The following is a 55,466-nucleotide window of genomic DNA, read 5'->3' on the forward strand; positions in this document are numbered from 1 at the left end:
CTTCTTCAACAAGATCAAGCACTACCGCGCCGTTGCGACCCGATACGACAAGCGACCTGACAATTTCCTCGCCGGCGTAAAACTCGCATCACTCAGAATATGGATGCGGTTTAATGAGTCGGTCGCCTAGCGCGGCGTCAGCGCCGTCACCGCCAGCGCCGTGGCGGCGGAGCGGTTTTCCACGCCGATCTTGGCGTAGATCTGTTCCAGATGCTTGTTCACCGTGCGCGGCGACAGGCCGAGAATTTCACCGATATCGCGGTTGGCCTTGCCGCGCGCCAGCCAGAGCAGCACTTCCGATTCGCGCAGAGTGAGGTTCAACTTGGCCTTCAGCACCTGCTCGGGCGGAACGCCGGAATCCTCGACGATGCGCAGCAGCAATTCCTGCGGACCGATCTGCCCGACATAAGACAGCTTCAGCCGGCGCGCCGATCCCTCCATCACCACCTCGATGGCTTCCGGCCCCACCGGGGCTCCGTCGGCCGCGCGGCCCTCCAGCCAGCGCCGCACCGTATCCGGCAGGGTGAAACTGTCGCCGGCCGGCGAGATGCTGATGGCGGTGAGCAGCGCGGTGGCCTGCGGTGTCGACCACAGCACCCGGCCCTCCCGGTTGGCGGAGAGCAGGTAGCGCCCGGCGGCATCCAGCGCAGCGCGGGCGCTGTGGGTCTGGCGCGCATTGGCCAGATGCACCCGGATGCGGGCAATGAGTTCGTCCGGCGAGATCGGCTTGGTCACATAGTCGACCCCGCCCGCCTCCAGCCCCTTCACGATCTGCTCGGTCTCGGAAAGCCCCGTCATGAAGATGACGGGCACATGCGCCACCGATTTGTTGCGCTTGAGCCGGCGGCAGGTCTCGAATCCGTCCATGCCCGGCATCACCGCGTCCATCAAGATCACGTCGGGGGTGATGCGCTCGACCAGCGCCAGCGCATTGGCCCCTTCGGTCGCCACCAGCACCGTGGCACCCGCCGCCTCCAGCGCGTCGGTGAGGAGACTGAGCGTCTCCGGCGAATCGTCCACCACGAGGACGATGTCTCGGCGCTCCACGCTATGCATCATTGCGGCGCAACGCCTCCAGGACAGACATGTATTGCTTGAGGTCGAAGGTTTCCATCAGGTCGCGCATATGGGCGACGAAGGCCTTGTTGTCCGGCGAGACGCCTTCGATTTCCTTGAGCTTGGCCTGGATGCCGCGCACATAGCCGATCTCCCCCAGCTTCATCAGGTCGTCGAGATGCACGCCCGCAGGCGCGCGCAATTCGCCCGGCTTGCTCGCCTCGCCGGCGGCGATGGCGGCGAGTTCGCCGTCGCCCACCCAGTCGAGATCGAGCAGCGCCGCCATCTTTTCCAGCAGCGTGCGCAGATGCACCGGCTTGACCAGATGGTCGTCATGCTGGGCAAGTCCGTCGCCGAGGATTTCCCCGGCATTGGCCGAGATCATGATGATCCGCAGCCGCCCGAATCCCTCGTCGCGCAGTTGCCGCACCACTTCCCAGCCATTGAGCCCCGGCATGGAGATGTCGAGCAGCACCATGTCCGGGTCCCATTCGCGCACCATGTCCAGCGCCTGCACGCCGTCCGTGGCGGCGAGCACGGTGAAGCCGAGCGGCACCAGCAATTCGTGCATCAGGTCGCGATGGGCGACATCGTCGTCGGCCACCAGAATGGTGCGGCGCGGGCCGGTATAGCCGGCGATGTGGCGGTGCTGGATCGGCCCGAGGCGCGAGGGGTTGGTCACCTCCGACAGCATCATCTTCACGCGGAACACGCTGCCCTCGCCCGGCGCCGATTTCAGCGAGATTTCCCCGCCCATGATCTCGGTGAGCAGCTTGGTGATGGTCAGCCCGAGGCCGATGCCGGCGGTGGAATAGGTGCCCGCCCGCTCCCCGCGCTCGAACGGCTCGAAGATGCGCACATGGTCCTGCGCGGGAATGCCGATGCCGCTGTCCTCGACCTCGAATTCCGCCACCTGGTTGCGATAGGAAATGCGCAGCGCCACCCGCCCCCGGTCGGTGAACTTGATGGCGTTGGACAGCAGGTTGATGAGAATCTGCCGCAGCCGCTTCTCGTCGGTGAACACCGTCCCCGGCAGCCGCTCGGGCCGCACATAGACGAAGTCGATGCCCTTGGCGGTGGCCTGCAGCCGGAACATGTCCACCAACTGGTCGAGGAACTCGGCGATGCGCACCTCGTCGCGGGTGAGATAGAGCCGCCCGGCCTCGATCTTGGAGATGTCGAGCAGCCCGTCGATCAGCCCGGACAGGTGCTCGGCGGAACGGCGCACCACGCGGATGGCATCGCGCCGGTGCGGGGGAATGGCGGTGTCGCGCTCCAGCAGCTGGGCATAGCCGAGAATGGCGTTTAGCGGCGTGCGCAGCTCGTGGCTGATGCCGACGACATAGCGGCTCTTGGCGAGATTGGCGGCCTCGGCCGCCTCCTTGGCCTTTTGCAGCTTGGCGTCGGTGCGCTTGTGCGCCTCGATCTCGCGCATCAGCAGCGCGGTCTGGCGGTTGCTCTCCTCCTGCGCCACGCGCCGGCTTTCCTGCGCCAGCACGAACAGCCAGGCGGCGACGCCGGCGATGATTAGCAGGATGAAGTAGAGCGTGAACAGCACATTGCCGACCGTCTCGGTCTGGTCCGGCGGGGCGAAGGTCGACTGGAAATAGATGACGCCCAATATGCCGCCGATGACGATCGCCAGCAGCGACATCACCCCGATATAATGGCCGAGCCGGGAATTGAGCTGCGCCACCATCCAGCCGGGCAGGGTCGCCCGCAGCGCGCCGAGGATCTGCTCGGGAAAGCGCGCATCCTCCTTGCAGCGGTCGTTGCAGCGCGCATCGAGCGAGCAGCACAGCGAGCAGATCGGCCCGGCATAGACCGGGCAGTGCGCCATGTCCTCCGGCTCGAACTTGTGCTCACAGATGCAGCATTTGAGCGTGTGGCGGGCATCCCAGTTCTTGGCCGTGCGCCGGGCGATGTAGTAGCGCCCGCCTGTGGCGTAGGCGATGCCGGCCGCCGAGAAGAACGAGACGCCGAGCGCCAGGAAGGGCGCAAACACCTTCAGCGTCGGGCCGAAGAAGCCGGCAAAGGCAATGACGCCGATCACCGTGCCGGCCAGCAGCGCGCCGACGCCGACGGGGTTGATGTCGTACAGATGCGCCCGCTTGAACTCGATGCCCGGCGGGCTCCAGCCCATCGGCTTGTTGACCACGAGGTCGGCCACCAGCGCCGCCACCCACGCCACCGCGACGATGGAATACAGCCCGAGGATCTGCTCCAGCACCTTGTAGATGCCGAGCGCCATCAGCATCAGCGCGATGGTGACGTTGAACACCAGCCACACCACCCGGCCGGGATGGCTGTGGGTCAACCGCGAGAAGAAGTTGGACCAGGCGATCGAGCCGGCATAGGCGTTGGTCACATTGATCTTGAGCTGCGCCAGGATGACAAAGAGCCCGGTGAAGGCCAGCGCCATTTCCGGCGAGAACACCGTCCTGAACGCCACCAGATACATCTGGGTCGGCTCGGCGGCATGCAGGAACGGGATGCCCTGGGTCAGCGCGAAATAGGCGAGGAACGAGCCCGCCAGCATCTTGATGCCGCCGGGGATGATCCATCCCGGCCCGGCGCTGAGCAGCGCCACCCACCACAGCGCGTTGCGCCGCGTCTCGGTGCGGCCCGGCGCCCGGCGCGGCAGGAAGCGCAGAAAATCCACCTGCTCGCCGATCTGCGCGACCAGCGCGAACACCACCGTGGTGGCGGTGCCGAACAGCACGAGGTCGAACGACCCGTCCGGTGCGCCGAGCCTGCCGGTATACGAGGTCCAGCCGGCCAGCGGATCGTCGTTCAGCGCGAAGATGAAGATGAAGGGGATGATGTTCAGCGCCAGCCACACCGGCTGGGTCCAGAGCTGGAACCGGCTGATGAAGGTGATGCCGTGCGTCACCAGCGGGATCACCACCAGCGCGCTGATGAAGTAGCCCACCATCAGCGGCACGCCGAAGCACATCTCCAGCGCCAGCGCCATGATCGCCGCCTCGATGGCGAAGAACAGATAGGTGAAGGAGGCGTAGATCAGCGAGGTGAGCGTCGAGCCGATATAGCCGAAGCCGGCGCCCCGCGTGAGCAGGTCGATATCGACGCCGAACTTGGCGGCGTAGTAGCTGATCGGCAGGCCGGCGGCGAAGATGATGACGCACACCACCAGGATGGCCGCCACCGCATTGGGGAAGCCATAGGCGAGCGTGATCGCACCGCCGATGGCCTCCAGCGCGAGGAACGACACGGCGCCAAGCGCGGTATTGGCCACCCGCAGCGCCGACCAGCGCCGCGCGCTCTTGGCCGTGAAGCGGAGTGCGTAGTCCTCCAGCGTCTCGTTGACGACCCACTGATTATAGCGGCGCCGAACGCGAACGATCTTCTGCTCCGCCGCCATAGGATTCTGCCTCGCCGTACCGACGCCCGACATTCTTCCGCGCTTACCCTCCCCAGGGCCGTTCAGCTTCGTTGCACCGCATCGGATTCGGCCAAGATGACCGTCACCGGAACTCCCAAGCACAAATCATTCCACTCGCCCCACTGCAACGCCAGAACGTCACGACGTGGCGTCGTGACGCATTTGCGGGACCGCGCGTGTTAAAAACTCGGCCGCTGGCCTGATAAACCGGCTGAAAACCGGATCTTCAACCGGAAATCAGCGTTTTCTCTTCGCGCGCGCGCGAAAACGTCTACACGGCCGCGAGCCTATACCTTGCGGCCGGGCAGATATCTCCATGCTTGGCCCCACTGTGCGGGAGCCGCCGCGGATCCCCTATACGTCAATCGACGTATTGCTGCATTGCGACATCGCCCGCCACGATCCGGCCAATGCAAGCACGTCGAATGCTTGTTGAGGCCACGTCAAACCCGTGGAGGGGAATCGTATGTCTTCCAATAACGATAGTTCAAACAAGTTTTCCAGCACACGCCGCAAGCTCTTGATGGGCATTGCCGCGCTTCCGGCCGTGCCTCTTCTTGCATCCACCGGCCTCTTTTCCACGCCCGCCATGGCACAGGCGCCCGCCACATCGGCAGTGAACACCACCGGCCTCGCCGTTACCGACACCGAAGTCACCGTCGGCATCCTGCACTCGGTCACCGGCACCATGGCCATTTCCGAGACCGGCTCGGTGCAGGCCGAGAAGCTGGCCATCGACCAGATCAACGCCATGGGCGGCGTGCTCGGCCGCAAGATCAAGTTCATCCAGGAAGACGGCGCGTCCGACTGGCCGACCTTCGCCGAAAAGGCCAAGAAGCTGCTGGTCAACGACAAGGTCGCCGCCATCATGGGCTGCTGGACCTCGGCCTCGCGCAAGGCGGTGCTGCCGGTCGTCGAGCAGTATAACGGCATGCTCTACTATCCCACCTTCTATGAAGGGCTGGAGCAGTCCAAGAACGTCATCTACACCGGCCAGGAGGCCACCCAGCAGATCCTCGCCGGCCTCGACTGGGTTGCCAAGGAGAAGAAGAGCAAGACCTTCTACCTCATCGGCTCAGACTATATCTGGCCGCGCACCTCGATGAAGATCGCCCGCAAGCACATCGAGGGTCACCTGAAGGACTCCTCGGTCGTCGGCGAGGAATATTTCCCGCTGGGCCACACCCAGTTCAACTCGGTCATCAACAAGATCAAGCTGAAGAAGCCGGACGTGATCTACGCCGCCGTCGTCGGTGGCTCCAACGTCGCCTTCTACAAGCAGCTTAAGGCGGCCGGTATCGACCTCAACAAGCAGACCCTGCTGACCATCTCGGTCACCGAGGACGAGATCGACGGCATCGGCGGCGAAAACATTGCCGGCGCCTACAGCTCGATGAAGTACTTCCAGTCGCTCGACAACCCGAACAACAAGGAATTCGTCGCCGCCTTCAAGAAGATGTGGGGCGAGAAGACCGTGATCGGCGACGTCACCCAGGCCGCCTATCTCGGCCCCTGGCTGTGGAAAATGACCGTCGAGAAGGCCGGCAGCTTCGATGTCGACAAGGTCTCCGCGGCCTCGCCGGGCATCGAGTTCAACAAGGCGCCGGAAGGCTATGTGAAGATCCACAACAACCATCACCTGTGGTCGAAGGCCCGCATCGGCCTCGCCCAGCCCGATGGCCAGTTCAAGGTCGTGTTCGAGACCCCGGACCTGATCGAGCCCGATCCGTTCCCGAAGGGCTACCAGTGATCGGCTGAAGTTCCCACCCGGAGAGGGTCCGCCCTCTCCGGGGCTCTACGCCGTTGACGCAAGACCGCGCCACGCGCGCGCACGCCGGGGGATTCCTGAATGTTCTCTGACTATTCGCTGGCCGAGCTTGGCTCGATTTTCGTGATGCAGGGCTTCGCCGGCCTCATCCTTTTCTCGGTTTTCGTTCTCATGGCCCTCGGCCTTGCCATCATCTTCGGCCAGATGGGCGTCATCAACATGGCGCATGGCGAGTTCATGATTCTCGGCGCCTATGTCACCTATTTCACCTCGCAATTCTTCCTGAACTACCTGCCCGGCCTGTTCGGCGCCTATTTCTTCCTGGCGATGATACTTGCCTTCTTCGCCGCCGGCGCGCTCGGCATGGCGGTCGAATGGCTGATGATACGCCGCCTGTACAAGCGGCCGCTGGATACGCTGCTCGCCACCTGGGGCCTCAGCCTCATCCTCCAGCAGCTCTACCGCTCCGTCTTCGGCCCGCGCGAGGTCGGCGTCGAGCTGCCCAACTGGATGATGGGCTCGATCGCCGTCTCCGACACCATCGAGGTTCAGATCAACGGCCTGTTCGTGATGGCCCTCACCATCGTCATCACCGTCGCCGTGGCCCTGCTGATGTACAAATCGGCCTGGGGCAAGCAGGTGCGGGCCGTGGTGCAGAACCGCGTCATGGCCGGCGCCGTCGGCATTAACACCGAAAAGGTCGACCGCTACACCTTCGGCCTGGGCTGCGGCATCGCCGGCATCGCCGGTTCCGCCTTCACCATGATCGGCTCGACCGGCCCCACCTCCGGCCAGCTCTACATCGTCGACACCTTTCTGGTCGTCGTCTTCGGCGGCGCGCAGAGCCTGCTCGGCACCATCGCCTCCGCCTTCACCATCTCGCAGGCCCAGTCGACCATGGAGTTCTTCCTCTCCGGTTCGATGGCCAAGGTCCTCACGCTGCTCGGCGTGGTCATCATCCTGATGCTGCGGCCGCAGGGCCTGTTCGTCATCAAGGTCCGTCGCTGAGGAGGCGCACATGCTCAAGTCCGACCGCACCTTCTTCCTGCGCCCGCAGGACATGATCGGGATCGCCGTCCTCGCCTTCCTTCTCATCGTGATCCTGCCGCTGACGCTGGACAATTTCCGCCTCCAGTTCGTCGGCAAGTACCTCACCTATGCCTTCGTCGCGCTCGGCCTGGTGCTGTGCTGGGGCTATGCCGGCATTCTCTCCCTCGGCCAGGGCGTGTTCTTCGGCCTCGGCGGCTACTGCATGGCGATGTTCCTCAAGCTGGAATCCTCCAGCGTCGAGGCCACCAAGATCCAGACCACGCCGGGCATTCCCGACTTCATGGACTGGAACCAGATCACCGAGCTGCCCTATATGTGGCAGCCCTTCAACAGCCTCACCCTCACCATCATCGCGGTGATCCTGGTGCCGGCCCTCTTCGCCTTCATCGTCGGCTTCGCCATGTTCAAGCGGCGGGTGGGCGGCGTGTACTTCGCCATCATCACCCAGGCGCTGGCGGCGATCATGACCATCCTGATCATCGGCCAGCAGGGCTACACCGGCGGCATCAACGGCATCACCGATCTGCGCACGCTGAACGGCTGGGACATCCGCACCGACAGCGCCAAGACGATCCTCTATTTCGTCTGCGTCGCCCTGCTCATCGCCTGCATCCTGATCGCCTATTTCGTGAAGTCCTCGAAGCTCGGCCGCATCCTGGTCGCCATGCGCGACAAGGAGGACCGGGTGCGGTTCTCGGGTTATGACGTCGCGAACTTCAAGGTGTTCGTGTTCTGCCTCGCCGCCTCGCTCTCGGCCATTGGCGGGGCGATGTTCACCCTGCAGGTGGGCTTCATGTCGCCCTCCTTCGTCGGCATCGTGCCCTCGATCGAGATGGTGATCTACGCGGCGGTCGGCGGGCGCCTGTCCATCCTCGGCGCCATCTACGGCACGCTGCTGGTGAACTGGGCCAAGACCTCCTTCTCGGAGAGCTTCCCCGAACTCTGGCTGTTCGGCCTCGGCGGGCTGTTCATCGCCGTGGTGCTGATCTTCCCGAACGGCATTGCCGGCCTCTGGCAGACCTACATCGCCCCGCATCTCGGCCCGCTGTTCGGCGGCGCGGCCAAGCGCCGGGCCAGCCCTCCCGCCGCGACGCCGCCCGCCCCGCCATCCCCCTCGGCGGCCGCCCCCGCCGCCGCCGAATAGGAGCGCGAGCCATGAACAGCGCTGTCATCGCCGACACCATGAACAAGGACTTCGTCCTTGCGGTGGAAGGCCTCACGGTTTCCTTCGACGGCTTCAAGGCGGTCAACGACCTGTCCTTCTATGTCGACGAGAACGAGATCCGCGTCATCATCGGCCCCAACGGGGCCGGCAAGACCACGGTGCTCGATCTCATCTGCGGCCGCACCAAGGCGACCACTGGCTCGATCCGGTTCAAGGACCGCGAGCTGACCAAGATGAAGGAGCACGAGATCGTGCGCGCCGGGGTGGGGCGCAAGTTCCAGAACCCGTCGATCTACGAGGACCTCACCGTCTTCGAGAACCTGGAAATCTCCTACCCCAAGGGCCGCTCGGTGCCCGGCGCCCTCACCTTCCGGCGCGACCGGGCGGTGAAGGAGCGGGTGCAGGAAATCGCCGAGACCATCTTCCTCGCCGACCAGCTCGACCAGCGCGCCGAATATCTCTCGCACGGCCAGAAGCAGTGGCTGGAGATCGGCATGCTGCTGATCCAGGACCCGGAGCTGCTCATGCTCGACGAGCCGGTGGCCGGCATGAGCGTCTCCGAGCGCAAGAAGACCGCCGAGCTGCTCAACACCATCATCAAGAACCGTTCGGTGATCGTGATCGAGCACGACATGAAGTTCGTCGAGGACATCGCCCACAAGGTGACGGTGCTGCACCAGGGCAAGATTCTCTCCGAAGGCTCGATGGCCAAGGTCCAGGCGGACCCCAAGGTCATCGAAGTCTATCTCGGCCATTGAGGGGCGGGTCATGCTGAACGTATCCAACCTGCACGTCTCCTACGGCGAGAGCGAGGTGCTGCACGGCCTCGACTTCAAGGTCGCGCCCAACGAGATCATCGCGATCATGGGCCGCAACGGCATGGGCAAGACCACGCTCATGAAGTCGCTGATGGGCATCGTGCCGACCAAGAGCGGCAAGGTGAGCGTCGGCACCACCGACATCACCGGCTTCAAGAGCTATGAGCGCGTCGCCAACGGCGTCGCCTATGTGCCGCAGGGCCGCATGATCTTCTCCACCATGACGGTGCAGGAGAACATCGAGACCGGCCTCATCCCGCGCGGCGAGAGCAAAGTGCCGCCCGACATCTACGAGCTGTTCCCGGTGCTGATGGAGATGAAGGGCCGGCGCGGCGGCAATCTTTCCGGCGGCCAGCAGCAGCAGCTCGCCATTGCCCGCGCGCTGGCCACGGCGCCGAAGGTGCTGCTGCTCGACGAGCCGACCGAGGGCATCCAGCCCTCGATCATCCGCGAAATGGCCCGCACGCTGAAGCGCATCCGCGACGAGCGCGGCCTGTCCATCGTGGTGTCCGAGCAGGTGCTGTCCTTCGCCCTCGAGATCGCCGACCGGGTGCTGGTCATCGAAAACGGCGAGATCGTCCACGAGGACCTGCGCGCCGACATCGACGAGACCAAGGTTGCCCGATTCCTGTCGGTCTGAGCCCCCGCCAGACCTCTTCGCCCAGCCTGCCCAAGATTCCAGCTTGCCCACGGGGAGTGAGAAGAATGACCGAGACACTGATCAAAGTTGACCTGAACCAGTCGGCCTATGACAACGACATGGTCCACAATCGCTGGCACCCGGACATTCCGATGGTGGCCTGGGTCAAGCCGGGCGACGACTTCATCGTCGAGACCTATGACTGGACCGGCGGCTTCATCAAGAACAACGATTCCGCCGACGACGTGCGCGACATCGACCTGTCGATCGTGCACTTCCTGTCCGGCCCCATCGGCGTCAAGGGCGCCGAGCCCGGCGACCTGCTGGTGGTCGATCTGCTCGACATCGGCGCCATGCCGGACAGCCAGTGGGGCTTCAACGGCTTCTTCTCCAAGAAGAATGGCGGCGGCTTCCTCACCGACCACTTCCCGCTGGCCCAGAAGTCCATCTGGGACTTCAAGGGCATGTACACCTCCTCGCGCCACGTCCCGGGCGTGAACTTCGCCGGGCTCATCCATCCCGGCCTCATCGGCTGCCTGCCGGACCCGAAGCTGCTGGAGACCTGGAACACCCGCGAGCAGGCGCTGATCGACACCAATCCGACCCGCGTGCCCGCTCTCGCCGTCCCGCCCTTCGCCGCCACCGCCCATATGGGCCGCCTCACCGGCGATGCGAAGGCAGCGGCCGCGGCCACCGGCGCGCGCACCGTTCCGCCGCGCGAGCATGGCGGCAATTGCGACATCAAGGATCTGTCGCGAGGCTCCAAGATCTACTTCCCGGTCTATGTCGAAGGCGGCGGCCTCTCCATGGGCGACCTGCACTTCAGCCAGGGCGACGGCGAGATCACCTTCTGCGGCGCCATCGAGATGGCCGGCTGGGTGCACCTCAAGGTGGAGGTGCTGAAGGGCGGCATGGCGAAGTACGGCATCAAGAACCCGATCTTCAAGCCCTCGCCGGTGACGCCGAACTACAAGGACTACCTGATCTTCGAAGGTATCTCGGTCGACGAGTATGGCGGGCAGCATTATCTCGACGTCCACATCGCCTATCGTCAGGCCTGCCTCAACGCCATCGAGTACCTGAAGAAATTCGGCTATTCCGGCGCGCAGGCCTATTCGATCCTCGGAACCGCGCCGGTGCAGGGCCACATTTCGGGCGTCGTCGACATCCCCAACGCCTGCGCCACCCTGTGGCTGCCGACCGAGATCTTCGACTTCGACATCAACCCCACCGCCGCCGGCCCCACCAAGTTCCTCGACGGCTCGATCGACATGCCGCTTTCACCGGACCTTTGACCCCCGCTTATGTCCGGTGCTGCGGGGCGGCGCCCACGCGTCGCCCCGCTCCCTTTCCAGAAACGGGCGATGCCAAAGGCGTCGCCCCGCTCTCTCTTCCGAACGTGGGCGATGTCCGTGGCATCGCCCTTGCCTTCGAGGAAACGCCCAAGGGGCAACATAAAGCCGCCGTGACGGCTTGCCCGAACACCCTGCCGAGTGAAGGACACGCCGATGCCCGTCTACGAATATGAATGCGAGAGCTGCGGCGATTTCACTGCCATGCGGCCGATGAGCGAGTATCAGGCCCCCCAGCCCTGCCCGGACTGCAGCGCCATGGCACCGCGCGTGATGCTGACCGCGCCGCATTTCAGCGGCATGTCGCGGGACAGCTTCACCGCCCACGCCACCAATGAGCGCGCCGCTAACGCGCCGATGACGACGGGCGAATATGCGGCGAAGAAGCACCCGTCGAGCTGCTCCTGCTGCTCCGGCGGCATGAAGAGCCGCAGCAAGAAGTCGAAGACCGCCACCGCCGCCTCAGGCGCCAAGAGCTTCCCCTCCGCCCGCCCGTGGATGATCAGCCATTGAGGCGCCGCGCCGTCCCGTCACGGTAGGCGCGTCATCCCGGACGGCCATAGGCCGAGCCGGGATCGTGCAGACATTGGAGAGCGATCCCGGCTCTCGCTGCGCTCGGCCGGGATGACGCCCTCTCGTTCTCTCACCCACGCGGCAGTTCCCCCCGCCCCGCCGTCATGGCCGGGCCTGGCCCGGCCATCCACGCCCTTCCCGCGCGCCGCCAGTCGTGGATCCCTGGGCCAAGCCCGGGGATGACGATGATCCGGCAGGAGACGTCTTCTGGCCGGGGTATAACTTTCTGATGCCGGGTCCACTCGCCTGCGTGCTGCGAGGCCGGACGGGCGGCACCTCAGCATGACGGAACGTTTTCCGAGCAGCATCATCCTGAGGTGCGAGCCGCAGGCGAGCCTCGAAGGATGCCGCCTCGCCTCCGCTTCTGCGTGCTTCGAGGCCGCCCTGTGGGCGGCACCTCAGCATGACGGCATAGGCTGAGCGCCCCTTACTCCCCGATCGCCACGCCCTCGCGGCGCGGGTCGGCCGTGCCGATCAGGCCTCCGGGCGTGATCGCCACCGCCTGCACGCCCGAGGTCATCGGCATCGTCTTCACCTCGAAGCCGAGCGCGCGCAGGCCGGGCTCCAGCGCCTGCGCCGGCGTTCCCGCCTCGATTTCCACCGCATCGAAGCGCGCCAGCACATTGGGCGCCGCAATGGCCTCGCCCAGGCTCATGCCCCAATCGACATGGGCGATCAGCGTCTTGGCGACATAGCCGATGATCTGGCTGCCGCCGGGCGAACCAAGCGCCAGCACCGGCCGCCCCTGCTTCAGCACGATGGTCGGCGCCATGGAGGAGCGCGGGCGCTTGCCCGGCTCCACCCGGTTGGCGACCGGCACGCCGTCCTTCTGCGAGCGGAAGGAAAAATCCGTCAGTTCATTGTTGAGCAGGAAGCCGCCCACCATCAGCCGCGATCCGAACCCGGCCTCGATGGTCGAGGTCATGGAGACGATGTTGCCCGCCGCATCGACGATGGTGATCTGGCTGGTCGAGGGAAGCTCCGGCGCCGCGCCATCCGCACGCGCCGGCGCAGCCATGGCATGGTCCCAGGCGGGAGTGCCGGGCGCGACCTCGGGCAGCGCATCGTCGCCGGCGAGCAGCTTGGACCGCTGGCCGAGATAGTCACGCGCCAGCAGCCCCGCCGTCGGCATGGGCACGTAATCCGAATCCGCCATGTAGCGCTCGCGATCGGCGAAGGCGAGGCGCGAGGCGTCCGCGATCAGCCGCCAGGCCTCCGGCGAGGACGGGCCGAGCGCCCGCAGATCATAAGGCTCCAGCAGGCCGAGAATCTGGCCGAGCGTCAGCGCGCCGGAGCTCGGTGGTCCCATGCCGCAGACATCGAGGCCCCGATAGGCGCCGCACACCGGCGCGCGCTCCTTCACCTGGTAGGCGCGCAGATCTTCCAGCGCCAGCAGGCCGGGATTGGCCGAGCCGCGCACCGCCTCGATGATTCCCTGCGCCAGCGCGCCCTCGTAGAAGGCTCGGGTTCCCTCCTCCCGCAGCGCCCGCAGCGTGCCGGCATAGGCCGGATTCTTCAGCACCGTGCCGGCCGCCAGAGGCGCCCCGTCAGCATCGAGGAAATAGGCCTGCGCCGCCGGATCGCGCGCGAGCGTGGCCACATCCCCCGCAATCAGCCCGGCAAGCCGCGGGGAGACCGGGAAACCCTTCTCCGCCAGTTCCAGCGCCGGGGCGAAAAGCCCGCGCCAGTCCAGCCGGCCATGTCGCCTGTGCACGGTCTCCAGCAGCGCCGGCGTGCCCGGCGTACCCACCGAGAGCCCGCCGATCACCGCCTCCAGGAAGCCGAGCGGCTGGCCCTGCGCGTTCTGGAACAGGGTCGGCGTCGCCGCGCGCGGTGCCGTCTCGCGGCCGTCGAAGGTGGTGAGCCGGCCGGCGGCCGCGTCCCAGTAGACCAGGAACGCGCCGCCGCCGAGACCGGAGGATTGCGGCTCCACCAGCCCCAGCACGAGCTGGGTGGCGACCATCGCGTCGACGGCGCTGCCGCCCGCCCGCAGCATCGCCGCGCCGGCCTGCGCCGCCAAAGGGTTGGCCGCCGTCACCATCCAGCGGGTGCCGGTGGCGGTCTTCTGCCCGGCCGCGAGCGGGCTCGCCGCTTCCGGCGCCCGCGTGTCGGACGTCTGCTGCGCCTGCACCGGCGCTGCCGCCAGCAGCAGCGCCAACAACCAGCTCAATCGCCTCATGCGGTTTCGTCTCCCCGGCACGCACCGAAGATTGCGCGCCGTAACGCGATGTGAACAGCGGATTCGGCCTTCGCACTGCAACAAGCGCGTGACCTTTGCGCGAATCGGTCTAAGCTCCAGATGTCTTCAACAACTGAAAGGAGGTGATCCAGTGTCTGATCGTCTTGATCCGCGGTCGTCGGTATCCGTGACCTGGACGCTTGCCTCTTATGAGGTTCGTTCCGCGTGATGCGATACGTCGCACTGCCCTTCTAGGCAGTTACCGGACCGAACCGCGGTCTGACATGGGAAGGGCTGCTCTCGCGGGCAGCCCTTCTTTCTTTCTGCCAGCCTCCGACCGTCAGGACTACTGTGTCGAAGCCGATCCTCATCTATATCGACGCGGATGCCTGCCCGGTGAAGGACGAGACCTATCGCGTCGCCGCCCGCCACGGCATCAAGGTGTTCCTCGTCGCCAATTCCTGGATCGCGGTGCCGCGCGACGCCGAGGTCGAGCGCATCGTCGTTTCCGCCGGCCCCGATGTCGCCGATGACTGGATCGCCGAGCGGGTGGAGGAAGGCGACCTGGTCATCACCGCCGACGTACCGCTCGCCGCTCGGGTGGTGGCCAAGGGCGCGGAGGCCATCGGCCCCACCGGAAAGCCCTTCACCGCCGCCTCCATCGGCATGCAGCTGGCGACCCGCAACCTCATGGCGGACCTGCGCGAAGCCGGGGAGATCACCCGCGGCCCCCGCCCCTTCTCGCCCCGCGACCGCTCGGAATTTCTCCAGGCCCTCGAACGTTCTGTGCAACGCCTGAAACGAAAAGGCTTTCTGGCGGGTTGAAGGCCAGGAAGATCAGGGAGACCGCGATGCTGCAAGCCTGCCTCAACGGATCGCGCGACAGCGCCTTCCATGCCTACACCCCTCTCACCCCCGCCCGCCTCGCGGCGGATGCGGTCGCGGTGGTGGCTGCCGGGGCCAACGAGCTTCACCTGCACCCGCGCGACGCCTCCGGGGCCGAGACGCTCGACCCGGCGGATGTCGCCGCCACGCTGGAGGCGATCCGCGCCAAGGCGCCGGGCATCCCCATCGGCCTGTCGACGCATGCCGGCATTGCCGGGCGTCTCAAGGCGATGAAGGCGTGGCAGGTGCTACCCGACTATGTCTCGATCAACCTGATCGAGGATGACGCGCCGGAGCTTATCTCGGCCGCCTTGTCGCGCGGCATCGGCGTCGAGGCCGGGCTGTGGTCGGTGGCCGATGCCGAGCGCTTCGTCGCCCTGCCGGAGGCGAAGAAGAGCCTGCGCATCCTCATCGAGATCAACGAGCAGGATGTCGAGGAAGGCCTTGCTGTTGCCGCCGCCATCCGCAAGGTGCTGGCCCGGGCGAGCCTCGACGTGCCGGTGCTCCAGCACGGCTTCGACGCCTCCGTCTGGCCGCTCTACCAGGACGCGCTGATGCGCGGGCTCGACGGGCGCATCGGGCTGGAGGACGGCAAGCACCTGCCCGACGGCAGCGAGGCGCAGGACAATGCCGCGCTGATCAAGGCCGCCTTCCGCCTTGCCCGCGTGCCGCCCAACCTGCCGCCGGAAGCCGTGCCGCCGCTGGCAGGCGTCTGACGCGCCGACGCCGTCAGGCTCCGTCCCGCACGGTCGGGATCATCGCGGCCACCTGACGGTCGCTCGCGCGCTCGCTCTGCGCCAGCCCGGCCGACACGCCCTGGCGGTCGGCCTCCGAACGGTTCTGGCTCATCTTGCGTTTGCCCTCGATGCGGGAAATCGGCAGCCGCACGCCGACGATGCCCCGGAGCTGGGCGGCCACGAAGGCTTCCGGCGCGTCGCTCACCGCCCAGGGCTCGGCGCGCGGCTGCTCGTACAGCGCGGTGAGCCGCGTCACCGCCTCCAGCAGGCGGGCCGGGTCCTCGAAGAACTCGGCCGGCCCATACGCGTGCACCGCCTCATAGTTCCAGGTCGGCACCACCTTGCCGTGCTCCTGCTTGGCCGCGTACCAGCTCGGCGTGACATAGGCGTCGAGGCCGGAAAACAGCACCAGCGCTTCCCCCAGCGGCGGCGTCTTCCACTGTGGGTTGGCCTTCGCCACATGGCCATAGAGCACGCCATGCCCGCCTTCGCTATCATCGAGGAACAGCGGCAAGGGCGTTGCCATCAGCCCATCCGCCGTCGCGGTGACAAGCGTCGCCAGGCGCGCCTCGCGCATGATCCGGCGCAGGAGGGCGGGGTCGTCTTCGCGGAAGGCGGGCGGCGTGTACATGGATCGTGTCTCCTGCGATAGCCGCCCGCGTCGCCCTTTCGGGCCTTGGGCCGGCCGTCCCGCCCCCTCACCCCGAATTGCGCAGCCCGGCCGAGATGCCGTTGATGGTCAGTTGGATGCCCTGCAGCACCTTCTCGTCGGTGTCGCTGGCGCGGTACTTGCGCAGCAGGCCCACCTGCACATGGTTGAGCGGGTCGATATAGGGAAAGCGCGCGCGAATCGAGCGCTCCAGCAGCGGGTTGGAGCCCAGCAGCGCCGGCTGCTGCGAGATCGACAGCAGCGCGTCGATCGACGCCTGATGCTCGGCGCGGATACGCCCGAAAATGCTCTCGCGCAGGTCCACATCCTCCACCAGCGCGGCATAGCGCGAGGCGATGGCGATGGAGCTCTTGGAGAGCACCATGTCCATGTTGGAAAGCTGGGTGCGGAAGAACGGCCATTCGCGGTACATTTCCTGCAGCAGCTTCAGGCCGTCGGGGTTGGCCTTCAGCCAGTCGCCGATTGCGGTGCCGAAGCCGTACCAGCCCGGCAGCATCAGCCGGCACTGCGCCCAGGAGAACACCCAGGGAATGGCCCGCAGATCCTCGATCCGCCGCGTCTTCTTGCGCGAGGCCGGGCGCGAGCCGATGTTCAGCGTCGCGATTTCGTTGATGACGGTGGATTCCCAGAAATAATCCTCGAAGCGCGGGGTCTGGTACACCAGCGCCCGATAGGCGGCGAAGGCGGAGGCGGACAGCGCCTCCATGACGGTGAGATATTCCGCGCGCGGCGCCATGGCGTCGCCGGAAAGCAGCGTCGCCTCCAGCGTCGCCGCCGCCAGAATCTCGAGATTGCCGCGCCCGACTGCCGGGTTGGAATATTTGGAGGAGATGATCTCGCCCTGCTCGGTGATGCGGATCTGCCCCTGCACCGCCCCGCCCGGCTGGGCGAGGATGGCGTCATAGCTCGGCCCACCGCCACGGCCGACCGAGCCGCCACGGCCATGGAACAGCCGCAGCCGCACGCCGTGGCGCTTGAACACCTCGATCAGCTCGATCTCGGCCTTGTAGAGCTCCCAGCCCGAGGTGACGAAGCCGCCATCCTTGTTGCTGTCGGAATAGCCGAGCATCACTTCCTGCACGCTGCCGCGGCTATCGACCAGCTTGCGGTATTCCGGCAGGCGGAACATCTGCTCCATCACCTTGGCGGCGTTGCGCAGGTCCTCAATGGTCTCGAACAGCGGCACGATGTTCACCGCCGCCGCCCCGGCGGGGTCGACGAGGCCCACCTCCTTCAGCAGCAGCGCCAGTTCCAGCATGTCCGAGACGCTCTCGGCCTTGGAGATGATGCAGGTCTGGATCGCCTCGGGGCCGAAAATCTGGTGGATGCGCGCGCAGGTGCGCAGCATGGCAAGTTCGCCCACCGTCTCGTCGCAATAGGGGGCGAAGGGCGAGGTGAGCGGCCGGGCGGTGGTCAGCTCGCGCAGCAGCAGGGCGACGCGGGTGCCCTCGGGCAGCGCGGCGTAGTTGGTGCCGGGCGCGGCGACCTCGAACAGCTCGGCCACGCAGCGCTCATGCACATCGGAATTCTGGCGCGAATCCAGCACCGCCAAATGGAAACCGAAGCTGTCCACCGCGCGGCGCAGCGCCCGCAGCTTGCCGCCGGCGATGACGCCGGACTTATGCGCCTTGAGCGAGGCATCGATGATGTCGAGATCGGCACGCAATTCGGCGGCGGAGGCATAGGGAAGTGCCTGCGGCACCACGGTGATGCCCAGCAGATCGGCGATCTCCAGCCGGAACGCGGTGGCGCGCAGGCGCGAGGCGATGGCGGTGACGGCCAGCCGGTAGGGCTCGTTGCGCCGGTGCGGCGAGAGGTCGGGCGAGGCATCCACCAGCGCCAGCAGGTCGCTCGACACGCTCACCCGGATGGTGCTGATCGACAGTTCGCCGCCGAGGCTGTCGAGTTCTTCGAGATAGAAGCGCACGGCCTGCGCGCTCTGCATGCGCATGGTCTCGCGCGTCACCTCGGCGGTCACGAACGGGTTGCCGTCGCGGTCGCCGCCGATCCAGCTGCCCATCCGCAGGAAGGAGGCGATTTCCGGTGCCGCCCCGTTCAGCCCCTCCATCGCCGCGAGCCGGTCTTCCAGCGCCGCGTAGAGCGTGGGGAGCTGGCGCAGGAAGGTGTAGTCGTAATAAGCGAGGCCGTTCGCCACCTCGTCCAGCACCGTCAGCTTGGTCCGGCGCAGCAGGTTGGTCTGCCACAGGGCCAGCACCCGCCGGCGCAGCTCGGCGGCCGCCATCTCCTGTTCCTCGGGCGTGGGATCGCGCCGGGCACGGTCGGCGAGAAGCTCGGCAACCTTCATTTCATGGGTCAGGGTGGAGCGGCGGCGCACCTCGGTGGGATGCGCGGTCAGCACCGGGCTCGCCAGCGCGGTCTCGAAAAAGGCGCGCAGGTCCGCCGTGGAGATGCCCGCCTCCCGCGCCCGCTCCAGCGCCCGCGCCACCGTCGCCGGCCCGGCGGAGGTTCCGTTCGCCGCCGCCACGCGCATGCGGCGGATGACGTTCTGGTCCTCGGCAATGTTGGCAAGGTGCGAGAAATAGGAGAAGGCGCGGACGATGGAGATGGTCTGATCCGGTCCGAGATCGCTCAGAATAGCTTCCAGCTCATGCCGCGCGCCCTCGTCCTCCTCGCGGTGGAAGCGGGTGGAGACACGGCGGATGTGCTCCACCAGCTCATAGATCGCCTCGCCTTCCTGGTCGCGCAGCGTGTCGCCCAGCACGCGGCCAAGCATGCGGATGTCGTCGCGCAGCGACAGGTCGAGTTCGCCATCGGCTTCGGGTTCGGCATCGGAAAGAGCGATGGTGAGGGCAACGGACATGGCGATACTCCTTAAGGCGTAGACCAACTTAGCAATTAGCATGCCGACGATGACACCCATGCGGGCGAGCTTATCCCCGGCAAGCAGAGGTAATGAGGAACGCCGGCGCAAGGCGCCCGGCACCGGGCTACCCCCAGCGGCAGATCGCTGCAGAAAGGTGCGTCTACCGCGCAACAGACGGTGAGTTTCTCATCAAATGCCGCAGAGCCGCCGCGATTGTGAACGAATCCCCCGCCAGCATGAACACCGTGCTCAGGAATGCTTCAGGGTTGAAGCCCTATAAAATGAGCATGCAGGGCGCCGTCCTCGGGCGATGCTCTTTGAGAAAAGCGGCCGCGAGGCCGTTGCATCGAACAAGGATGGCCGCGAGGCCAGTTGTAAAACCAGCGTATGCGTATCAGGAAGGACTTTGAAATGCCCCCCGTCATGAACCGCACCGAGGTTCAGGCCCCGCTTGCCTCCCCCACGTCCAAGACCCCCTACACCGGCGCCATCTCGCCGCTGCGTCCCGCCGACGCGCGCGAGAAGAAGCCGATGAACGCGCCGGTCGGCTCCATCGCCGCCATCGAATCGCAGCTCGGCTTCTGACGCCGCCTGCGTGCCGCCCGACGCCGCAGTTGGCAGGCCTTCTGCAGCCGCGCCGGCAGGCGTTGTGCAGCTTGGGGATGCAGCAGCTGCCGCAGTGATCCTGCGCCGGCTGCAGATGGCCTCTTCACAGGATTGTGTGCGGCGCTGAAAGCGCCGTTTCCCGCCGGCTCGGCCCCGGTTGGCAGGTTCCTCGTCGGGCTTCGTGCGCGCAAGGGGGGTAGATTCCGCCCCATATCTTCCCATATGGATGACGTTACGGCATCTGCCGCCCGAACCGATCCAGAGAGGCCAAGCCCTTGCGATTACTGCGTCTGAGTCCCGCCGCCCTGCGCCTGGTGATCGGCGCGCTCTTTGTCGCCGCCGGCGTCCTGGTGGCCAGCGATTTCGCGGAAGCCCGCGCCGGCCGCAGTGGCAGCTTCGGCAGCCGTGGCACGCGAAGCTGGTCGACGCCTGCCCCCACGCCGACCGCTCCCACCGCCCAGCCCCTGCAGCGCTCCGCCGCTCCCGCCCAAACGGCACAATCCCCCCGCGCGCCCGGCGGGCAGCCCGGCGGTTTCATGCGCGGCGGCTTCATGGGTGGGCTGATGGGCGGCCTGCTCGGCGCCGGCATCTTCGGCCTGCTCATGGGTTCGGGCTTCTTCTCCGGCCTCGGCAGCCTGTCCGGCATTCTCGGCCTGCTGCTCCAGATCGGCCTGATCTTCATCGTCGTGCGGCTGGTCATGGGCTGGATGCGCTCGCGCAATCAGCCCTCCTATGCCGGCGGCGCCCGCCCCGACGCGACGAATCCCAATGTCATGAATCCCAATGCACTGAACCGCGACGCGATGAACGGTGCGGGCTCGGCCCCGCAGGGTGGCGGCTCGACCGGCACCGCCGCGCCCCGCGCCGGCTTCGGCACCGCCCCGCGTGGCAAGCCGATCAAGCTGGAGGGCTCGGACTTCGATACTTTCGAGCGCACGCTCACCGAGGTGCAGGCCGCCTATAGCCGCGCTGACAAGCCAGCTCTCGCCGCGCTGCTCACGCCGGAGATGGCCGGCTATATGGGCGAGGAACTCGACGAGATGGCGCGCGAAGGCCTGGAGAACCGCGTCACCGACGTGAAGCTGCTGCAGGGCGACCTGTCGGAAGCCTGGTCGGAAGGCGACACCGAATACGCCACCGTCGCCATGCGCTACGAGCTGAAGGACGTCACCCTCGACAAGGCCACCGGCCGTGTCGTGCAGGGCGACCCCGACCGCATCGAGCAGGCGGTGGAGTTCTGGACCTTCGCCCGCCCGCCGCGCGGCGAATGGAAGCTCAGCGCCATCCAGCAGGGCTGATCAGCTTTTCACGACATCGGACAATCGAGGGCGGCCTGCGGGCCGCCCTTTTTGTTGACGTCACGGCGCCAGCGGGTCCGGCCCGAAGCGGTTCGGGCCCGGCGTGCCCTTTGCCATGAACCAGAAGAAAACGACGATGGCGCCGATGCCGGAGATGATCAGCAGCAGCCACCAGCCGGCGTAATCCATGTCGTGGAAGCGACGCACCCCGACGGCGATAGAGGGGATCAGCAGCCCCAGGCCGACCAGTGTGCTGATGGGCGTGAAGGCGTCGATTTCGCCGAAAGTGAGCAGCGAGAACGCGCCGAACAGAGCCGTGTCGATGACGCCGGCAGCGATGCTCGCCAAGATCGAGAACACGACGAACCACCAATATTCCGAGCGCGGCGCGCGCCCGGAAAAGGTGGCGTATTTGCCAAGAACGCTGGAAACGGCCTGCGTGAACGTCATGTGATCCCCCGTGCCCTATGGGCCATGCGGGGTATTGTTGGCCCGAACGCGGCGGAACACCATAGGGCCGACGGGAGCTCCCCCTCGTCGCTACAGTTCAGGCTTGCAGCGGGTCAGGCCCGAAGCGGTTCGGGCCGGTGGTACCTTTCAATACAAACCAGATGATAAGCACCGGAATGCCGATAACGGTAAAGGTGATCAACAGCCACCAGCCGGTCCGATCGGTGTCATGCAGACGGCGGACTGCAACGGCTAAAGACGGGATGAACGTTGCCACCCCGAACAACAGGTCGCACAGGTCGAGTATCGCGGGCTCTCCGCCTATTTCGGCCACCTGCACGAGAAAGAAGTTGCCAAACAGCAACGACGTGACAAATGTGATGATCCAGGGGGTGATAATGAGGAACAGCTCAAACCACCAGAATTCCGAACGGCGCGCGCGGCCGGAAAAGGTGAAGTATTGTCGCATAACGCTGGAAACGGCTTGCGCGAAGTTCATGAGGTCTCCCCGGCCCAAATCCCACCTATAGTACCTGTGGACGAATGGGAGACTCACAACCTCAAGCTGTCAAGAGGCACTGAGGCACCTCTTACCGTTTCGGCGCCCGCCGTCCGCCCTTGCGATAGCCCTTGGTCATCGGGTCCGGCCGTTCCGGGCGCACCCAGTCTTCCACGCGCAAAGGCTCGGCGCGGTCGGTGCCCGGGCCCATGTCGTCGAGCGAGGGCTTGACGATGCGCGAGGCGGCGCGCGGCGCGAACATGGGCGGCTCGCCCGGCTCGTAGCCTGCCTGCGCCTCGTCCGCCCGCGCATCCGCGCCGGACGACACATGGCCCGGCGAGGAGCGCCCGGTGCCGGCCCGGCCCCCACCTTTCGCCTTTTTCTCCGGCATGTTGGCGGAGCGGCCATATTTGCGCTCGCCGCGATAGCCGCCGGTGCGGTCGTCAATGCTGTCCTGGCGGGCCAGCGGGTCGTCCGAGAGAACGAGTTCGGTGGCCTGCAGCCGCTTCACCTCGTCGCGCAGCCGCGCCGCCTGCTCGAAATCGAGATCGGCCGCAGCCTTGCGCATGCGCTTTTCGAGATCGGCAATGACGGTGGCAAGGTTGTTGCCATAGGTACTCGCGCCCTCGGCAAGGCCGGAATCCACCGTCACATGGTCGCGCTCATAGACGCTGTTGAGAATGTCGCCGATCGCCTTCTTCACGCTTTCCGGCGTGATACCATGCTCGACATTCCACGCCACCTGCTTGACACGGCGCCGCTCGGTCTCCGCCATCGCCCGCTCCATCGAGCCGGTGATGCTGTCGGCATAGAGCACCACCCGCCCGTCGACATTGCGCGCCGCGCGGCCGATGGTCTGGATCAGCGAGGTCTCGGAGCGCAGGAAGCCCTCCTTGTCGGCATCGAGAATGGCCACCAGCCCGCATTCGGGAATATCGAGCCCTTCGCGCAGCAGGTTGATGCCGATCAGCACGTCGAAGGCACCAAGGCGTAGGTCGCGCAGGATTTCGATGCGCTCGATCGTGTCTATGTCCGAGTGCATGTAGCGCACGCGAATGCCGTTCTCGTGCAGATATTCCGTCAGGTCCTCGGCCATGCGCTTGGTAAGCACCGTCACCAGCGTGCGGTAGCCCTTCGCCGCCGTGGCCCGCACCTCGCCGAGCAGGTCGTCGACCTGCGTGCGCGCCGGACGGACCTCGACCTCTGGGTCGACCAGCCCGGTCGGGCGAATCACCTGCTCGACAAACACGCCGCCCGTGCGCTCCATCTCCCATTTGCCGGGGGTGGCGGAGACATGCACCGTCTGCGGGCGCATCGCCTCCCATTCCTCGAAGCGCAGCGGCCGGTTGTCCATGCAGCTCGGCAGGCGGAAGCCATATTCCGCCAGCGTTGCCTTGCGGCGAAAGTCGCCGCGATACATCGCGCCGATCTGCGGGATGGTGACGTGACTCTCGTCGCAGAAGATCAAGGCATTGTCGGGCACGTATTCAAACAAGGTGGGCGGCGGCTCGCCGGGAAGGCGGCCGGTAAGCCAGCGCGAATAGTTTTCGATGCCGGCGCAGCTGCCCGTCGCTTCCATCATCTCGATGTCGAAGGTGCAGCGCTGCTCCAGCCGCTGCGCTTCCAGCAGCCGGCCCATGGCGTTCAGCTCGTCGAGCCGGTGCTTCAGCTCGGCCTTGATGCCGTGGATCGCCTGGATGAGCGTCGGGCGCGGCGTCACATAATGCGAATTGGCGTAGAGCTTGACGAATTTCAGCTCCTGCGACTTCTGGCCCGTCAACGGGTCGAATTCCTGGATGCTCTCCACCTCGTCGCCGAATAGCGAGACGCGCCAGGCCCGGTCCTCGTAATGCGCCGGGAAAATCTCGATGACGTCGCCGCGCACACGGAAGGTACCGCGGCCGAAATCGCCCTGGGTTCGCTTGTACTGCAGCGCCACGAGGTCGGCGAGCATCTGACGCTGGTCGATGCGCTCGCCGACCTCGATCTTGAAGGTCATCGAGGCATAGGTCTCGACCGAGCCAATACCGTAGATGCAGGAGACCGACGCGACGATGATGACGTCGTCGCGCTCCAGCAGCGAGCGCGTTGCCGAGTGGCGCATCCGGTCGATCTGCTCGTTGATCGACGATTCCTTCTCGATGAAGGTGTCGGTCCGCGGCACATAGGCCTCGGGCTGGTAGTAGTCGTAGTAGGAGACGAAATACTCCACCGCATTGTCGGGGAAGAAGCTCTTGAACTCGCCATAGAGCTGCGCGGCCAGCGTCTTGTTCGGCGCCAGCACCAGCGCCGGCCGCTGCACCCGCTCGATGACGTTGGCCATGGTGAAGGTCTTGCCCGAGCCGGTGACGCCCAGCAGCACCTGGTCGCGCTCGCCCTCATTGGCCGCCGCGACAAGTTCCTTGATCGCCTCCGGCTGGTCGCCGTTGGGCGTGTATTCGGACTGCAGCACGAACCGCACGCCGCCCTCGGACTTCTCCGGCCGGGACGGGCGATGCGGCACCCAGAGCTGGCCATCCACCTCCGGGCGGCCGCCCTCAATGAGCGCCGACAGGGCAGCGACCGTGGCGGAGGCACCCGAGGTCGGCGCCACGCCGAGCTTCTCGGCGAGAGCGGGATCGAGCGTTGCGGATTGCGCGGGCTCGAAGGCGCGCTGGGAGCGCTCGGAGAACCCGCCGGGACGTGCTGCTTTGGCCATGGCGGCAATATGGGGTCAGATTCGGTCCGCGCAAAGGCCGTCTAACGCGCTTCAGCCGCGCGGCGGGCATGCCGCTCACGCCGCGCCTGCGGGTGCGGCATTTGCTGAACGGCTGGGCAATCGAGACGATACGAACGCGATCCACACCCCGGAAATATCGTCATATATTTCAAATTATTATGCTCTTCATGAGTAAAAATTGATCACTGGCACAGGTGATGCATACACCATTGCATGCATCACATCGGGTCTGGATTGGACCCGCCCACATGGTGGATGGCCCATGACCGACGCCCTGCTCGCCGCCGAGCCTGCTCCCCTCGCCTTTCAACCGGCGCGCACAGCGCTGGTCATCATCGACATGCAGCGGGATTTTCTGGAGCCCGGCGGCTTTGGTGAAACCCTCGGCAATGACGTCTCTCTGCTTCAGGCCGCAGTCGGCCCCTGCAAGGCGGCGCTTGCGGCTGCCCGCGCTGCCGGCGTCCTGGTCATCCACACCCGCGAAGGTCACCGCCCGGACATGATGGATGCGCCGCCGGCCAAGGTCGAGCGCGGCGCGCCGACCGCCCGCATCGGCTGCGCAGGCCCGATGGGCCGCATCCTCATTCGCGGCGAGCCGGGGCACGACATCATTGCCGAACTTGCCCCGGCGCCCGGAGAGCCGGTGCTCGACAAGCCCGGCAAGGGCGCCTTCTACCAGACCGACCTTGAGCTCATGCTGAAGAACCGCGGCATCGACACGCTGCTGGTGGCCGGCGTCACCACCGAGGTTTGCGTCCACACCACCATCCGCGAAGGCAATGATCGCGGCTATCGGTGCGTGGCGCTGGCGGATTGCTGCGCCTCCTACTTCCCGGAATTCCACCGTATCGGCCTGGAGATGATCAAGGCGCAGGGCGGCATTTTCGGCTGGGTGTCGGATTCCGCCGCGCTGCTGGCCGCGCTCGGCAACAAGACCGCTCCCGCAACCGGCGCGGTGCAGTCCAGCGCCGCCTGACCCCGCCTGCCGCATCCGGCGCCGTCGCGCCGCAGTGACCCGCCTTCACCCGTCATTCGCTCTTCGAGGGATACCGAGCATGTCCGCGACTGAAATGACCCCGATCTCGCCTGCGCGCATCGGCATGCGCCCGACCTTGTGGACGCGCGGCGACTGGAACGCCCTGTTCGGCTTCGGCACCAACATCCTCGTCAACATGCTGGTGCTGACCGGCCTGCTGCAATTCGTGCTGAAGATGCCGCCGGAGATCGTCTTCGGCCGCATCCTGCCGGCGGTGGGGCTGATGATGTTCCTGTCCACCGTCTACTACGCCTGGCTGGGCTACCAGCTGGCCAAGAAGACCGGCCGGGACGATGTCTGCGCACTGCCCTCCGGCATCTCCGTGCCGCACATGTTCGTCGTCACCTTCGTCATCATGCTGCCGATCGGCGCCGCCACCGGCGACCCGATCCAGGGCTGGGAGGCCGGCCTCGTCTGGGTGTTCTTCCAGAGCTTCATCCTGATGATCGGCGGCTTCGTCGCGCCCTATATCAGGCGGATCACGCCCCGCGCGGCGCTGCTTGGCACGCTGGCGGGCGTCTCCATCGCCTTCATCGCCATGCGCCCGGCCTTCGAGATCTTCGCGACCCCGGTCATCGGGCTGACCTGCTTCGCCATCATCATGGTGAGCTGGTTCGGCGGAGTGAAGTACCCGCGCGGCATTCCCGCCGGCCTCGTTGCCATCGCGGTGGGCATGATCATCGCCTGGGGCTCCAACCTGTTCGGGCTGAACTATGGCGGAATGAGCGTGGACAATGTCGGCGCCGCCTTCGCCAATTTCGGCTTCTCGGTGCCGCTGCCGGCCTTCGACCACGTCTTCCACGGCTTCAATTACCTCGGCGTCATCCTCGTCACCGCCATCCCCTTCGGCATTTACGATCTCGTCGAGGCGATGGACAATGTGGAGAGCGCCGAGGCGGCCGGCGACCATTACCCCACCACCCGCGTGCTCACCGCCGACGGCGTCGTCAGCCTCATCGGCTGTCTGATGGGCAACCCGTTCATCAACGCGGTCTATATCGGCCATCCCGGCTGGAAATCGATGGGCGGGCGCATCGGCTATTCCGCCGCCACCGGCCTGATGGTCATCATCGTCTCCTGGTTCGGGATCATCGCGCTGCTTCTGGCGCTGATCCCCGTCGTCGCGATCTCGCCGATCCTGCTCTATATCGGCATGCTCATCGGCGCGCAGGCGTTCCAGACCACGCCGTCCAAGCATGCGCCCGCCGTCGTGCTGGCGCTCACCCCCCACCTTGCCGCCTGGGCCAAGCTGCTCATCGACAATTCGCTCGGCATCGCCGGCACCTCCGCCGCGGCACTGGGACTGGACAAGCTTGGCACGGTCGGGGTGCTCTATCACGGCCTTGAAGTGATGGGCGGTGGCGCGATCCTGGTCGGCCTCGTACTCGGTGCCATCGGGGTGTTCGTTGTCGAGCGGCAGTTCGTCAACGCCGCCGCCTTTGCCGCGGCCGGCGCCGTCCTCACCTTTTTCGGCTTCATGCATGGGGAAACCGTCGGATTTGCCGTGACACCGACGGTGGCATTTGCTTACCTGCTGGTTGCTGGCTTCCTCTTCCTTTGCGCCAAATACGCGGCACTGGAGACATCTCCCGCCCTGGAGCGGACGGACGAGGCGCAGCCGGCACCCGCGGAATAGACCTTTGCTTCGATGCTGGGGGGTATCGAAGCAGCTTGAGACGGCGCGGCGCATCCATTAGGATGACCGCGCCGCTCTTGTTTCCGGGCGCTCGCGCCCCCATCCGCCGAATGCGTGCCGAAAGTACCCCGGCACTTTCTGGCCCTCACGGCGTTGTGTCCTCAGCGCCCGGATCGCCCGGCTTTATGGAGGCGGCTCCGGTGTGCTGCCAATGAGAGGGCACCCCCATGTCGATATTGAAAAAGGGACTGGCCGGCGAGCCGGTCAGGATTCTGCAGGCCAAGCTCGGTGTTCCGGTGGACGGCCAGTTCGGACCGAAGACCGATGAGGCACTGAAAGCCTATCAGAAGGAAAAAGGGCTCGCGGTCGACGGTGTCGCCGGCCCCGATACCTTTGCCGCACTCGGTCTTTATGAGTTGATCCTGCTCAAGGTCGGCACGTCGGGCGAAAGCGTGAAGAAGCTGCAGACTGCGCTCGGCACCGCCGCCGACGGCAAGTTCGGTCCCGGCACCCAAAAGGCGGTGAAGGAGTATCAGGCGAAGAACGGGCTGGAAGCCGACGGCTTCGCCGGTCCGGCCACACTGGCCAAGCTCGGCATCTTCACCGGGCTTACGGCGGATATGGTGACCAAGTCGCAGATCAATCCCACCGGCGCTCCGACCGAGGCGGGGATGACGGGCAGCGGCACAGCCACGGCCGACGCACCGGGCAAGAGCATCTGGTCCACCATCAAGGACTTCTTCAGCTGAAGCCGAGGTGGTTTTCGGTTCACGCCCCGTGGCCGGACCTGACCACCACAAGCAGCCGTGACACGCGTTCTCGACAGCGCCAAAGCGCCATTTCGACGTCCGGGAAGACCCGGGCGTCGAAATGGGGACGTATGCGGGCCATAGCGCGGTTTTGGCCATCGACACTGCCACACACCCGGGGATTGCCTTGGACCGCCGATCCGCCGGATGATACGCCCCGAACAGCGTGCCCCGCCCTCCCGTCCCGGATCGAGCCCATGTCCTTCCTGCTTTCCTTCGACCCGGCCACGCTCGGCGCGCCGGAGGAAACCGAACCGCTCGCCGAGCGCATCGTTTCCGGCTCCCCCCGCCACCTCACCTGGAATTTCGAAGCCCTGCCGGACGGCGCCCTGTTCGCCGGCATATGGGAATCCTCGCCGGGCGCCTGGCGGGTGGACTATGAGGAATGGGAGTTCTGCTCCATCCTCCATGGCGTCTCGATCCTGCACGAGGACGGCGAGGCGCCGGTAACGGTTAAGGCGGGCGACACCTTCGTGCTGCGCCCCGGCTTCAAGGGCGTGTGGGAAGTCGTGGAGACGACGCGCAAGCACTATGTGATCCGCCTCATCTGACAGTGGTGCTGAAATCCGGCGGAGTGTGGCCCTGCCGTCATTGACCGCGTCGCGGGCGCGACGCATCTTCGCCGCACAATATCTGGGAGATGCGCGATGCGGGCCGAGCCGAAGGGTGCCATGGGGCGGATGAAGCGGGCAATGACGCGGGCCGCCTCCGGCTTTGCCGTCGCCGGCATGCTGGTCGCCTCCATCGGCGGCGCCGAAGCTGCCAACTTCTTCGAGAAGAACTTCTGGATGTCCGGGCCCAATTACAGCGGCAACCTGCCCGCCTGCGACACCCCGGCCGCGCTTGCGAAAATCCAGCGCGACTTTTCCACCACCGAATCGCGCTTCTGGAATTCGAAGCTCACCATCGAGAGCGTCGACCATGTCCGCGAGATCGCGTTCCGGCCGTGGGGCGAGGAATACATGCCGCGCCGCTATTGCCGCGCGGAGGTCTTCATCTCCGGCACCGAGGGCACGCCCAGCTTCGGCACCGAGGGCGCGTATGGCAGCGGCGCCTATGGCAGCAGCCCTTATGAGGGCAAAGCCGCCGGCAAGCCGGTGGGCAAGGTCGTCGGCAAGGCATATGGCGCCCCGCGCTATCACACGGTCTGGTATTCGATCATCGAGGATGGCGGCTTTCTCGGCTTCTCCTGGGGCGTGGACTGGTGCGTCGAGGGCTTTGACCGTTCCTGGACCTACGCACCGAACTGCCGCATGGCCCGCCCGTGAGGCTGGCGCCGTCGGCGGGGCCGGTCCTCGCCGCGCTGCTGCTCTGCGCCGCGCTGCTGCTGCCGACGCTCGCCAGCGCCCAGCAGACGGGTGAGCCGGGGCGGTTCGACCACTATGTGCTGACCCTGTCCTGGTCGCCCTCCTATTGCGAGGCGATGGGCGAACGCGCCGAGCCCGCGCAATGCGAGCGTGCCCGCCCCTTCGCCTTCGTCGTGCACGGGCTGTGGCCGCAATATGCGCGCGGCTGGCCCGAGCACTGCGTCAAGCCCGCCCCCTTCCTGCCCGAGCCTGTGCTGCGCTCCATGCTGGACATCATGCCAAGCCGCCGGCTGGTGCTGCATCAGTGGCGCAAGCACGGCACCTGCTCGGGTGAAGATGCCAGCGCCTATTTCGCCAGCGTGCGCCGGGCCTATGAGCGGGTCACCATCCCCGAGGCGTTCCGTCACCTCGATGATTACCGCATGGTTTCGCCCGGCGAGGTCGAGGCTGCCTTCCGCACCGCCAATCCCGGCCTCGCAACCGATATGATCGCCGTCGCCTGCGACGGGCGGCGCCTCACCGAAGTGCGTATATGCATGAACCGCACGCTCGGATTCACGGCGTGCGAGGAAGTGGACCGTCGCGCCTGCCGAGCGAGCCGCGTGGTCATGCCGCCCCTGCGCAACTCTGCAGGGGCGCGGTAGAGGACGCCATGAACTACCGCCACGCCTTTCATGCCGGCAATTTCGCCGATGTCGTCAAGCATGTCGTGCTGGCGCGCATCCTTGCCTATCTCGGGCGCAAAGATGCTGCCTATCGTGTCATTGACACCCACGCTGGCGCCGGCCTCTACGACCTTGACGGTGACGAGGCGCGCCGCACCGGCGAGTGGCAGGGCGGCATAGGCGCCGTGCTGAGTGCCCGCTTTACGCCCGGTGTGGCCGAACTGCTCGCGCCCTGGCTCGACGCCGTGCGGGCCGTGAACGAAGCGGCGCCGGACGACACCGCGCTCGCGACCGGTCTTCGCCGCTATCCCGGCTCGCCGCTGATCGCCCAGGCGCTCGCACGCCCGCAGGACCGCCTGCTGTTCTGCGAAACCCAGCCCGACGTGCGCGCGGTCCTGGAGGAAGCGATCGGCCGTGATGCCCGCGCCAAGGTGCTGGCGACCGATGGCTGGCAGGCACTATCCGCCTATGTTCCGCCGAAGGAGCGGCGCGGCGTCGTGCTGGTCGATCCGCCTTTCGAGGAGCCCGGCGAGTTCCACCGTCTCGCCCAGGGGCTGGCGGAGGCCCACCGGCGCTGGTCGGGCGGGATCTATCTGCTGTGGTATCCGATCAAGGATGTGCGGGCGGTCGACAGCTTCCGTCGCGAGGTCGAGCGTGCCGGCATTCCCAAGACGCTCAACATCCAGCTCGACCTGCGAGCCGTTCGACAGGCCGACACCATGACCGGATGCGGGCTCATCATCGTCAACCCGCCCTTCACCCTCGCCGAGGAGCTGCGCACGGTGCTGGGCGCGCTCGCCCCCGTGCTCTCCACCGATGGTTCAGGCCGCGTGCGCGTCGGCTGGCTGACGCCGGAACGCTGATCGCTCGCCTGCCGTCATCATCCGGCATCGGTCTTGCTTCACTCCTGCCTGCGGAAGGAACCGGCGGATGAAGCGCGGCCGTCCGAAGGTAAGGAGCAGGCGTATGGCGACGACGGGCACCGTCAAATTCTTCAACACCGAAAAAGGCTACGGCTTCATCCGGCCGGACGATGGCGGGCGCGACGTGTTCGTGCATGTCTCGGCGGTCACGCGCTCAGGCCTCGGCACGCTCGGCGAGGGCCAGCGGGTGAGCTTTGAAGTCGAGCCGGACAAGCGGGGCAAAGGCCCCAAGGCCATCGACCTCCAGCCGGCCGACTGATAAGCCTGCCGAAGGAAGCCGAGGCGTTCCGCCGCGGCCGGGCGCAGGCGTCACCGGGCATCCGGCACCAGGGGCGGTTGGCCCCAACGTGCATCGGGCCCGATGAAACTCCGCTCTTCCCCGCTCTCCCCTTTCGGCCGCAAGGTCAAGATCGGCGCCATTCTGTGTGACATCCACCTGGACGTCGCCGCCGCCGACACCTCCGATCCCGCCGATTCGCTGCGGCAGCAGAATCCGCTCGGCAAAATCCCCGTCCTGCTGCGGGACGAGGGCCCGGCGATCTATGATTCCCGCGTGATCGTGGAGTTTCTCGACGCGCAGGCAGGCGGCGGCGTGCTCATTCCCAACAGCGGCGAGGCGCGGATCACGGCGCTGACCATGCTCGCGCTGGGCGATGGCATCTCGGATGCCGCGCTGCTGCAGGTCTATGAGAGCCGCTTCCGGGATCCCGAGACCCACAGTACCCGGTGGCTGGACCATCAGGCCGGCAAGGTGGCGCGCGGGCTCGCTGCCCTTGAAGCCGCACCGCCGGTGCGCCTGCCGGTCAGCGGCGCCGCGCATGTCGGCGAAATCGCCGTCGCCTGCGCGCTGGGCTATCTCGACCTGCGCTTCGGCGGCACCTGGCGCGCCGGCCACCCCGCGCTGATCGACTGGCTGGACGCGTTTGCCGAGCGCGTGCCTGCTTTCGAGGCAACCACCCCGCACGCCTGACCGCGCGGCGGGCCGCCGCCACCTGATGCACGCAACGAAAAAGGCCCCGGATCGCATCCGGGGCCTTCTCGTGATCGAGGCGTTAGACCGGGATCAGAACTTGTAGTTGACGCCGGCGCGCACGACGCTGGCGGTCAGGCCGCTCTTGTAGCCGATGCTGTCGTAGTAGTCTTCGCCGAGATCCATGTAGAGGTATTCGGCCTTGACGGTCCAGTTGTTGGTGAAGGCGTATTCCACGCCGCCGCCGACCGTCCAGCCAACCGCGGTCTTGTCCGAGGACAGGCCGAGATAGTTGTCCTTGAGCTCGGTGTGGCCCCAGGCGAGACCACCGGTCACATACGGCAGCACATTGCCGAAGGCGTAGCCGAGGCGAGCGCGGACCGTGCCGAAATAGTCCATCTTGGACTCATAACCGGCGTAGGAATCCTTGATGTCCGAGCCCTGGAAGTCGGCTTCAGCACCGATCACGACGTTGTTGTCGAACTGGTAGTTCACGCCGACCTGACCGCCGCCGAGGAAGCCCGAGGGGTCGAGGCCGATGATTTCGGCGCCGCTTTCACCCGAGCCCCAGGCATAGCCGGCATTGGCGCCGAGATAGAAGCCCGTCCAGGTGAACACCGGCTCGACAATCATCGGGGCGGCCTTGGTGGGGTAAGGCTGCGCGATGTCGGCGGCGAAAGCCGGGGCGGCGGCGAGAAGGGCGACCGCGGCAACGCCCGAGCAGATGATCTTCTTCATAGGGGTACTCTCCGAAAGAACCTGAGAACCAGGGGAACGCATGCGTTTCGAGGAGTGAGGTAGGAGCCCAGCTAGGCATGTCGAGGGCTGGATTGCGGCAGAGCCGCCGCATTTGCCGCCCGCCGGAAGCGCCACAGCCATGTGGATCGCCGGCAAAGCCGCATGAGGGCTGGATTAGCGGGCGAAAATGGCTGCTCACAAAACCGTGTGGCCCGCAACATTTTCGCCATGATCGAACAAACATCCTTGGACGCTGTGTCCTGGATGTCACAAAATGCGAAGGCCGCCCCCCCCCCCGGACAGAGGGATGCGGCCAACGATAAGGTCGTCCGAGGCAGGGAATCGCGCGGCTCAGAAGCGATAATTCACGCCGGCACGGAGAATATTGGCGGTGGTGCTCACGTCGCGCGGGCCGGAGATGGTCGAATAGGTCTCCTCGCCGAGGTCGACATACATGTATTCGCCCTTGACGCTCCAATTGCGGTCGATCGCGTATTCGGCGCCGCCGCCGATGGTCCAGCCGAAATGATTGCGGTCATTGGAGAGGCCGAACCGCTCATAGGTGCCGCCGCCATAGGCGAAACCGCCGGTGCCATAGACCATGACCTGGTCGAAGGCGTAGCCGAGCCGGGCGCGCACCGTACCGAAATAGTCCAGCGTGAAGACCGAACTCGACACATCCGCATACTGGATGTCGGTCTCGACGCCGAGCACCAGAGGGCCGGCGCCCTGCCAGTTATAGCCGGCCTGCAGGCCGCCGAGGAACCCGTCGACATCCGGCGAATAATCCGCCGTTCCCCAGCCATAGCCGGCATTCGCGCCAATATAGAAGCCGGTCCAGGTGAATGCCTGCACCGGCGCATAGGCGGCAGCAGCCGGTGCCGGATAAGACATGTCCGCTGCGGTGGCCGGAGCGGCCATCAGGGCGACAAGCCCGAGACCCGCAAGGATGCTGTTCTTCATGATCGTCTCCCAAATCTCGTTCAGGCCGCTATTGGCACGAAACACCGCGCGCCCTGAGATAAGTCCGACGTTTTCATAAAGTTATGGCCGAAATTATGCCCCGATCTGAAAGAATATATTATGGTTAATGAATGTATAATTGGATTATATACTTGAGTACCGAACGGCCGAACGCCGATTTACCGCTAGAATCCGAAACGTGCTGATGGACAACGACGAAATTGGCCAGCTTGGTAAAGCGGCGGTTAAAGCGGGCCCGTGGCGCCCTCCTTAAAATACCGGCCATCCGGCGGCGGCGGCGTCATCCACGTGCCGGTTACCGGCGTATCCTGAGCCATCGACCGACGGCCGCTGCCCATCCCGCGACCACACCCGCCCATGAGTTGAGATGATCGCCCCTATTTCGCGCCCCCTGCCCGCCCCCGATTCGCAAGCCGCCACCCGGCCCATCGCCCTCATCACCGGCGGCGCGGTGCGAATCGGCCGCGTCATCGGCGTTCGGCTTGCCGCCGAGGGCTATGACATCGCTTTGCATGTGCGCCGCGCCGGGCCGGTGGCCGAGGAGGCGCGGGCCGCGTTCGAGGCCGCCGGCGCCCGCACCGCCATCCTCGCCGCCGAACTCGCCGACGCCGACGCGGTGCAGGGTCTTGTCCCGGCCGCCGTCGCCGCCCTCGGGCCGCTCGCTTTGCTGGTCAACAACGCCTCGGAGTTTCACCCCGACACGGTCGAGACCCTGGATGTCGCGCTGTGGGATCGGCACATGGCCATCAATCTGCGCGCGCCTGTCTTTCTCGCGCGCGCCTTCGCCGTCCAGCTTCCGGAGGGAAGGCAGGGCGCCATCGTCAACCTGATCGATCAGCGAGTGCTGAAGCCGACGCCGGCCTATGTCTCGTACAGCGTGACCAAGGATGCCCTGTGGGCGGCGACGAAGATGCTGGCGCAGGCTCTCGCCCCGCGCGTGCGGGTCAATGGCGTCGGCCCGGGCCCCACCCTCGCCAATGACCGGCAGGGCGACGAGGCCTTCGCCCGCCAGTCCGCCTCGGTCCTGCTCGGCCGAGGCCCAAGCCCGGAGGAGATCGCCGAGGCGGTCCTATATCTCGCGCGCGCCTCCAGCGTCACCGGCCAGATGATCGCGGTCGATGGCGGCCAGCACCTCGCCTGGCGCACGCCGGATGTCGAGGACGATTGATCGCTCAGCGCTTGCGGGCGTCGCTCAAGGTGAACCAACCGATGCTGGCCATGACCAGCACCGCCCCGGCGATTTCGGCGGGGCTCGCCGTCTCACCGAGGAACAGCACGGCCAGCACCATGGTGGCCACCGGGCTCACCGTGCTGATCATCGAATTGGCCTGCGCCGAAATCCGCTTTAGCGCGGCGTTCATCAGGAAGGTCGGGAGCACGGTGGCCCCTATCGCCACCAGCACCGCCAGCATCAGCCCATAGGGCGACACCAGCAGCGCATCGACCGGCCGCATGATCGCGAACTGGCCCAGCGCCATGATCGAGGCGGAGATCATGGCGATGCAGGTGAACAAGGCAGACCCCACGCGCTGCAGCAGCGAGCGGGCGCAGAGCAGATAGAGCGCGAAGCTGATCGCCGCCAGCGTCACCAGCACCGCGCCGGTCACCACGCCCTGCCCGAGAGCGTTGACATTCTGCAGGAAAATCAGCGCCAGCCCGCCATAGCACACGGCGAAGGCAAGCATCGCCTTCGGCCGCACCGGCTGGGAAAACAGCAGGGCCCCGAACAGCGCCACATAGACCGGGTAGGTGAACAGGATCAGCCGGCTGAACGAGGCCGAAATATACTGCAGGCCGGCGAAATCGAGATAGCTGGCGAGCCAGTAGCCCAGCGCGCCGACCAGCATGGATTGCACCACCAGCTTGGCACCGGGCAGCGGCTCGCCCCTCCCCCACAGGCGCAGCAGCGCCAGCGCGCCGATGACGAGGTAAAAGGGCAGCGAGAACGCCATGCGCAACGCCAGCAGCGTCTCGGGGTCGATTCCCTCGGCATAGGCGAGCTTGATGATGATGCCCTTGGAGGCGAACAGCGTTGCCCCGGCGGCGCCGAAGGCGTAGCCGGCCAGGGGCACGGGCGGATGGGAGACGGCATCGCCGGAGGGAGACATGATGCGCTCCCTTAGACGCTTTTGTGAGCGCCGGCATCGGGTGCCGGCGCATGGCTGGCTGCCGCGCGATGCATTTTCGTGCCCTGTGCCGTGGCGGGAACACACGCGCAGCCCCTGTTCGCGGTGCTCGCAAATACGTATCTAGGGTCTCATGATTGCCCGACCGACCCGCGACGCGCCCGACCTCGACGCCGACGATGCTGACATCGCCGAGATCGACCAGGAAGAGGCCCTCATTGCCGATCTGCCCGAGGAAGCAGAGCCCGCGCCGGGTTCCGTCGCCATGGGCCGCGCCGCCATTGCGCGCGCCATCAAGCATGCCCCGAACGGGCCGGGCGTCTACCGCATGATCGGGCCGGACGGCGCCGTTCTGTATGTCGGCAAGGCCAAGAGCATCAAGCGGCGCATCGTCGCCTATACCCGCCCGACCGGCCTGACCGCCCGCATCATGCGCATGGTAGCGGCCACCGCCGAGATGGAGTTCGTCTCCACCGGCACGGAGACCGAGGCGCTGCTGCTCGAGGCCAACCTCATCAAGCAGCTGCGCCCGCGCTTCAACGTGCTGCTGCGCGACGACAAGTCGTTCCCCTACATCCTCATCACCCGCGACCACGTCTCGCCGCAGATCAGCAAGCATCGCGGCGCGCGCAACCGGCCGGGCGACTATTACGGCCCCTTCGCCTCGGTCTGGGCGGTCAACCGCACCATCAACGCGCTGCAGAAGGCGTTCCTGGTGCGCTCCTGCTCGGACAGCTTCTACGAGGCGCGCACGCGCCCGTGCCTGCTGTTCCAGATCAAGCGCTGCGCCGGTCCCTGCACCGGCGAGGTAAACCACACCGACTACGCCGAATATGTCCGCGAGGCGCGCGAGTTTCTCTCCGGCCGCAGCAAGGCGGTGAAGGAACAGCTCGCCCGCGAGATGGAAACCGCCTCGCACGAACTGGAGTTCGAACGCGCCGCCGCCCTGCGCGACCGTCTCGCCGCGCTTTCCGCCGTGCAGGGCACGCAGGGCATCAACCCCCGCTCGGTGGAAGAGGCGGACGTCTTCGCCATCCACCAGGAAGGCGGGGCGACCTGCGTGCAGGTGTTCTTCTTCCGCACCGGGCAGAACTGGGGCAACCACGCGCTCTACCCGCGCGCCGACCGGACGCTGGAGATCGGCGAGGTGCTGGAATCCTTCCTCGCCCAGTTCTACGAGGACAAGCCCTGCCCGCGCCTCGTACTCATCAGCCACGACATTGCCGAGCGCGAATTGCTGGAGGAAGCGCTCTCCACCCGTGCCGGCCACAAGGTCGAGGTCGCTGCTCCCAGGCGCGGGGAAAAGCGCGATCTGGTCGAGCACGCGCTGCAGAACGCGCGTGAGGCGCTGGGGCGCAAGCTGGCGGAAAGCGCCAGCCAGGCGCGGCTGCTCGCCGAACTCGCCCGCGCCTTCGACCTCAAGACACCGCCCCGGCGCATCGAGGTTTATGACAACAGCCACATCATGGGCTCGAACGCCGTCGGCGGCATGATCGTCGCCGGGCCGGAGGGCTTCTCCAAGAGCCAGTACCGCAAGTTCAACATCCGCTCGACAGAACTCACCCCCGGCGACGATTACGGCATGATGCGCGAAGTGCTGACCCGGCGCTTCTCGCGTCTGCTGAAGGAAGCACCACGCGCGCCTGCTTCGTCTTTGCCCGAGGGGGAGACCCCGCCGGAGAGTGCGGACACCCTCCCCCTCGGCGCGACTCCCGCCCCGGGCGGCGAGGCTGAAGGCGCGCAGGAGGAGAGCACGGCCGCCGCGTCCATCTGGCCGGACCTGCTGCTCATCGATGGCGGCCCCGGCCAGCTCAAGGCGGCGCGGGAGACGCTCGCCTCGCTCGGCATTACCGATGTGCCAATGGTCGGCGTCGCCAAGGGCCCGGACCGCGATGCCGGCCGCGAGACCTTTTACGCCGACAGACGCGAGCCCTTCCGGCTGGAGCCGCGCGACCCGGTGCTGTATTTCGTGCAGCGCCTGCGCGACGAGGCGCATCGCTTCGCCATCGGCTCGCACCGTGCGCGGCGCAAGAAGGACATCACCCAGAGCGGCCTGCAGGAGATTCCCGGCGTCGGCCCCACGCGCAAACGCGCGCTTCTCCACCATTTCGGAACGCTGAAGGCGATCGAGCGCGCGTCCCTCGCCGACCTTGAGGGCGTGCCGGGGGTGAATGCGGCGACGGCGCGGGCGGTCTATGATTTCTTCCACGTGAAAGCGACATGATGCGGCCTGCATCGGGGCCGCGTCATGCGATGGCCACAGCCCGGCTTCATGGTGAAAGTGACACAGGATCGCGCGGAGGCGACGGGACGCGATTGACGTTCGGGGTCGGCGTGTTTACCTGCCTGTGAGGGGAGCCGGCACAGAATGGTCGATGTCGCATCACAGCCGCCAACGATACGGGAGCCGGCCAAGGTGACTCGCGGTCACGCTTTTTCATTGCCCAACCTTCTCACCTATGGCCGCTGCGTGGCAGTGCCGCTGGTGGCCGCCTGCCTATTCTGGTCAGACATACTGGAAGGCGGCGTCTGGCTGCGCTGGGTGGCGCTCGCCATCTACGTCATCGCCGCCATCACCGATTTCTTCGACGGCTATCTCGCCCGCGCCTGGCAGCAGCAATCGGCCATTGGCCGCATGCTGGACCCGATCGCCGACAAGCTGCTGGTCTCCACCTCGCTGCTGATGCTGGCCTCGGATGGCACCATTCGCGGCTGGTCGCTCTGGGCCGCCGTGGTCATTCTCTGCCGTGAAATCCTCGTGCCCGGCCTGCGCGAATTCCTGGCCGAGCTGCGCGTCAGCGTACCGGTCACCCGCCTCGCCAAATGGAAGACCGCCGCGCAGCTCATCGCCGTAGCGGTGCTGCTCGCCGGCCCGGCCGCGGATGTGCTGGTGCCCGGCATTACGCTGTTCGGCATCGGGCTGCTGTGGATCGCCGCGCTGCTGACCATCTATACGGGCTGGGATTATTTCCGTGCCGGCGCCCACCATCTCGTCGAGGACGACCGGTGAAGATCCTTTATTTCGCGTGGGTGCGCGAGCGCATCGGTATTGAGGCGGAAGACATCGCCCTCCCCGAAGGCGTGAGCACCGTCGCCGAGCTTGCCGCCTTTCTCGGCACTCGTGGGGAAGGCTATGCCCATGCCTTCGAGAACCCGCGCATCGTGCGCGCCGCGCTGGATCGGCGGCACGCCAAGCCCGACACGCCGCTGAACGCCGCGCGCGAGGTGGCCTTCTTCCCGCCCATGACGGGCGGCTGAACCGGCGAGGTGAGTATGTTCACCGTCCGCATACAGGCGCAGGATTTCGACGCCGCCACCGAGGCTGCGGCTCTGGCGCGCGGGCGCACCGATATCGGCGCGGTTGTCACCTTCGCCGGCCTGTGCCGCGCGCAGGATGCGCCGGGCGGCGCCCCCCTCATCGCGCTGACGCTGGAACATTATCCCGGCATGGCGGAAGAGGAGATCGGCCGGCTGGTCGAGCAGGCCCGGGCGCGCTGGCCGCTGGCGGGAGCGACGGTCATCCACCGCTATGGCCGCATGGTGCCGGGCGACAACATCGTGCTCGTCGTTACCGCCTCCGCCCATCGCGGCGCCGCCTTCGAAGCGGCCGAATTCCTGATGGACTGGCTGAAGACCAGCGCCCCCTTCTGGAAGATGGAAGAGCGCGACGACGGCAAGGGCTGGGTCGCCGCCAAGGACAGCGACGACGAGGCCGCCGGCCGCTGGGCCTAGCCGAGCCGAGCCGGCACGGCCCGGCGGCGTCGAAGGCGGAGCGCCGCGACCCAGCGCCCGAATCCGCCGCAGGCGTCAAACCGACGATGACCACACGCCCAAAACGTCGATGCCCGGCACGAGGCCGGGCATCATGTTCATCTGCCGTGCTCTGACCGGCAAAATTGGTTCAGGCCGCCTCGGCCTTCGTCGGCTGCACCTCGGACATGTAGTCCTCGAACAGCGTCGTGGTGACCGGGCCCGGCTGGAAGTGCTGGCCGGCGATTTCGGAGACCGGCGTCACCTCGGCGGCGGTGCCGGTGATGAAGCACTCGTCGAAGCTCGGCAGTTCCTCCGGCATAATCGCCCGCTCCACCACCTCGATGCCGCGCCGCTTGGCGAGCGCGATCACCGTCTGGCGGGTGATGCCGTTCAGGAAGGCGTCGGCCTCCGGCGTGTGGATCACCCCGTCCTTGGCAAAGAACACATTGGCGCCGGTGCACTCGGCCACGCGGCCGCGCCAGTCGAGCATCAGCGCGTCGGCATAGCCCTCGCGCTCGGCGGCGTGCTTGGAGATGGTGCAGATCATATAAAGGCCGGCGGCCTTGGAGGTCGAGGGCGCCGTCAGCGGATCGGGACGGCGATACTTCGCCATGCCGATGCGGATGCCCTTGAGCCGCTGCGCGGGATCGAAATAGCTCGGCCATTCCCACGCCGCGATGGCGAGGTGGATCTGGTTGTGCTGGGCCGAGACGCCCATCATGTCCGAGCCGCGCCAGGCGACGGGGCGCAGGTAGGCATCGACCAGCTTCTGGCGCGCCAGCAGTTCGCGGCACGCGTCGTTGATCTCGTCCGTGCCATAGGGAATCTCGAAGTCGAGCAGTTCGGCGCTGTGCTTCAGCCGCGCGGTGTGCTCGTCGAGCTTGAAGATCTCGCCGCCATAGGCGCGCTCGCCCTCGAAGACGCAGCTGCCATAATGCAGGCCGTGGGTCAGTACGTGAACCTGCGCGTCCTGCCACGGCACGAAGGCGCCGTCATACCAGATCCAGCCACTGCGTTTGTCGAAAGGTTCGCTCGCCATGGTAAGTCTCCCAACCGGGGCGCCGACGCGCCATGGGTGGCGCCGGAGCCCTTCTGTTCCTTCGGCATGTGGCTTCGGCTTTCACGCGAGAGAGCAACGCTTTGCCTCGCGGCCGAAGTCCCGTTATCGTTCGCCACTCTTGACGAGAGGGTCGATGCTATCCTGTTCCGAAGCGGATCGGCCGGCCAGCCGAACGATCCTTTCGTTGAACGGGACATCTGGGTAACGATCATAACGAAAAAAGTCAACATGGCTGACATAAATGTCTCGCTGCATTCTCGCCCCGGCAAGAGCGAACCGGCCGCTTCCATGCGCCTGACCGCGCCTGCGGAGGGCGAGCCGATGCTCGACCTGATCGAGCTTTTGTTCTTTGCCTACCGGAACTTCGTCAGCGACCCGGACGAGATCCTGCACGGCTTCGGTTTTGGCCGCGCCCATCACCGCGTGCTGCATTTCGTCAATCGCCATCCCGGCATGCGTGTCACCGACCTGCTGGATATCCTCCGCATCACCAAGCAGAGCCTCGGGCGGGTGCTGCGCGAACTGGTGGACCAGGGCTTTATCGACAGCCGCGCCGGCGCGTCCGACCGCCGCCAGCGCCTGCTCTACCTCACCCCGAAGGGCGAGGCGCTGACCCAGGAATTCGTTGCCATCCAGTCCCGGCGCCTGCGCCGGGCGCTGGAGGAGAGCGGCCCGGATTCGCGCGATCTGGTACGCCGCTTTCTTGTCGCCATGATCGACCCCGAAGATCGCAGCCCGACCGAAAAGCTGATCGCCCGCGCCGATCAGGCGTTGGAGGCGCGTAGCGCCGTCCGTGGCCGGTCGGCCGGCTGACGAGAGGATCACCATGCTCGATGCCAGCCGGAGCCCGGTCGCGGATGCAAGGGGAACCCGCACCATGCCCGCCGACGACGCCTTCCACCTCCTTATCGTCGACGACGACCGGCGGATCCGCGATCTGCTGTCACGCTTCCTCACCGAACACGGCTACCGCGTGACCACCGCCGAATCGGGGGCCGACGCCCGCGCTCGGCTGGCAGGCCTCACCTTCGACCTGCTCATTCTCGACGTGATGATGCCGGGCGAGACCGGCTTCGACCTGGCGCGCGGGGTCCGCGAAACTTCCGCCGTTCCCATCCTCATGCTCACCGCCCGTTCCGACCCGGGCGACCGCATCGAGGGGCTGGAAATCGGCGCCGACGACTACCTCGCCAAGCCGTTCGAGCCGCGCGAACTGCTCCTGCGCATCGGCAACATCATCAAGCGCTCGGCAACGCCGCCGACTCAGGCGATCGAGGCGGTGCGCTTCGGCCCCTTCACCTTCCACCTCGCGCGCGGCGAACTGACCCGCGAGGGCGAGCCGGTGCGCCTCACCGACCGCGAGCGCGACATGCTGCGCGTGCTCGGCGAATTTCCCGGCCAGACCGTGCCGCGACAGGACCTCGTCGCGCCCGGCGTCGCCGCCGGCGACCGCGCGGTGGATGTCCAGGTCAACCGGCTGCGCCGCAAGATCGAGCGTGACCCGACCAATCCCGCCTATGTTCAAACGGTGCGCGGCATGGGCTACCGACTGGTCGTCGCCCCTTGAGCGTACTCGACACCAGCGTCGTCGGCGCCGCCCGCGCCCGCTTGCGGCTGACCCAAAGGCGCATGCGCGAGAACAATGCCCGTTTCGGCGCGTGGTTCAACCGGATCATGCCCAAGGGGCTGTTCGCCCGTTCGCTGATCATCATCGTCACGCCGGTGGTGATCCTGCAATCGGTGCTCGCCTTCGTCTTCATGGAACGGCACTACAACACCGTCACCCGCCGGCTTTCCGCCGCCGTGTCGCAGGACATCACCGCCGTCACCCAGCTCGCCATCGCCTTCCCCACTGACGAGGACCAGGAGCGGATCAAGCGCATCGCGCAGATCACCATGGGTCTGACGGTGGATTTCCTGCCCGGCGAGCGCCTGCCCCCGCCCGGCCCGAAGCCGTTCTTCTCCACCCTCGATTCCGCTTTCACCGGCGAACTGGCCAAGCGGCTGCACCGGCCCTTCTGGACCGACACGGTCGGCAATTCGAACCTCATCGAGGTGCGGGTGCAGATGGACGGCATGGTCATCCGTGTCTTTGCTCGGCGCAGCCAGGCCTATCTCTCCAACTCGCACATCTTCCTGCTCTGGATGGTCGGTACCGCTCTGGTGCTGATGGCCGTCGCCATCCTGTTCCTGCGCAACCAGATCAAGCCGATCGAAGCGCTGGCCGATGCCGCCATCGCCTTCGGCAAGGGGCGCGATGTCGCCGGCTTCCGCCCGCGCGGGGCGCGCGAGGTGCGCGGCGCGGCGCTGGCCTTCCTGGAGATGAAGCGGCGCATCGAGCGGCAGATCGAGCAGCGCACCACCATGCTGGCCGGCGTCAGCCACGACATGCGCACCATCCTCACCCGCTTCAAGCTGGAGCTGGCGCTGCTCGGCGACAGCGCCGACACCGAGGCGCTGCGCAAGGATGTCGACGAGTTGCAGAGCATGCTGGAGGCCTATCTCGCCTTTGCCCGCGAGGATGTCGGCGAGCCGCCGGTGCTGGTGGACATGGCGCGGCTGATCGAGGAAGTGCGCTTCAACGCCGAGCGGCACGGCGACAAGGTGACCGCCAGCTATGCCGGCGACCCCATGGTGATGGTGCGGCTGGACGCCTTCCGCCGCTGCCTCGCCAACCTCGTTGGCAATGCCGGGCGACATGGCACGCGCATCGAGATATCAGGCACCCGCGACGAGCGCTGGCTGACCATTGCAGTGGACGATGACGGTCCCGGCATCGCCCCGGCGCTGCGCGAGGATGTGTTCCGGCCGTTCTTCCGCCTCGACGAAGCGCGCAACCAGGATTCCGGCGGCTCCGGCCTCGGCCTCACCATCGCCCGCGACGCCGCCCGCATCCATGGCGGCGACGTCATTCTCGGCGAGAGTCCGCTCGGCGGCCTGCGCGCCGCCATCCGCATCCCGGTCTAGCAGCCCGGCTCAGAACAGCCGGGCGCCATTGGGAACCTCGCTGTCCGGGCGGAAGAGGACCACCGCGCCGTTGGCATCGGGAAAGCCGAGGGTCAGCACCTCGGACATGATCGGCCCGATCTGGCGCGGCGGGAAGTTCACCACCGCCGCGACCTGCCGCCCGATCAGGTCTTCGGCGGCGTAGTGCTCGGTGATCTGGGCGGACGACTTCTTGCAGCCGACATGCGGCCCGAAATCGATCACCAGCTTGATCGCCGGCTTGCGCGCCTCGGGAAAAGGCTCGGCCTGGATGATGGTGCCGACGCGGATGTCGACCTTGAGGAAATCGGTGATCGTGATCTGTTCGATGGGCGCAAGACTCACGATGGCCTCCTCATAACTGGCGTGTCACGGCGGGCTACTGAAGCTGCACGCTCAAGGCTGTCAAGCCGCCGCCGGCGCTTCCGGCGGTGACGAGGGCATTGGGGACCCCGCGTCGGTCGAGGAATGGCGACCGCCGCGCGTGGCGAAGCACACCGCACCCTCGAGAAGCCCCAGCGCCCGCTCTCCGCGCGACAATTCGCGATCCAGCGACGCCATGGTGCGGGCCAGCGCTGGATCCTCGTCGGTGAGGAAGCTCTGCAGCGTCCGCGCGAACACCAGGGCCAGGCCCTGCGCCCGCACCGCGCCCTTCAGGCCGGCGGTGTCGATCTTCGCCGCCGCCAGCATCCATTGCTGCGAGCGCACCGAGAGCTTGTTAAGCGCCAGCGCGAAAAAGGGATTGCGCCGCGCCGATTCCGCCAGCGAGCGTATCGCCGCCTTGTGCGGCGCCAGCGCATCGAGCCGGCGCATCAGCACGTCGAACAGCCGGTCGCGGGCCGGCTCATCGTCCATGTCCTCGCCGGTGCCAGCCAGCACCTTGCGGTCGATCTCGCGCAGGAACGCGACGAGCATATCGAAGGTGGAGCCAAAGGACGCTCGCAATTCGGCAAGCGGGATCTTGGCCTCATCGGCCACCTCGCCCAGGCTGATGCGGTCGAAGGGCTTGCGCGCCAGCAGCGTGGTGAAGCTGTCGAGGGCGAGAATACGGGTGTCAGCCGGTTTATCGGCGGCAGCCTTCGTTCCCGGAGAGCGTGCCATGAAGACCTCCTGTCCTGAACGTGTATTCCCTCAATCTAAGGCGCGCCCGTGCGCAGGAGAAGACCCCCGCTGCTCAATGCCGCGCCGCGCGGCCGCACGAATGCGGCACCACCGCTCAGCCGGCGAGTTCGCGCGAGCGCCGCGCCGCCGCCGCCACCGCCTCGGCGAGCAGCGGGCCAAACCCCTTTTGGTCATCCATCAGCACGGCGAGTGCCGCTGCCGTGGTGCCGTTCGGCGAGGTCACGTTGCGGCGCAGCTGCGCCGGGTCGATGCCGGTGCGCAGCATCAGCTCGCCCGCGCCCGCCACCGTTGCCCGCGCCAGCCGGTCGGCCATGTCGGCCGGCAGGCCCGCCTGCGCGCCCGCCGCCGCCAGCGCCTCGGCAAGCAGGAACACATAGGCCGGGCCGGAACCGGACACGGCGGTGGCAACGTCGATCAGCGTCTCGTCCTCCACCCACTCGGCCCCGCCCGTGGCGCGCAGAAGCGCGTCGGCGATGGCCATCTGTTCCGGCGTGACGGCAGCATTCGGCACCGCGACCGTCACGCCCCGGCCGATCGCCGCCGGCGTGTTGGGAATGGAGCGCACCACCGCCGTCGACGCGGGGAAAAACGATTCGAGGAAGGCCAGCGTGCGTCCAGCCATCACCGAGACGATCAGCGTGTGCGGTCCGGCCAGAGGCGCGACACGAGCCAGCACATCCGGCGCGACCTGCGGCTTCACCGCCAGTACCATCACCGCCGGCGGCCCGCCATTGAGCGGGTTCAGCGCCACGCCCCGCGCCTCGATCATGGCGGCGATTTCCGGCGGGGGACCCGGATCGAGCACCGCCGCCATGGCCGGGTCGAGCCCCAGCCCGAGCCAGCCCTCCAGCATGGCGCCGCCCATCTTGCCGGCGCCAACGAGCAGCACGCGGCCGGGAATGTCGGAAAGTGTGGCCATGATCGAACTCCCACCTGCAGCGCAACACCGCGCGCGGTCACCGGAATTTAGTGCCGTTCCCGCGGGGCTTTGGCAATGGGAAGTGCGGCGCCGCTCAGGCTTCGCCAATGGTTTCGAACAAGGTGGCGTCCATGGCCTCGCGCGCCGTCTTGCCGGCCCAGACGACGAACTGGAAGGCGGGGAAATAGCGCTCCACCGCCTCGATGGCGCATTCCATCAGCACCTCGCACTGGCGGTCCGTCGCTTCCGCGCCCGCCAGCAGCAAGGCATGGCGGAACATGATCACGCCTTCCTTCGACCAGAGATCGAAATGACCGACCCACATCTGTTCGTTGATCAGCGACAGCAGGCGCAGAACTTCGGTCTTGCGCTTCTCGGGCACTTTGAGGTCAAACGCGCAGGCGATATGCAGCGCCTCGACCTCGTCCATCCACTGGAACGAGACGTGACAATCCGTCCACCGCCCTTCGAGAGAGATGGTGATCTCGTCCTCGGCCGAGCGCTCGAACGCCCACTCGTTGAGCGCGGCCATGCGCTCGACGAGGTCGAGGGGATTGAGGCTGGTGTCGGTCTCGAAGTCACTAGTATAGGTCATGCTCGACCTCGCGAGGGTGGACGCGGAGGGGGTCGAACGCACGCAACGCGACGGCTGGCAGCAAACCATTCAAAAATCGAACGAATCGCCGTCTCACCAACTATATCGCGCTGAATCCGTACCTCGCTACGACCGTTGTACCATGGTCCGTTAAAAAACGGGCCATGGCGAAAATTGGCTGCTTAACTTGTCGCGGGATTCGCCCTCGTGCAGCAAGCGCCGCAGCAAGGCATCCACAAGGGTTGCGCGCGAAATCGTCAACCGAGCGAATCGGGCGGGTCGATCGTCGCGTCCAGCTTCGCTTCCCGTGCCTCAAGCGCGGCGATACGGGCGGCGAGACGCTCATTCTCCTCGCGGGCGGCGGCGGCGAGTTCCTTCACCGTCTCGAATTCCTCGCGGGTGACGACATCGAGCTCCCGCAGGATGCGCTCGGCCTGGGCGCGCATCACGCCTTCCGCCTCACGGCGCACGCCGGTGGCGACGCCGGCCGCGTTGTTCATCAGCTTGGCGAAATCGTCGAAGATCCGGCCGGTGGTCTGGGTCATGGTCATCTCCCGCCTGAGGCCGGTACGATGCCGTGCCTTTGCAGAAACAATGGGGCGCTGGCGGGGTGATCGCAAGGGGAGCCTTCGCTGACGCCTTGATCCCGTCACGCAAGCGGGGCAAAGCGGAGGTGCCGCATGCCGCGCGCGCCACCGCCTCCCCGCGTGCCCTTCCCGAGACGCCGATGCCCATCCTCGCCCCGCCTTTCTTCGCCCTGCCCTTCCCGAGCATCGACCCCGTGCTCATCGAGCTGGGGCCGTTCGCCATACGCTGGTACGCCCTCGCCTATATTGGCGGCCTGCTGTTCGGCTGGTGGATGGCCAAGCGACTCTGCGCACGGCCGGCGCTGTGGGGCGGGCAGTCGCCGATCAAGCCGGAGGAATTCGACGACGCGGTGGTGTGGATTGCGGTCGGCGTCATTCTCGGCGGGCGCATCGGCTATGTGCTGTTCTACAACCTGCCTTTTTACGCCGCCAACCCGTGGGAAGCTCTCAGCGTGTGGCATGGCGGCATGGCCTTCCATGGCGGCTTCCTCGGCTCCATCCTCGCCATGTACCTGTTCTGCCGTCGGCGAAGCCTGCCCTTCGTCTCGATGCTCGACATCGCCGCCAGCGTGGTGCCGGTCGGCCTGTTCCTCGGGCGGCTGGCCAATTTCGTCAATGGCGAGCTGTGGGGCCGCCCCACCGATGTCGCCTGGGCGTTCGTCTTTCCCCATGGCGGGCCGGAGCCGCGCCATCCCAGCCAGCTCTACGAGGCGGGGCTGGAAGGGCTGGCGATCTTCCTCGTCCTGCAGGTCGCCATCCGCGCCGGGGCGCTGGCGCGGCCGGGCACGGTGGCAGGGATGTTCGTCTTTCTCTATGGCTGCGCCCGCATTTTCGTCGAGTTCTTCCGCGAGCCCGACCCGCAGATCGGCTATCTCCTCGGCGGCTGGCTGACCATGGGCATGCTGCTCTCGCTGCCCATGCTGGCGCTGGGAAGCTGGCTGGTCTGGCGCGCCCGCCGCCGCCCGGCTCTGGCGGCAGACGCGGCATGACGGCGCTGGCGCAGACCCTCGCCCGCCAGATCGCCCTGACCGGGCCGATCACCGTGGCGGACTATATGGAGCAGTGCCTGTTCCACCCGACGCTTGGCTACTACACCACGCGCGAGCCCTTCGGCACCTCCGGCGACTTCATCACCGCGCCGGAAATCAGCCAGATGTTCGGCGAGCTTCTTGGCCTGTGGGCGGCGGAGACTTGGCTGCGCCTTGGCTCCCCCGCGCCCTTCGTCTTTGCCGAGCTCGGGCCGGGGCGCGGCACGATGATGGCCGACATGCTGCGCGCCACGGCCCGGGTGCCCGGCTTTCACGAGGCCGCACGGGTGGTGCTGGTGGAGGCCTCGCCGCGCCTGAGGCGAATTCAGGCGCAGACGGTCGGCACGCACCCGGTCGAATGGGTCGGCGCCTTGGATGAACTGCCCGCAGGGCCGCTCATCCTGCTCGCCAACGAGTTCATCGACGCGCTGCCGATCCGCCAGTTCGTCCGCACCCCGCAGGGGGTCGCCGAGCGCATGGTGGGCCTCGATGCCGAAGGCAACCTCGCTTTCGGCCTGCGCCCCGGCGCCCGCCTCGATTCCCGCGCCGAGGCCCGCCTCGCCGCCGCCCCGCTGGGGGCGGTGCTGGAAATCTGCCCGCTCGGTCTGTCCATCGCCGAAAAGCTGGGCGCCCGGCTGGCCGCCACGGGCGGCGCCGCGCTGGTGGTCGACTACGGCCACGCCGGCCGACGCGACCCCTCCGGTGGCTTTGGCGACACGCTGCAGGCGCTGCATCGGCACGCCTTTGACGATGTGCTGGCCCATCCGGGCGAGGCAGATCTCACCGCCCATGTCGACTTCACCGCCCTCGCCCGCGCCGCCACCGCCGCCGGCGCCCGCGCCTTCGGCCCGCTCCCGCAGGGCGCGCTGCTGGAGCGCCTCGGCCTCGATGATCGCGCCTTCCGGTTGAAGCGCGGCGCCGGCGAGGCCGACCGCGAGATGATCGAGGCCGCGCGGCTGCGTCTCGCCGGCTCGGACGAAGGCCAGATGGGCAGCCTCTTCAAGGCGCTCGCCCTGGTGCATCCTGCGCTCGACATGGTGGCCGGATTCGCCCCGGGCGAGATATATGAGGAAGACCCCGCATGAAGGTCGAATCCCCTGCCCTGAAAGCCCTGCCCGGCATCCGCCACGCCTTCTTCACCCGCGAGGGCGGCGTCTCGGAAGGCATCTATGCCGGCCTCAATGGCGGCACCGGCTCGCGCGACAACCCGGACCACGTCGTTGAAAATCGCCGGCGCATGGAAGCCGCGCTCGGCGTGCCCCCCGGCCATCTCCTTACCGCGTGGCAGGTGCATTCGCCCGATTGCGTCGTTGTCGACCGTGTGTGGGGCGAGCGCCCGAAAGCCGATGCGGTGGCCACCGCCACATCAGGCATTGCCGCCGCCGTCACCATCGCCGATTGCGGGCCGGTACTGTTCGCCGACCCGCAAGCCCGCGTCGTCGGCGCCGCCCATGCGGGCTGGAAGGGCGCGGTCGGCGGCGTGCTCGACGCTACCCTCGCCCGCATGGAAGAGCTCGGCGCCCGGCGTGAGCGCATCGTCGCCGCCATCGGCCCGCTGATCCGGCAGGAGAGCTATGAGGTCGGTCCGGACTTCATCGATACCCTCACCGGCCTCGCTGCCGGCAATGACCGTTTCCTTATCCCCTCCGCGCGCGCTGACCATGCGATGTTCGACCTGCCCGGCTACGTCGCTGCACGGCTCGCGGCCCTTGGCGTCGGCACCATCGACGACCTCGGCCTCGACACCTATGCCAACGAGGCCCGGTTCTTCTCCTATCGCCGCTCGACCCATCGCGGCGAACCGGATTACGGTCGCCTGATCGCCGCCATCACCCTGGTCTGAGGGCGCCCAATCCCGCACCGTGGGGTGAAGTCGCCCCCCGGGCGACGTCATCCTGAGGTGCCCGGCCACCGGCCGGGCCTCGAAGGATGTTCTCCGGGGACATCCAGCCCAGCATCCTTCGAGGCTCGCTTCGCTCGCACCTCAGGATGACGGCTGTCGAAGGGCGGCATCCCGCCGCGCACCGATCACCAAACGCGAGGCCACCTCATGACCCTGCATTTCACCCAGCCGGAATTCGAGCGCCGCCGCCAGCGCCTGCTCACCCTCATGGCCGAGCAGCGCCTCGACGGGCTGCTGATGTTTCAGCAGGAATCGATGTTCTGGCTCACCGGCTACGACACGTTCGGCTTCTGCTTCTTCCAGTCGCTCTGGCTTGGCGCCGATGGACGGATGGCGCTGCTCACCCGCTCGGCGGACCTGCGGCAGGCGCAGCACACCTCGCTGATCGAGGATATTCGCGTCTGGACCGACCGCGCCGACGCTACCCCGCAGCAGCAACTGCGCGCAATGGTGGCGGAACTGGGCGGGGCCGGCGCGCGCATCGGCGTCGAATATGAGAGCTACGGGCTCACTGCCGCCGCCGGCAAGAAGCTCGACGCGGCCTTCGAGGGGTTCGCCACGCTCATCGACGCCTCGCGGATGGTGGACGGTCTGCGGGCGGTGAAGTCGCCGGCCGAGATCCTTTATGTCCGGCAGGCCGGCAAGCTGGCACTGGCCGCGCGCGAGGCGGCGCTTGCCACCGTCGCAGCCGGCGTCGACGAGGGCGACGTGCTCGCCGCCATGCAGGGCGCCATCTTCCAGGGCGGCGGCGATTATCCCGCCAACGAGTTCATCATCGGCTCGGGCGCCGACGCGCTGCTCTGCCGCTACAAGAGCGGGCGCCGGGTGCTCGGCGAAGAGGACCAGCTCACCCTCGAATGGGCGGGCGCCTATCGCCACTACCACGCGGCGATGATGGAGACGGTGGTCATCGGCCCGCCGCGCGACCGGCATCTGGAATTGTTCGCGGCGGCAAAGCAGGCGCTGGAAGCCTGCGTCCACGCCATGGAGCCGGGCAAGACCGCCGGCGACGTCTTCGCCGCCCATGCCCATGTGATGGACGGGCACGGGCTGGAGAAGCACCGGCTGGCCGCCTGCGGCTATTCGCTCGGCGCCAAGTTCACCCCCTCCTGGATGGACCCGCCGATGTTCTATGCGGGCAATCCGTGGGTGCTGGAGGCCGGCATGGTGCTGTTCGCGCACATGATCCTGATGGACAGCGACACCGGCACGGCCATGTGCCTGGGGCGCACCTATCTCGTTGGCGTTAACGGTAACGAGGGCTTAACGCCGGCGCCTCTGGACCTGATCGTTAATTAGTTTTAACCATTTCCCGTCCGCTGGTGACAGCCGCGAACCTGCTTCGGCAGGGATACGCGGCGCGACCGGCTCTCAGGGATTGGTTCATGCTCGATCGCCTTCGCCGCCAGTTGGGCCGACGCCTTACGAGACGAAGCCTGCCGACGACGGCGGTCCTGCTTGCCGCCCTTGCCCTCGGCGCCTGCCAGACAAATGGCGGCAACAAGCCTGTCGCGGCGACATCGATCTCCTCGGGCACCAAGACCATCGCCTTCGAATCCATCGACGGTCCACCGGAACCGGTCTTCGACCGTCTGGTGGCGGGCCTCTCCACCGAGGCGAAGGCCCGGCAGATGCCGATCGTGTCGCGCGGCTCCACGGCCGCCTATCGCGTGCGCGGCTACCTCGCCGCCAGTGTCGCCAATGGCAAGGGCGAGGTCGACTGGGTGTGGGACGTGTTCGACGCCGATAGCGACCGCGTGCTGCGCGTCGCCGGCCGCGAGAAGCTCGGCCCCGGCAAGGACGTCTGGAGCCGGATGGACGACGAGACGGTGCAGCGGATCGCCGCGCAGAGCCTCGACGAGATTTCGTCCCGCCTTGCCGGGGGCGCCCCCTCCTCCCGCGCGACCCCGTCCGCCGCTCCCGAGCTCGACCCGGCGGATGCGCCGCCGGTGGTGCCGGGCGACGGCCCGGCTGTAGCCGATGCAGCGCCGGACGACATACCGGCGGATACCGTTGCGGAAGCTCCCGCGACGGATGCTTCCACCCGCGCACTTACCTTCGCCTCGCATCCCTGACGGCGTCATGCCAGCCATGCAGCCACGCTTAGGGACAAGCGGGCAAAGCATGCCTTTGGAACCTTTACAGGCCGGTCCAGCCCGCCTATCAGGTCAGCGCGACGGCTGTAAGACGGTCGGAACGGAAGAGTTACGGCTGGGAGCGCGCCGGAATGTCTGAAAATAACGGTTCGATCAAACTCGTCGCCGGCAACGCAAATCGTCCGCTGGCGGAGGCGATCGGAGCGTATCTGCGCACGTCCATGACCAAGGCCGTCGTCCGCCGCTTCGCGGACATGGAGATCTTCGTCGAGATCCAGGAGAATGTGCGCGGCAAGGACGTGTTCGTCCTCCAGTCCACCTCCTTCCCGACCAATGACCACCTGATGGAACTGCTCATCATCACCGATGCGCTGCGCCGTTCCTCCGCCCGCCGCATCACCGCCGTGCTCCCCTATTTCGGCTATGCCCGCCAGGACCGCCGCTCTTCCGGTCGCACGCCGATTTCCGCCAAGCTGGTGGCGAACCTCATCACCCATGCCGGCGCCGACCGCGTGCTCACGGTCGACCTGCATGCCGGGCAGATCCAGGGCTTCTTCGACATCCCGACCGACAACCTGTTCTCGGCGCCGGTGATGGTGGCGGACATCAAGTCCCGCTTCGACCTGTCCGACATCACCGTCGTCTCCCCGGATGTCGGCGGCGTGGTTCGCGCCCGCGCGCTGGCCAAGCGCATCGACGCCCAGCTCGCCATCGTCGACAAGCGCCGCGAGCGCCCCGGCGAGAGCGAGGTGATGAACGTCATCGGTGATGTCGAGGGCAAGCGCTGCATCCTCGTCGACGACATCATCGATTCCGGCGGCACGCTGGTAAATGCCGCTGATGCGCTGCTGGCGCGCGGCGCCACCGAGGTCTACGCCTACATCACCCATGGCGTTCTCTCGGGCGGTGCCGTGTCGCGCGTCACCGCGTCGAACCTAAAGGAACTGGTGATCACCGATTCGATCCAGCCGACCGAAGCGGTGCGGGTGGCGCGCAACATCCGCGTCGTCTCGATCGCCAGCCTGCTCGCCGAGGCTATCGGCCGCACGGCGCATGAGGAGAGCGTCTCCAGCCTGTTCGACTGAGCAGGCACGCCGGCTGGCTGCGCATCAATACCCTAAATACTTGTTAAGGCACTCTTTTCACGGAAATTGTGCAACGCGCCATTTTCGTTCCACAGTTCGGCTGCAGCTTGTCCGCTCGCTCAATGATCTGGACGTAACGATGCTGCGCCTTCTTTCGACGCGCTCTCCTCTCTCGCGCCCCGACGCGAACTGCGCCAGGGGAACGCGTCTCTTCACCGCCTTGACCGCGCCTCTCGCCCTTGCGGCGCTGATCGCGGGCCTCGCCCTGCCGCAGATCGCCGGCGCGCAGGTCATCGGCACGGTGACCAAGCCGGGCCTTCCGGATCCGTGGCACGGGGTCATTCTCATCTCGCCTTACGACGACACCTCACCTGAAGACGCTCCGACGGATGAGGCCTCGCCCTACGAGGCCGCCCAGCGGGCCGCCGGGGAGGCGCTTTCCGAGGAACCACCGGTGGCGGCGGTGGAGCCGGTCGAGCCGTTCGACCCTGAAAAAGAGACGGCGACCATGCCCTCGCTCTGGGAGAGCATCGAGCTCGGCCTTGGCGACGTGCCGGCGGAGCCCGAGCCGGAAGCGCCGAAGCCCTATCAGCTCATCCCGGAGCGCAAGGCGCCCGTGGCGAGGGCGCGTGCCTCGCTTCCGACCACGATGGAGGTCCGCCAGGGTGCGGCCAGCGTCTCGGTCTCCTCGAATGCCAGCGCGACGGCGCCGGCTTCCGGGGCGCTGGCGACGACCACCACCAGCGGCTCCGGCGAGATCAAGGGCCGGGTCGGGCTGGAACAGCAGAACCTCACCGTCTACAGCGCCGGTACGCTCGGTGCCTCGGCCGGCGCCAACCGTGCCTCGGCCTCGGTCTATGACGACGTCGCGGTCGGCAGCACCTATTCCGTACCTCTTGCTCCCCTCGGCCTCGGGCAAGAGAAGCTGGGCGCCAGCGTCGAGGTCAATAAGAGCCAGTCTGTGACGACCGGCGTCGAGCTGCGCGCACCGGCAGGCTCCTATGAGCGCTTCATCTCCGTCCAGCGTTCGACCAGCCCGGATTCGGACGCCAGCGGCATCGTCAAGGCGGGCGTGCTCGGCAAGTTCTGAGCGCCAGCGCGCGTCGAACATTGCCCGGCAAGGCTTTTGCTGCTATGAGCCGCGCCGGTTCCGGCCTTTCCGCACCCCTGGAGGCGCGCCGGGACCCTGACCGTACCAAGCCTGAAGGAACGGGCCGCGCAAGCGGCCTTCTCCTTTTGCAACCATTGAGGACAACCATGACCGCCATCAAGGAACTGAAGGCGCAGGCGCGCACGAAGGTCGGCAAGGGGGCCGCTCGTGCAGAACGCCGCGCCGGTCGCGTACCCGCCGTCATCTATGGCGACGGCAAGGCCCCCGTCGGCATCACGCTCGACCACATCGAGATCAACAAGATCATCTATGCCGGCCACTTCCTCACCACGCTGTTCAGCGTCGATGTCGATGGCCAGAAGCACCGGGTCATCCCGCGCGACTACCAGCTCGACGTGGTGAAGGACTTCCCGCTGCACATCGACTTCCTGCGCGTGGCCGTTGGCGCCACCCTCACGGTCGACGTGCCGGTGCACTTCCTCAACGTCGACACCGCGCCGGCGATCAAGGAAGGCGGCTCGCTCAACATCGTCAGCCACACGGTTGCGCTGAACGTTCCGGCCGATGCCATCCCGACCTCGATCGAGATCGACGTGGCCGACTACGCCTTCGGCGACTCCATTCACCTTGCGGCGGTCAAGCTGCCGAACGGCGTGACCTGGGCCGGCCATGGCGACGACACGCTGGCCACCATTGCGGCGCCGTCGGGCCTCAAGGAAGCCGAGGAAGACGAAGCTGCGGCTGCCGCTGCCGACGCTGCCAAGAGCTGAGCCGAAGACGGCGCATCCGGGGCACGCCTCGGATGCCCGCCTGGCCCATCCTGAGAGGAGAGCCGGAAGCCCGCTTCCGGCTCTTGTCGTTTCGCTGTCCTCATGAGCCAGCAGGAGACGCGCGGTGCTGCTGTTCACCGGGCTCGGCAATCCCGGGTCGAAATATGCCGGCAACCGGCACAATATCGGCTTCATGGCGGTAGACGCCATCGCCCGCCGTCACCGCTTCTCGCCATGGCGCCGGCGCTTTCAGGGCGCCGCCTGCGAGGGCGAGATCGAAGGCCAGAAGGTGATCGCCCTGCTGCCGGAGACGTTCATGAACGAATCCGGCCGGGCGGTGGCGGAGGCGCAGCGGTTCTATAAAATCGAGCTGCGCGACGTCTTCGCCTTCCATGACGAGCTTGACCTCCCGGCCGCCAAGGTCCGTTACAAGGTCGGCGGCGGCAATGCCGGGCATAATGGCCTGCGTTCCATCACCGCCCATTGCGGCAATGATTATGCCCGCGTGCGCCTCGGCATCGGCCATCCCGGCGACAAGGCGCTGGTGCACAATTACGTGCTGAGCG

The 55,466-nt window shown here is 66.8% G+C and carries 54 protein-coding genes and 1 pseudogene (2 of these 55 only partly in view); 38 read left to right on the forward strand and 17 right to left on the reverse strand.

The window, feature by feature from the left end; all coding sequences use genetic code 11:
* Nucleotides 1-130, forward strand: a pseudogene (locus tag ACQY76_RS21390) (IS5 family transposase); it begins 640 nt to the left of the window's first position.
* On the opposite strand, the gene ACQY76_RS21395 reads toward ACQY76_RS21390, so the two are convergent.
* Together ACQY76_RS21395 and ACQY76_RS21400 are read right to left on the reverse strand one after the other, a co-directional pair.
* On the reverse strand, nucleotides 127-1,059 hold the full coding sequence (locus ACQY76_RS21395) for a response regulator (RefSeq protein WP_428030693.1): 933 nt from the start codon (nucleotides 1,057-1,059) through the stop codon (nucleotides 127-129). The pseudogene ACQY76_RS21390 and the gene ACQY76_RS21395 overlap by 4 nt on opposite strands.
* Nucleotides 1,049-4,438, reverse strand: a complete 3,390-nt coding sequence (locus ACQY76_RS21400; RefSeq protein WP_428030694.1) for a hybrid sensor histidine kinase/response regulator — start codon at nucleotides 4,436-4,438, stop codon at nucleotides 1,049-1,051. The genes ACQY76_RS21395 and ACQY76_RS21400 overlap by 11 nt, the downstream gene beginning before the upstream one ends.
* Before the next feature lie 487 nt (nucleotides 4,439-4,925).
* Here ACQY76_RS21400 and urtA point away from each other — a divergent pair, with 487 nt between their 5' ends.
* From urtA to ACQY76_RS21435, 7 genes are all read left to right on the forward strand, one after another.
* On the forward strand, nucleotides 4,926-6,209 hold the full coding sequence (urtA, locus tag ACQY76_RS21405; protein WP_428030695.1) for an urea ABC transporter substrate-binding protein: 1,284 nt from the start codon (nucleotides 4,926-4,928) through the stop codon (nucleotides 6,207-6,209).
* A gap of 99 nt (nucleotides 6,210-6,308) precedes the next feature.
* Nucleotides 6,309-7,235 carry an urea ABC transporter permease subunit UrtB gene (gene urtB, locus ACQY76_RS21410; protein WP_428030696.1) on the forward strand — a complete coding sequence of 309 codons (927 nt, stop codon included), beginning with the start codon at nucleotides 6,309-6,311 and terminating at the stop codon, nucleotides 7,233-7,235.
* Nucleotides 7,236-7,245: 10 nt separating this feature from the next.
* Nucleotides 7,246-8,421, forward strand: a complete 1,176-nt coding sequence (gene urtC, locus ACQY76_RS21415; protein ID WP_428030697.1) for an urea ABC transporter permease subunit UrtC — start codon at nucleotides 7,246-7,248, stop codon at nucleotides 8,419-8,421.
* Between the two features lie 11 nt (nucleotides 8,422-8,432).
* Complete coding sequence (urtD, locus tag ACQY76_RS21420) at nucleotides 8,433-9,200, forward strand: urea ABC transporter ATP-binding protein UrtD (protein ID WP_428030698.1); 768 nt, start codon at nucleotides 8,433-8,435, stop codon at nucleotides 9,198-9,200.
* A 10-nt stretch (nucleotides 9,201-9,210) separates the two neighbouring features.
* Nucleotides 9,211-9,900 carry an urea ABC transporter ATP-binding subunit UrtE gene (urtE, locus tag ACQY76_RS21425; RefSeq protein WP_428030699.1) on the forward strand — a complete coding sequence of 230 codons (690 nt, stop codon included), beginning with the start codon at nucleotides 9,211-9,213 and terminating at the stop codon, nucleotides 9,898-9,900.
* 65 nt (nucleotides 9,901-9,965) lie between these two features.
* Nucleotides 9,966-11,195 carry a formamidase gene (gene fmdA / locus ACQY76_RS21430; protein ID WP_152302615.1) on the forward strand — a complete coding sequence of 410 codons (1,230 nt, stop codon included), beginning with the start codon at nucleotides 9,966-9,968 and terminating at the stop codon, nucleotides 11,193-11,195.
* 213 nt (nucleotides 11,196-11,408) lie between these two features.
* Nucleotides 11,409-11,765, forward strand: coding sequence for an FmdB family zinc ribbon protein (locus ACQY76_RS21435; RefSeq protein ID WP_428030700.1), 357 nt, complete (start codon nucleotides 11,409-11,411; stop codon nucleotides 11,763-11,765).
* 487 nt (nucleotides 11,766-12,252) lie between these two features.
* On the opposite strand, the gene ggt is transcribed toward ACQY76_RS21435, so the two are convergent.
* The gene (gene ggt / locus ACQY76_RS21440; protein WP_428030701.1) at nucleotides 12,253-14,004 is read right to left on the reverse strand and encodes a gamma-glutamyltransferase; all 1,752 of its coding nucleotides are present in this window, start codon (nucleotides 14,002-14,004) and stop codon (nucleotides 12,253-12,255) included.
* A gap of 351 nt (nucleotides 14,005-14,355) precedes the next feature.
* On the opposite strand from ggt, the gene ACQY76_RS21445 reads away from it, so the two are divergent.
* Both ACQY76_RS21445 and ACQY76_RS21450 read left to right on the forward strand, forming a co-directional pair.
* On the forward strand, nucleotides 14,356-14,829 hold the full coding sequence (locus ACQY76_RS21445; protein ID WP_428030702.1) for a YaiI/YqxD family protein: 474 nt from the start codon (nucleotides 14,356-14,358) through the stop codon (nucleotides 14,827-14,829).
* 26 nt (nucleotides 14,830-14,855) lie between these two features.
* Complete coding sequence (locus tag ACQY76_RS21450; protein ID WP_428030703.1) at nucleotides 14,856-15,605, forward strand: 3-keto-5-aminohexanoate cleavage protein; 750 nt, start codon at nucleotides 14,856-14,858, stop codon at nucleotides 15,603-15,605.
* A 13-nt stretch (nucleotides 15,606-15,618) separates the two neighbouring features.
* On the opposite strand, the gene ACQY76_RS21455 is transcribed toward ACQY76_RS21450, so the two are convergent.
* A complete protein-coding gene (locus tag ACQY76_RS21455) occupies nucleotides 15,619-16,257 on the reverse strand; it encodes an FMN-binding negative transcriptional regulator (protein ID WP_428030704.1) in 639 nt (212 codons plus the stop codon).
* A 67-nt stretch (nucleotides 16,258-16,324) separates the two neighbouring features.
* Entirely contained in the window at nucleotides 16,325-19,117 is a 2,793-nt protein-coding gene (ppc, locus tag ACQY76_RS21460) for a phosphoenolpyruvate carboxylase (RefSeq protein ID WP_428030705.1), read from the reverse strand.
* Between the two features lie 414 nt (nucleotides 19,118-19,531).
* Here ppc and ACQY76_RS21465 point away from each other — a divergent pair, with 414 nt between their 5' ends.
* Together ACQY76_RS21465 and ACQY76_RS21470 are read left to right on the forward strand one after the other, a co-directional pair.
* Entirely contained in the window at nucleotides 19,532-19,705 is a 174-nt protein-coding gene (locus ACQY76_RS21465) for a hypothetical protein (protein ID WP_428030706.1), read from the forward strand.
* 296 nt (nucleotides 19,706-20,001) lie between these two features.
* Nucleotides 20,002-21,024, forward strand: a complete 1,023-nt coding sequence (locus ACQY76_RS21470) for a Tim44 domain-containing protein (RefSeq protein ID WP_428030707.1) — start codon at nucleotides 20,002-20,004, stop codon at nucleotides 21,022-21,024.
* Between the two features lie 60 nt (nucleotides 21,025-21,084).
* Here the strand turns inward: ACQY76_RS21470 and ACQY76_RS21475 are convergent, their stop codons facing one another.
* The 3 genes from ACQY76_RS21475 to uvrB all read right to left on the reverse strand — a co-directional run bounded on the left by ACQY76_RS21475 (nucleotide 21,085) and on the right by uvrB (nucleotide 24,671).
* Nucleotides 21,085-21,474, reverse strand: a complete 390-nt coding sequence (locus ACQY76_RS21475; RefSeq protein WP_428030708.1) for a DUF805 domain-containing protein — start codon at nucleotides 21,472-21,474, stop codon at nucleotides 21,085-21,087.
* Nucleotides 21,475-21,571: 97 nt separating this feature from the next.
* Complete coding sequence (locus ACQY76_RS21480; RefSeq protein ID WP_428030709.1) at nucleotides 21,572-21,973, reverse strand: DUF805 domain-containing protein; 402 nt, start codon at nucleotides 21,971-21,973, stop codon at nucleotides 21,572-21,574.
* Nucleotides 21,974-22,064: 91 nt separating this feature from the next.
* The gene (gene uvrB / locus ACQY76_RS21485; protein ID WP_428030710.1) at nucleotides 22,065-24,671 is read right to left on the reverse strand and encodes an excinuclease ABC subunit UvrB; all 2,607 of its coding nucleotides are present in this window, start codon (nucleotides 24,669-24,671) and stop codon (nucleotides 22,065-22,067) included.
* Nucleotides 24,672-24,954: 283 nt separating this feature from the next.
* Here uvrB and ACQY76_RS21490 point away from each other — a divergent pair, with 283 nt between their 5' ends.
* The 9 genes from ACQY76_RS21490 (at nucleotide 24,955) to ACQY76_RS21530 (ending at nucleotide 32,038) form a co-directional block, all read left to right on the forward strand.
* Nucleotides 24,955-25,668: a cysteine hydrolase family protein gene (locus ACQY76_RS21490; protein ID WP_428030711.1), complete on the forward strand. Its 714-nt coding sequence runs from the start codon at nucleotides 24,955-24,957 to the stop codon at nucleotides 25,666-25,668.
* Between the two features lie 79 nt (nucleotides 25,669-25,747).
* Entirely contained in the window at nucleotides 25,748-27,364 is a 1,617-nt protein-coding gene (locus ACQY76_RS21495) for a regulator (RefSeq protein ID WP_428030712.1), read from the forward strand.
* Between the two features lie 227 nt (nucleotides 27,365-27,591).
* Nucleotides 27,592-28,113, forward strand: a complete 522-nt coding sequence (locus tag ACQY76_RS21500; protein ID WP_428030713.1) for a peptidoglycan-binding domain-containing protein — start codon at nucleotides 27,592-27,594, stop codon at nucleotides 28,111-28,113.
* A gap of 257 nt (nucleotides 28,114-28,370) precedes the next feature.
* Nucleotides 28,371-28,724 (forward strand): cupin domain-containing protein, encoded by a 354-nt coding sequence (locus tag ACQY76_RS21505; RefSeq protein ID WP_428030714.1) that lies wholly within the window; start codon nucleotides 28,371-28,373, stop codon nucleotides 28,722-28,724.
* A gap of 96 nt (nucleotides 28,725-28,820) precedes the next feature.
* A complete protein-coding gene (locus tag ACQY76_RS21510) occupies nucleotides 28,821-29,441 on the forward strand; it encodes a hypothetical protein (RefSeq protein WP_428030715.1) in 621 nt (206 codons plus the stop codon).
* The gene (locus ACQY76_RS21515; RefSeq protein ID WP_428030716.1) at nucleotides 29,438-30,124 is read left to right on the forward strand and encodes a ribonuclease T2 family protein; all 687 of its coding nucleotides are present in this window, start codon (nucleotides 29,438-29,440) and stop codon (nucleotides 30,122-30,124) included. The genes ACQY76_RS21510 and ACQY76_RS21515 overlap by 4 nt, the downstream gene beginning before the upstream one ends.
* An 8-nt stretch (nucleotides 30,125-30,132) precedes the next feature.
* Nucleotides 30,133-31,008: a 23S rRNA (adenine(2030)-N(6))-methyltransferase RlmJ gene (locus tag ACQY76_RS21520; protein ID WP_428030717.1), complete on the forward strand. Its 876-nt coding sequence runs from the start codon at nucleotides 30,133-30,135 to the stop codon at nucleotides 31,006-31,008.
* A 103-nt stretch (nucleotides 31,009-31,111) separates the two neighbouring features.
* Nucleotides 31,112-31,327, forward strand: a complete 216-nt coding sequence (locus ACQY76_RS21525; RefSeq protein ID WP_428030718.1) for a cold-shock protein — start codon at nucleotides 31,112-31,114, stop codon at nucleotides 31,325-31,327.
* Nucleotides 31,328-31,429: 102 nt separating this feature from the next.
* On the forward strand, nucleotides 31,430-32,038 hold the full coding sequence (locus ACQY76_RS21530; protein ID WP_428030719.1) for a glutathione S-transferase family protein: 609 nt from the start codon (nucleotides 31,430-31,432) through the stop codon (nucleotides 32,036-32,038).
* Between the two features lie 93 nt (nucleotides 32,039-32,131).
* On the opposite strand, the gene ACQY76_RS21535 is transcribed toward ACQY76_RS21530, so the two are convergent.
* Nucleotides 32,132-32,776 carry an outer membrane protein gene (locus ACQY76_RS21535; protein WP_428030720.1) on the reverse strand — a complete coding sequence of 215 codons (645 nt, stop codon included), beginning with the start codon at nucleotides 32,774-32,776 and terminating at the stop codon, nucleotides 32,132-32,134.
* 351 nt (nucleotides 32,777-33,127) lie between these two features.
* Complete coding sequence (locus tag ACQY76_RS21540; RefSeq protein WP_428030721.1) at nucleotides 33,128-33,739, reverse strand: outer membrane protein; 612 nt, start codon at nucleotides 33,737-33,739, stop codon at nucleotides 33,128-33,130.
* A 388-nt stretch (nucleotides 33,740-34,127) separates the two neighbouring features.
* Here ACQY76_RS21540 and ACQY76_RS21545 point away from each other — a divergent pair, with 388 nt between their 5' ends.
* Nucleotides 34,128-34,928: an SDR family oxidoreductase gene (locus tag ACQY76_RS21545; protein ID WP_428030722.1), complete on the forward strand. Its 801-nt coding sequence runs from the start codon at nucleotides 34,128-34,130 to the stop codon at nucleotides 34,926-34,928.
* A 4-nt stretch (nucleotides 34,929-34,932) separates the two neighbouring features.
* Here the strand turns inward: ACQY76_RS21545 and ACQY76_RS21550 are convergent, their stop codons facing one another.
* Complete coding sequence (locus tag ACQY76_RS21550; RefSeq protein WP_428030723.1) at nucleotides 34,933-35,868, reverse strand: DMT family transporter; 936 nt, start codon at nucleotides 35,866-35,868, stop codon at nucleotides 34,933-34,935.
* A gap of 151 nt (nucleotides 35,869-36,019) precedes the next feature.
* On the opposite strand from ACQY76_RS21550, the gene uvrC reads away from it, so the two are divergent.
* The 4 genes from uvrC to ACQY76_RS21570 all read left to right on the forward strand — a co-directional run bounded on the left by uvrC (nucleotide 36,020) and on the right by ACQY76_RS21570 (nucleotide 39,618).
* The gene (uvrC, locus tag ACQY76_RS21555; RefSeq protein WP_428030724.1) at nucleotides 36,020-38,110 is read left to right on the forward strand and encodes an excinuclease ABC subunit UvrC; all 2,091 of its coding nucleotides are present in this window, start codon (nucleotides 36,020-36,022) and stop codon (nucleotides 38,108-38,110) included.
* 144 nt (nucleotides 38,111-38,254) lie between these two features.
* The gene (gene pgsA / locus ACQY76_RS21560) at nucleotides 38,255-38,896 is read left to right on the forward strand and encodes a CDP-diacylglycerol--glycerol-3-phosphate 3-phosphatidyltransferase (protein WP_428030725.1); all 642 of its coding nucleotides are present in this window, start codon (nucleotides 38,255-38,257) and stop codon (nucleotides 38,894-38,896) included.
* The gene (gene moaD, locus ACQY76_RS21565) at nucleotides 38,893-39,144 is read left to right on the forward strand and encodes a molybdopterin converting factor subunit 1 (RefSeq protein ID WP_428030726.1); all 252 of its coding nucleotides are present in this window, start codon (nucleotides 38,893-38,895) and stop codon (nucleotides 39,142-39,144) included. The genes pgsA and moaD overlap by 4 nt, the downstream gene beginning before the upstream one ends.
* A gap of 15 nt (nucleotides 39,145-39,159) precedes the next feature.
* On the forward strand, nucleotides 39,160-39,618 hold the full coding sequence (locus ACQY76_RS21570; protein WP_428030727.1) for a molybdenum cofactor biosynthesis protein MoaE: 459 nt from the start codon (nucleotides 39,160-39,162) through the stop codon (nucleotides 39,616-39,618).
* Between the two features lie 169 nt (nucleotides 39,619-39,787).
* Here ACQY76_RS21570 and ACQY76_RS21575 read toward each other — a convergent pair whose 3' ends face one another.
* Nucleotides 39,788-40,678 carry a branched-chain amino acid aminotransferase gene (locus ACQY76_RS21575; protein ID WP_428030728.1) on the reverse strand — a complete coding sequence of 297 codons (891 nt, stop codon included), beginning with the start codon at nucleotides 40,676-40,678 and terminating at the stop codon, nucleotides 39,788-39,790.
* Nucleotides 40,679-40,927: 249 nt separating this feature from the next.
* On the opposite strand from ACQY76_RS21575, the gene ACQY76_RS21580 reads away from it, so the two are divergent.
* Genes ACQY76_RS21580 through ACQY76_RS21590 form a run of 3 tightly spaced genes read left to right on the forward strand, consistent with a single transcriptional unit; the run spans nucleotide 40,928 to nucleotide 43,666 of the window.
* Nucleotides 40,928-41,512, forward strand: coding sequence for a MarR family winged helix-turn-helix transcriptional regulator (locus ACQY76_RS21580; protein ID WP_428033080.1), 585 nt, complete (start codon nucleotides 40,928-40,930; stop codon nucleotides 41,510-41,512).
* A gap of 13 nt (nucleotides 41,513-41,525) precedes the next feature.
* Nucleotides 41,526-42,266, forward strand: coding sequence for a response regulator (locus tag ACQY76_RS21585; RefSeq protein ID WP_428030729.1), 741 nt, complete (start codon nucleotides 41,526-41,528; stop codon nucleotides 42,264-42,266).
* Nucleotides 42,263-43,666: an ATP-binding protein gene (locus tag ACQY76_RS21590; RefSeq protein ID WP_428030730.1), complete on the forward strand. Its 1,404-nt coding sequence runs from the start codon at nucleotides 42,263-42,265 to the stop codon at nucleotides 43,664-43,666. Before ACQY76_RS21585 ends, ACQY76_RS21590 begins: the two co-directional genes overlap by 4 nt.
* Before the next feature lie 9 nt (nucleotides 43,667-43,675).
* On the opposite strand, the gene ACQY76_RS21595 is transcribed toward ACQY76_RS21590, so the two are convergent.
* The 5 genes from ACQY76_RS21595 to ACQY76_RS21615 form a co-directional block, all read right to left on the reverse strand.
* Nucleotides 43,676-44,029 carry a tRNA-binding protein gene (locus ACQY76_RS21595; RefSeq protein ID WP_428030731.1) on the reverse strand — a complete coding sequence of 118 codons (354 nt, stop codon included), beginning with the start codon at nucleotides 44,027-44,029 and terminating at the stop codon, nucleotides 43,676-43,678.
* Nucleotides 44,030-44,089: 60 nt separating this feature from the next.
* Nucleotides 44,090-44,785 carry a TetR/AcrR family transcriptional regulator gene (locus ACQY76_RS21600; protein ID WP_428030732.1) on the reverse strand — a complete coding sequence of 232 codons (696 nt, stop codon included), beginning with the start codon at nucleotides 44,783-44,785 and terminating at the stop codon, nucleotides 44,090-44,092.
* Between the two features lie 115 nt (nucleotides 44,786-44,900).
* Entirely contained in the window at nucleotides 44,901-45,725 is an 825-nt protein-coding gene (proC, locus tag ACQY76_RS21605) for a pyrroline-5-carboxylate reductase (protein ID WP_428030733.1), read from the reverse strand.
* A gap of 94 nt (nucleotides 45,726-45,819) precedes the next feature.
* A complete protein-coding gene (locus ACQY76_RS21610; RefSeq protein WP_428030734.1) occupies nucleotides 45,820-46,320 on the reverse strand; it encodes a YbjN domain-containing protein in 501 nt (166 codons plus the stop codon).
* Nucleotides 46,321-46,577: 257 nt separating this feature from the next.
* Nucleotides 46,578-46,865, reverse strand: a complete 288-nt coding sequence (locus ACQY76_RS21615; RefSeq protein WP_428030735.1) for an accessory factor UbiK family protein — start codon at nucleotides 46,863-46,865, stop codon at nucleotides 46,578-46,580.
* A 182-nt stretch (nucleotides 46,866-47,047) separates the two neighbouring features.
* Between ACQY76_RS21615 and lgt the strand changes: the two genes are divergently transcribed.
* The 9 genes from lgt to pth form a co-directional block, all read left to right on the forward strand.
* Nucleotides 47,048-47,896: a prolipoprotein diacylglyceryl transferase gene (gene lgt, locus ACQY76_RS21620; protein ID WP_428030736.1), complete on the forward strand. Its 849-nt coding sequence runs from the start codon at nucleotides 47,048-47,050 to the stop codon at nucleotides 47,894-47,896.
* A complete protein-coding gene (locus ACQY76_RS21625; RefSeq protein WP_428030737.1) occupies nucleotides 47,893-49,020 on the forward strand; it encodes a class I SAM-dependent methyltransferase in 1,128 nt (375 codons plus the stop codon). Before lgt ends, ACQY76_RS21625 begins: the two co-directional genes overlap by 4 nt.
* Nucleotides 49,017-49,778 (forward strand): peptidoglycan editing factor PgeF, encoded by a 762-nt coding sequence (gene pgeF, locus ACQY76_RS21630; protein WP_428030738.1) that lies wholly within the window; start codon nucleotides 49,017-49,019, stop codon nucleotides 49,776-49,778. The genes ACQY76_RS21625 and pgeF overlap by 4 nt, the downstream gene beginning before the upstream one ends.
* A gap of 207 nt (nucleotides 49,779-49,985) precedes the next feature.
* Nucleotides 49,986-51,137, forward strand: a complete 1,152-nt coding sequence (locus tag ACQY76_RS21635) for a M24 family metallopeptidase (RefSeq protein WP_428030739.1) — start codon at nucleotides 49,986-49,988, stop codon at nucleotides 51,135-51,137.
* A gap of 86 nt (nucleotides 51,138-51,223) precedes the next feature.
* Nucleotides 51,224-51,913 (forward strand): hypothetical protein, encoded by a 690-nt coding sequence (locus tag ACQY76_RS21640; RefSeq protein WP_428030740.1) that lies wholly within the window; start codon nucleotides 51,224-51,226, stop codon nucleotides 51,911-51,913.
* A gap of 152 nt (nucleotides 51,914-52,065) precedes the next feature.
* Nucleotides 52,066-53,019, forward strand: a complete 954-nt coding sequence (locus ACQY76_RS21645) for a ribose-phosphate pyrophosphokinase (protein WP_428030741.1) — start codon at nucleotides 52,066-52,068, stop codon at nucleotides 53,017-53,019.
* Nucleotides 53,020-53,158: 139 nt separating this feature from the next.
* Nucleotides 53,159-54,109 (forward strand): hypothetical protein, encoded by a 951-nt coding sequence (locus tag ACQY76_RS21650; RefSeq protein WP_428030742.1) that lies wholly within the window; start codon nucleotides 53,159-53,161, stop codon nucleotides 54,107-54,109.
* A gap of 167 nt (nucleotides 54,110-54,276) precedes the next feature.
* Complete coding sequence (locus tag ACQY76_RS21655; RefSeq protein WP_428030743.1) at nucleotides 54,277-54,900, forward strand: 50S ribosomal protein L25/general stress protein Ctc; 624 nt, start codon at nucleotides 54,277-54,279, stop codon at nucleotides 54,898-54,900.
* 124 nt (nucleotides 54,901-55,024) lie between these two features.
* Nucleotides 55,025-55,466, forward strand: partial view of an aminoacyl-tRNA hydrolase gene (gene pth / locus ACQY76_RS21660; protein WP_428030744.1) — the 5' portion only. It continues 173 nt past the right edge of the window; the window shows 442 of its 615 coding nt (coding positions 1-442); its start codon is at nucleotides 55,025-55,027; the stop codon falls past the right edge of the window.

Source organism: Ancylobacter sp. (genome assembly GCF_965279025.1).
Lineage (GTDB): Bacteria > Pseudomonadota > Alphaproteobacteria > Rhizobiales > Xanthobacteraceae > Ancylobacter.

Bases quoted from the DNA above. Each gene is read 5' to 3' on its own strand.
- ACQY76_RS21540 (WP_428030721.1), bottom strand. From the start codon at position 33,739: ATGAAGAACAGCATCCTTGCGGGTCTCGGGCTTGTCGCCCTGATGGCC.
- pgeF (WP_428030738.1), top strand. From the start codon at position 49,017: ATGAAGGTCGAATCCCCTGCCCTGAAAGCCCTGCCCGGCATCCGCCAC.
- ACQY76_RS21570 (WP_428030727.1), top strand. From the start codon at position 39,160: ATGTTCACCGTCCGCATACAGGCGCAGGATTTCGACGCCGCCACCGAG.
- ACQY76_RS21600 (WP_428030732.1), bottom strand. From the start codon at position 44,785: ATGGCACGCTCTCCGGGAACGAAGGCTGCCGCCGATAAACCGGCTGAC.
- fmdA (WP_152302615.1), top strand. From the start codon at position 9,966: ATGACCGAGACACTGATCAAAGTTGACCTGAACCAGTCGGCCTATGAC.
- ACQY76_RS21450 (WP_428030703.1), top strand. From the start codon at position 14,856: ATGCTGCAAGCCTGCCTCAACGGATCGCGCGACAGCGCCTTCCATGCC.
- ACQY76_RS21615 (WP_428030735.1), bottom strand. From the start codon at position 46,865: ATGACCCAGACCACCGGCCGGATCTTCGACGATTTCGCCAAGCTGATG.
- ACQY76_RS21580 (WP_428033080.1), top strand. From the start codon at position 40,928: ATGGCTGACATAAATGTCTCGCTGCATTCTCGCCCCGGCAAGAGCGAA.
- ACQY76_RS21510 (WP_428030715.1), top strand. From the start codon at position 28,821: ATGCGGGCCGAGCCGAAGGGTGCCATGGGGCGGATGAAGCGGGCAATG.
- urtE (WP_428030699.1), top strand. From the start codon at position 9,211: ATGCTGAACGTATCCAACCTGCACGTCTCCTACGGCGAGAGCGAGGTG.
- ACQY76_RS21610 (WP_428030734.1), bottom strand. From the start codon at position 46,320: ATGACCTATACTAGTGACTTCGAGACCGACACCAGCCTCAATCCCCTC.
- ACQY76_RS21455 (WP_428030704.1), bottom strand. From the start codon at position 16,257: ATGTACACGCCGCCCGCCTTCCGCGAAGACGACCCCGCCCTCCTGCGC.
- ACQY76_RS21505 (WP_428030714.1), top strand. From the start codon at position 28,371: ATGTCCTTCCTGCTTTCCTTCGACCCGGCCACGCTCGGCGCGCCGGAG.
- ACQY76_RS21395 (WP_428030693.1), bottom strand. From the start codon at position 1,059: ATGATGCATAGCGTGGAGCGCCGAGACATCGTCCTCGTGGTGGACGAT.
- ACQY76_RS21585 (WP_428030729.1), top strand. From the start codon at position 41,526: ATGCTCGATGCCAGCCGGAGCCCGGTCGCGGATGCAAGGGGAACCCGC.
- ggt (WP_428030701.1), bottom strand. From the start codon at position 14,004: ATGAGGCGATTGAGCTGGTTGTTGGCGCTGCTGCTGGCGGCAGCGCCG.
- pgsA (WP_428030725.1), top strand. From the start codon at position 38,255: ATGGTCGATGTCGCATCACAGCCGCCAACGATACGGGAGCCGGCCAAG.
- ACQY76_RS21475 (WP_428030708.1), bottom strand. From the start codon at position 21,474: ATGACGTTCACGCAGGCCGTTTCCAGCGTTCTTGGCAAATACGCCACC.
- urtA (WP_428030695.1), top strand. From the start codon at position 4,926: ATGTCTTCCAATAACGATAGTTCAAACAAGTTTTCCAGCACACGCCGC.
- urtB (WP_428030696.1), top strand. From the start codon at position 6,309: ATGTTCTCTGACTATTCGCTGGCCGAGCTTGGCTCGATTTTCGTGATG.
- ACQY76_RS21525 (WP_428030718.1), top strand. From the start codon at position 31,112: ATGGCGACGACGGGCACCGTCAAATTCTTCAACACCGAAAAAGGCTAC.
- ACQY76_RS21480 (WP_428030709.1), bottom strand. From the start codon at position 21,973: ATGAACTTCGCGCAAGCCGTTTCCAGCGTTATGCGACAATACTTCACC.
- ACQY76_RS21435 (WP_428030700.1), top strand. From the start codon at position 11,409: ATGCCCGTCTACGAATATGAATGCGAGAGCTGCGGCGATTTCACTGCC.
- ACQY76_RS21640 (WP_428030740.1), top strand. From the start codon at position 51,224: ATGCTCGATCGCCTTCGCCGCCAGTTGGGCCGACGCCTTACGAGACGA.
- ACQY76_RS21400 (WP_428030694.1), bottom strand. From the start codon at position 4,438: ATGGCGGCGGAGCAGAAGATCGTTCGCGTTCGGCGCCGCTATAATCAG.
- ACQY76_RS21625 (WP_428030737.1), top strand. From the start codon at position 47,893: ATGACGGCGCTGGCGCAGACCCTCGCCCGCCAGATCGCCCTGACCGGG.
- lgt (WP_428030736.1), top strand. From the start codon at position 47,048: ATGCCCATCCTCGCCCCGCCTTTCTTCGCCCTGCCCTTCCCGAGCATC.
- ACQY76_RS21495 (WP_428030712.1), top strand. From the start codon at position 25,748: ATGTCCGCGACTGAAATGACCCCGATCTCGCCTGCGCGCATCGGCATG.
- ACQY76_RS21645 (WP_428030741.1), top strand. From the start codon at position 52,066: ATGTCTGAAAATAACGGTTCGATCAAACTCGTCGCCGGCAACGCAAAT.
- proC (WP_428030733.1), bottom strand. From the start codon at position 45,725: ATGGCCACACTTTCCGACATTCCCGGCCGCGTGCTGCTCGTTGGCGCC.
- ACQY76_RS21490 (WP_428030711.1), top strand. From the start codon at position 24,955: ATGACCGACGCCCTGCTCGCCGCCGAGCCTGCTCCCCTCGCCTTTCAA.
- ppc (WP_428030705.1), bottom strand. From the start codon at position 19,117: ATGTCCGTTGCCCTCACCATCGCTCTTTCCGATGCCGAACCCGAAGCC.
- ACQY76_RS21530 (WP_428030719.1), top strand. From the start codon at position 31,430: ATGAAACTCCGCTCTTCCCCGCTCTCCCCTTTCGGCCGCAAGGTCAAG.
- ACQY76_RS21635 (WP_428030739.1), top strand. From the start codon at position 49,986: ATGACCCTGCATTTCACCCAGCCGGAATTCGAGCGCCGCCGCCAGCGC.
- uvrB (WP_428030710.1), bottom strand. From the start codon at position 24,671: ATGGCCAAAGCAGCACGTCCCGGCGGGTTCTCCGAGCGCTCCCAGCGC.
- ACQY76_RS21535 (WP_428030720.1), bottom strand. From the start codon at position 32,776: ATGAAGAAGATCATCTGCTCGGGCGTTGCCGCGGTCGCCCTTCTCGCC.
- urtD (WP_428030698.1), top strand. From the start codon at position 8,433: ATGAACAGCGCTGTCATCGCCGACACCATGAACAAGGACTTCGTCCTT.
- ACQY76_RS21655 (WP_428030743.1), top strand. From the start codon at position 54,277: ATGACCGCCATCAAGGAACTGAAGGCGCAGGCGCGCACGAAGGTCGGC.
- urtC (WP_428030697.1), top strand. From the start codon at position 7,246: ATGCTCAAGTCCGACCGCACCTTCTTCCTGCGCCCGCAGGACATGATC.
- ACQY76_RS21545 (WP_428030722.1), top strand. From the start codon at position 34,128: ATGATCGCCCCTATTTCGCGCCCCCTGCCCGCCCCCGATTCGCAAGCC.
- uvrC (WP_428030724.1), top strand. From the start codon at position 36,020: ATGATTGCCCGACCGACCCGCGACGCGCCCGACCTCGACGCCGACGAT.
- ACQY76_RS21520 (WP_428030717.1), top strand. From the start codon at position 30,133: ATGAACTACCGCCACGCCTTTCATGCCGGCAATTTCGCCGATGTCGTC.
- ACQY76_RS21650 (WP_428030742.1), top strand. From the start codon at position 53,159: ATGCTGCGCCTTCTTTCGACGCGCTCTCCTCTCTCGCGCCCCGACGCG.
- ACQY76_RS21465 (WP_428030706.1), top strand. From the start codon at position 19,532: ATGCCCCCCGTCATGAACCGCACCGAGGTTCAGGCCCCGCTTGCCTCC.
- ACQY76_RS21550 (WP_428030723.1), bottom strand. From the start codon at position 35,868: ATGTCTCCCTCCGGCGATGCCGTCTCCCATCCGCCCGTGCCCCTGGCC.
- ACQY76_RS21575 (WP_428030728.1), bottom strand. From the start codon at position 40,678: ATGGCGAGCGAACCTTTCGACAAACGCAGTGGCTGGATCTGGTATGAC.
- ACQY76_RS21500 (WP_428030713.1), top strand. From the start codon at position 27,592: ATGTCGATATTGAAAAAGGGACTGGCCGGCGAGCCGGTCAGGATTCTG.